Genomic DNA, 55,090 nt, shown 5'->3' with positions numbered 1-55,090 from the left:
CGTCGCGGGCGTTGATGTCGAAGTCGCCGAACAGCCGGACGACGGCGGCCTCGCGGACGATCTGGTAACTCGGCTGGGTCACGGACACCTCTGACGGTTTACGAATCCCGTGATCATAAGTCAGCTCGGAACCGGGAACTCCGCCCACACATGCTTGGTGTGATCCTCGATGTACCAGCCGAGGTCCAGGGCGAACTTCTTGGCCAGGTACAGGCCCAGCCCGCCGGCCCCGGGCGGCCGGTCGTCGGCGTACTGCGGCACCGTGTCGGGGCTGTGATCGGCGACGTCCAGCACGAAGACCTCGTCGTGCCGGCCGAGCCGCACGATGGTCGGCGGCAGACCGTGCCGCAGGGCGTTGGTGGCCAGTTCGGTGGCGACGAGCACGACCTTCTCCGGGATCTCGTCCAGCTCGGCGCCCGCGGGCAGCGGCTGGCCGGTGATCGCCTCGTGCAGGGAAGCTCGCAGGCTGCGCAGCTGCACCGGGCTGTCCAGCACCCACTTGTGCAGCTCGGTCATGGCGGGCGGCGACTGTGCGCTCAAGAAGGGCATGAGTGAATGTTTCCCAGGGTGGGCCACGATCATGTGCGTTTTCACCCCCTCAGCGGGCGGCCCCCGACAAGCGGCATCGGCCAGTTTGACCTTTCTTGCAGTCTGCGTGGGGGCCTAGCGCTGCGGGCGTGCGTTCCGTACAGCTAACCGGGAACAAAGTTCACGGGAGGAACGACGTGCCGAAGTTCAAGAGCGCGGAGGAACAGGCGGCCTGGACGATGGCGGAGGCGCTGAGCGAGAAGGGCTTCTCCTGCATGCGTCAGGCGGAGGAGGCCGCGGAGAATTTCCGCTCGGGCAAGATGCAGATGCGGCGCAACTTCAAGGCCCGCGGCCTGTCCGAGGTCGACGCCGACATCCGCTGGTCAGGCATGACTGCGGCGAAGAAGGCCCTGGGCGACAACGCCTGGTACATGTCCCAGGCCACGATGTACAACGAGGCCGCCGCCGCCCAGTACGCCAAAGCGCTCTACCTCAGGCACGACGACGGCTGAGGCGCGGCGAGCTCAGGCCGCCAGGCCGGTGCCGCCCAGGTCAGCGGTGCGGGGCGAGCAGCGGATCGTCGCTCATGCCGCCCGGTGGCGCAGGGTCGCCACGGTGGAACCGGCCAGCGCGAGCAGGCAGTCCGGGAGCTGACCGTCGGCGATGGCCGCGCCGAACAGGGCCTCGCCGGTGGAGATGTCGCCGTTCACGTACGCGCTGACGAAGCGGGCGACCCAGCGCTTGTCGTACCGCGCGTCGTCGATCCCGGGGAAGTCGAGCGTCCAGGCGCCTCTGGGCACGTTCTGTCCCACCATGGTCGCAGCGAGACACCACGCCACGTCGTACGCCCCCACGACGCCCGACCGGTCGACCACCGCGTCGAAGGTGCCCACCACAGCGTCGCTGTCGCCACTGAGCGCGCAGTGCAACACCTGCGTCGCGTCGTCCAGGGCGTGCTGTGGTATGTCCGTCACGTGGGAAAAGGTACGCGGATACGTCAAGAATTGCCGCTCAGGCAGCGATCCCGCTGGGGTTTTCCGCCCCGGGTGGGGATCAGGCGCCGCGCAGCAGGCAGGTGAGACGCGCGGTGCACACCCGGTCGCCGTCGCTGTCGGTGATGACGATCTCGTAGGTCACCGCCGTCCGGCCGCGGTGCACCGGCGTGGCCACCCCGGTGATGGTCCCGGAGCGCACACCCTTGTGGTGCGTGGCATTGATGTCGACGCCCACCGCGAAGGGCCGGTCGACCGTCGCGCCGTGCAGCACCGCCCCGACCGAGCCGAGCGTCTCCGCCAGCACGCAGGACGCCCCGCCGTGCAGCAGGCCGTACGGCTGGGTGTTGCCCTCGACCGGCATCGTGGCGATCACTCGCTCGGGGGTCGCCTCGGTGATCTGGATGCCCATGCGCTCGCCCAGGGCACCCCCGCCCCCGCTGCCGAAGAGCTGCTGCATGCCGTCCGCCGCTGTAGTCACGCCCGGCTACGTTACCGGTGAGTTCCGGCGGAGCCAGCGACATCGGTCACACCACTGGCGACGGATCCCTACCTTCGAGGTCGGTTCGGGTCGCGAGGGGGCGACCCGAGCCCTACGTTGGTCAGATCCGCTGCGACGCATCACCTGAGGAGACACCATGAGCGAGCCCAAGGAGATCGTCGAAACCCGCGGCGACGACCGCGTCGACCTGCTGGCGACGGACACGAACGGCGACGGCAAGCCGGACGTGTGGGTGGCCGACACCGACGGCGACGGCAAGGCCGACCTGTTCCAGTTCGACACCGACGGCGACGGCAAGGTCGACATCACGATGGCCGACCTCGACCAGGACGGCACCCCGGACACGATCGTCGACGGCGACGGCGGTCACCCCCCGACCGCCTGATCACACTGGCGTCCCGGGCCGTCAGCCGCCGCCGAGTGTGCTGATGGCGGCCCAGAGCACGGCGACGGCGAGGGCCGTGGTGAAGACCGCCGAGGCGGTACGCCGCCACGGCCCCTTGCCCTCGGGCGCAATCGCCTCCGGGTGCCCGAGGGCGATGAGAGTGCGGCGCTGCCGGCGCACCTCGTGCTGCCACCGGCTCAGGTCGGCGGTGCCGCGGCTCAGCTCGACGGCCAGCCGGGCCTGCGCGCGTTGCAACCGCCGTACCGCTGCCCGGGCCCGCAGGCCCGCCCGGGTCCGCGCGTGCCAGCGGGCAGTGGCCCGCCGCGAGGAGGATCTGAGGGCTTCCCGCTCCCCCGGGGTGATCAGCTCGTGGTCGTCGAGCTTGGCCAGCTGCACGGCGTAGTAGTCGGCCTCGCGGTCGTGGGCGGCCCGCACGAGCAGCAGGACCAGCAGCAACGGCGGCAGCCCCTTGCAGACCAGCACCACGAGCAGGGCCAGGGCGCCGTTGCCGAGACCGTCGCGCAGCAGCGGCGAGTTCCACAGGAAGTGCGAGGCCCACGCGCCGAGCACGGCCAGCATGGCGACGCCGATCCGGATCCGCCAGGGCCGGTCCGCGCGCACGACCAGATAGCCGATACCGGCTCCGGCCAGCGCGCCGAACAGCGTGTGACTCCACACCCCGGAGAGGAAGCCGCGCAGCAGGAACGTGGTGATCACCGGCTCGATGTGGTCCCCGCGCCCGGCCAGCGCGACGGCGCCGAGCGCGTACACGATGTCCTCGATGATCTGGAAGCCCAGCCCGACCATCGCGCCGTAGACCACGCCGTCGAGCACGCTGTTGACCTGCGCGCGGGCCACCAGCACGATTGCCACCACGCCGAGCGTCTTGGCGATCTCCTCGACCGTCGGGCCGGCCAGCGCGGCACCCCAGTCGGCGGCCAGGTGCGGCGAGCCCAGCTTGGCGATGAGGTCGTCGAGGGCCGCGCTGCCGGGGATCGACACGCTGGTGGCCACCAGGCCACCCCAGGCGAAGGCCAGGGCGAGCAGGGCGGGCGGCTCCCGCTCGAGGAAGTCCAGCTCACTGACGATGAACCAGAACGGTACGGCGAGCAGCGCGAACAACCCGATCGCGGTGAGCGTGGCCAGCGGGTACGTGCCCAGGAAGCGTCCCGCGATCAGCGTCATCCGCACGCCACCGGCCACCACCAGCGTGAGCACGATCCAGAAGGCGGGCAGCCGGATCAGCCCGGGGCCGTAGTGGGCGCCGGGCTGTACGGGTGCGGTGCGGTCGCTGCGCAAACGGGACTCCGTCGTCATCCGGTGTCCACCGGGTCGTAGCGCAACGTCCGGGTGCTGGCGTCGATCGCCGGCAGGGTGCGGCCCAGGTCCAGGTCGGCGCCGCTGACGGTGACCTCGATGGTGCGGCCGTCGGCGACGAAGACGGCGTACCGGCCGCCACGGCCCGGGGCGGTGTATCCGCCCTGCAGACCGGCCAGGCCCGAGCCGGTCGCGACGGTCAGCTCGGTGCCGGTGACCTGATAGCCCGGGGTGCCGGTGATCCGCTGGCGCAGCCCGTTGGCCGCGGTCGCCAGGTCACCCTCGAAGGGCCGGACGGTGATGAGGTAGCGCACCGGGCCGAGCCGGAACAGAGCTGTGCCGGCGTCGTCGGTGGGCCGGGTCTCGGTGACGTCGATCCGCGATCCGGGCGGCGGGACGACCGTGACACCCCCGCCGATCGCGTACGGGCGGTCGGTCGGCACCGGGCGGTCGGCGGGCAGCGCCCGGTCCAGGGCGGGCAGGCCGACGCCGAGCCCGGCGAGGGCCAGGACGAGGCTGAGCGCACCGAGGAGGTTCATCAGCTGACGCCGAGTAACCCACCCCATCTCAATACGCTAACCGGCCACCCGCACCGCCTCCCGGATGAGCGTGTTTTGTCTGTTTACTCCGAATGTTCGCGAAGGCTCCCGGCCGGCACCGCGGCGGTCAGCCACACCCCGTTCTGGCTGCGGTGGAACACGTGCCCGGCCGCGGCCATGGCCCCCGCCTCCACCGCAAGGACGACCACATCCGTGGTGCGGCGGCGACCGACCACCAGGGCGGTCGCCACGTCCGGCGACAGGTGTACGTGCTGACGGCTGCGCGGGCGCAGGCCCTCCCGCAGGATCGCGTCGAGGTTCGCCCGGGGAGTGCCGTGGAAGAGGACGGCGGGCGGCTGGGCCGGCGGCAGATCGAGATCAACCTGCACCCGCCGGGAGTGGCCCTGATTGGCCCGGATCCGCTCGACACCGTCGGCGCCCGTCTGCACCGCGAAGCGGGACTTGTCGTTGTGCTCCACCACGACGTCGAGCTCGGCCCGGGTGATCCGCAGCGCGGCGAGCAGGTCCGCGACCGGCACCCAGCCGTTCGCATCGAGGGTCAGGCCGGCCGTCTCGGGCCGGTGCCGCAGCACGAGCGACAGCCGTTTGCTGAGCCGCACCTGCTCCCTGGTCAGCACCGTGCTCACAGTCGTAGCTCCATGACCGCAAGGTAGTAAGGCCGGTCCTCCGTGTCGACGGATTTGAGCCGCCACCGGCTGCCGGCCAGCAGTCCGTCAAGCTCCTCGACCGAGCAATTGAGGTAGTCGAACCACTCCGTGGCCAGCAGGCGGTACCGCAACCGCAGGCGCAACTGACCGCCGAGCCGCCCCCGGTCCCGGTTGCGCTGGTGGTACGCGACGTGCACGGGGTCCGTGGTGCCGTACGGATCGGTGCCCTGGGCGATGATCCGGGCTCCCGGGCGGGCCAGCTCGGCCAGCGCGGCGAGGAAGTCGGGGGCCCGCTCCGGCCCCTCGATCAGGCCCAGGTTGTTGCCGAGCAGCAGGAACGTGTCGTAACGGGCCGCCGAGCGGGCGTACGCGTCGACAGTGTTGAGCACGGTGTCCCGCAGCCCCCGCTTGCGCGCCACCTCGATCGCCCCCGCGGAGGTGTCCAGCCCCGTGACCGCCATGCCGCGGTGCTGCAGCTCCAGCGCCGTACGCCCGGCCCCGACACCGATGTCCAGCACCGCGCCCCGGGCGAGCCGCAGCGCGCGGTGGTCGTGGGGTTGCCACTCGCCCGGCGCGGCCAGGTAGTGCTCAGCGGGCGCGCCGTTGATCAGCCCGTCGTCGCGTTCGATGATCTCGATGACCGGCCGCGGCACCCGGCCGCCGGCCAGCGGTCGGGGGCCGATCCCGGTGTGCACCGCGTAGGCGTCCCGGATCATCTCGCCGAACACGTCACCGATCGTAGGTTGATCCATTGCCACTACTCTTGGTCCATGGCGACGCTGGAGCAACTCGGCGCGGAGAAGTACGTCCTTCTGACGACGTTCCGCCGGGACGGCCGGGCGGTGCCGACCCCGCTGTGGGTGGTGCCCGACGGCCCCGGGCTGGCGTTCTGGACGCCGGCCGGCACCGGCAAGGTCAAGCGGATCCGCAACAGCGGCCGGGTGACCGTGGCCGCGTGCGACGTGCGCGGCAACGTGCGCGGTGCGGCGATCGAGGCCCAGGCGCGCATCGGCGACGCGGCCGACCTGCGCCGGGTCGGCGAGGGGCTCAAGCGCAAGTACGGCCTGATGGGCCGGCTCACGCTGCTGGGCAGCAAGCTGCGCCGGGGCGCGGACGGCACGCTGGCCATCCTCGTCTCCTGAGACGAAGAAGGGGCGACTGCCGGCCTGGCATTCGCCCCTTTATCGATCTCTCGGTCGACTGCGGTTTCAGTCGCCCTGACGCTGCGTGGGGATCTGCCCCTGCAGCAGGGCGCGAACCTCCGACTCACGGTAGCGACGGTGCCCGCCCAGGGTGCGAATTGCGCTGAGCTTGCCCGCCTTGGCCCACCGGGTGACGGTTTTCGGGTCGACACGGAACATCGACGCCACCTCGGCCGGCGTGAGTAGCGGCTCAGGATCATGCGTACGCGATGCCATCGGTCACTCCTCCACAGGTACCTAAAGACATCGGCCGGGGTCCCGCCGGCCGGTGCGTCTCTCATGGTCCGGCTAGTCCCCGATGTCCGACATGGGCCGAACGGCCGAACGTCCCTAGATAGACGGTTGAAGCATGCCCGATTTTTACCTGTTTTCTACGCCAGAAAGTGTCTTGTTTGGACCGAATATCACGCTTCGCGGGACGGCGATTACGAAGAGTGTTCGCCTAGAGAGCGCTTCCCAGCACGGTGTTCCGTGCCCGTTCGTCCCATATTCCCTGGTCAGACGGTCATAAACGTCGATCAGTTGCAGCGCTCGAGCAACTGCACCGCTCGCCACCGGGCCACGAGCTTCTCGTAGGCGTCCGTCGCCGCGTCCGCGTCGCCCCGGGACAGCGCCGAGATACCGGCCGCCACCAGGCCCGGGGAGTCGTCCTCGGCCAGGGCGTCCGCGCCCAGCAGACCGGTCAGGCCGCCGTAGTCCAGCTCGACGATCGAGCGGGGATGGAACTCCTCCAGCCACCGGGTGCCCTCCTCCACCGCCTCGGTGATCGGGGCATCGCCCAGCGACTTGCGCAGCACCGAGACAGCCCGGTGCGCGCGCCGGCGGGCCTTGGAGATTTCGGTGCGGTAGCGCAGCGTGCGCCGCCCGTCGGCCAGGCTGATCTCACGCTCGTCCAGGTCGACGAAGACGAACCAGCGCAGCGGTACGCCCCACGTCGCGATCTGCTCGTGCACCCGGGGCACCCCGCGCTCGAGCACCTTGGCCCCGCTGCGCCAGTCCTCCACGATCGCCTTGGCCTGCCCGGCCAGCACCGGCGGCACGAAGGCGTCGGCCAGCACGCTGGGCACACCGTCGCGCGCGTTCAATGCGGCCTCGGCGACGCGCAGGCGCAGGTTCCACGGGCAGACCAGCAGCGTCTCGCCCCACTCCAGGACGTACGCCTCGTCGGGCAGGTCGGGCAGCCGGGTCCAGCCCGCGCCCAGCGCCTCCAGCACGGCGGTGCGCTGCCGGACGGGACCCTCGACGGGGCCGAGCGCCCGGCCCTCCCGCGCATACCGGCGCCAGAAAACCTGACGGTCCCGGTCGAAGGCGGTCAGCGGTTCGTAAATCCGCAGGTACGACGCGAACAGTGACGGCACGCCGCCGATCCTTTCACGATATCGGCGGCAATCGCCTTCTCCCGCGCTACCGAACCGTCACCGCCACCGCGGACGCCGGCTCCACATTGGCGCCGGGGTGCTGGTGGCCCACCCGCGTGACGCCGGGCGAACGGCGTCCACGGGAGTGTCATCGTCCGCTCGGAAGGACGCTGCGGTCGGTCTAGGCTCGTCGTATCCGGCCCACCCCGCCGGCCCGCAGGCCTCACGAGGGCCCCGTCACAACCCAGGAGAAATCGCAGATGAGTGTGTTCGACACCGAAGGCAGCGACGCCGCCGGACACGAACAGGTCGTCTTCTGCCAGGACCGGCAGACCGGCCTCAAGGCGATCATCGGTATCTACTCGACGGCCCTCGGGCCCGCGCTCGGTGGCACCCGGTTCTACCCGTACGAGAACGAGGAAGCGGCGATCACCGACGCGCTGAACCTCTCTCGCGGGATGGCGTACAAGAACGCGCTGGCCGGGCTCGACCTCGGCGGCGGCAAGGCCGTGATCTGGGGCGATCCCAACAAGATCAAGAGCGAAGGGCTGCTCCGCGCGTACGGGCGGTTCGTCGAATCGCTGCACGGCCGCTACTACACCGCCTGCGACGTCGGCACGTACGTCCCGGACATGGACGTCATCGCCCGCGAGACGCGCTATGTGACCGGTCGCAGCGTCGAGCACGGTGGCGCCGGCGACTCCTCCATCCTGACCGCCTGGGGTGTCTTCCAGGGCATGCGGGCCGCGGCCGAGCACACCTGGGGCAGCCCCACCCTGGCCGGGCGCCGGGTGGGCATCGCCGGGCTGGGCAAGGTCGGCAAGTATCTGGCGGGTCACCTGATCGAGGACGGCGCCGCGGTCGTCGCGACGGACGTCAGCGAGGCCGCGCGGGAATGGGCCCGGACCACGTACCCGCAGATCGACCTGGTGGCCGACACGCAGGCGCTGATCACCGCCGACATCGACGTGTACGCCCCCTGCGCGCTCGGTGGCGCGCTGGACGACGACACCGTGACCGCCCTGCGGGCCAAGGTCGTCACCGGCGGCGCCAACAACCAGCTGGCGCACCCGGGCATCGAGAAGCTGCTCGAGGAACGCGGAATCCTCTATACGCCGGACTACGTGGTCAACGCCGGTGGCGTGATCCAGGTGGCCGACGAGATCGAGGGCTTCAACTTCGAGCGGGCCAAGCTGCGGGCGACCCGGATCTTCGAGACCACGGGGCAGATCCTGCGCCTGGCCGACGCCGAAGGGGTACCGCCGGCGGTCGCGGCCGACCGGCTCGCCGAGCGCCGAATGGCCGAGGTGGGCCGTTTGCGCAGTATCTACCTGAGTTGAGGGTTTTGTAGGCCATCGCGCGTCGGGTCGATGACAAGGGACGACGCGCGATGGTGGTACACGCAACCCGAGGTGCCGAAGCGGGCATCGCCCATGTACCGTAAGACCCACGAGAGATGCCTGACGTCATCGGGGCCCGCCTTCGGGCTGCCCCGAATTCTGTGCGAGGGGGTCGAGCCATGGGGCGCGGCCGTGCTAAGGCCAAGCAGACGAAGGTGGCCCGGGAGTTGAAGTACCACTCCCCGAACACCGACCTCACCGCCTTGCAGCGCGAACTGGCGGGTGCCGGTGGTAAGTCCGACCATCAGTTTGTCGACGACGACGATCAGTTCGTCGACGACGATGACGAGGACGACGCGGACGACGACCAGGATCCCTGGTCGCCGACAAGGCGCTGACCCGATCGAGGATTGCACAGAGCACGCGGCTTACCGCGTGCTTCCGTGTGTCGTGGTCGTTCCGTAGTCATTCCGACGGCAATGATGCCCACGCGGGTTGAACACCGCGTGGGCTTCAGAGCCGCCACTCAACGGGGACGGTTGTTCCAGTTGTAGAACGTCGGGATGTTCTCGAAGTGGTTCCAGGCGCACACCGCCGAGCCGTCTTTCGTCGTGCTCTCCGAGCGCCGTTCCCGGGCCTCGGCCGCCTCCTCGATGAGGGCGGCCAGCCCGGACCGGGTCTCTTGCACCCGTGCCGTCACGGGATCCGTCTCCACGCGGTCAGACAGCCGTGGGCTCGTGATCTCGGGCATGGTCCAGCACTCCCTCCAGTAGGCGAATCTTGCTGTTCCGGCAGTGCTCCGTCGCCGTGACGTCGAACCTGCCGTGCTCGAAGTAGCGGTTCGCCGCGTGCGCGGCGCCGCAGAAGCCGAAGTAGGGGCACTGGGCCCGGCAGCCCTCGACACCGTCGAGGAACTCGCGGATCCAGGGCGTCTCGGTGGCCCGTTCCAGGATCTCGGCCAGCGGGGTCGTCAGCACGTTACCGCTGGAGAAGTCGCCGTACCGGGGATCGGAGAAGCCGGCCAGCTCCGGGGAGAGCAGCACGACCGAGCCGTCCTCGGCCACCGTGGGGATCGGGTCGAGCCGGCGGGGCAGCACGGTGTCGGCGGTGCCGTCCAGGACCGCGGCCGCGTACCGCAGGGACCACTCGATCTCGCGCAGGTGGATGCGGGGGTCGCGGCGCCAGGCCCCGACCAGCTCCGCCCAGAAGGCCGTGACGTCCGCCTCGGGATGCCGGTTGTCCCGCAGGTTGACCCCCTCGAGCTCCTCGATGTTGATGCCGAGCACGTCACAGCCCAGATCGAGGAAGTATTCGTACAGCTCGGTGGCCAGGCCCGGCTCGGGACGGGCCACGACGCAGAGGGCGGAGAACGCGATACCGTGCCGGCGCAGCGCGTCGATCCCGCGCATGATCCGGTCGTAGGCGGGCTTGTCGCCCCGGGTGACCCGGTCACCGTTGCGGGCCTCGGGCCCGTCCACGCTCACGCTGACCCGGATGCCGTGCTCGACGAAGAACTCGCACCAGGCGTCGTCGATCAGCGTGGCGTTGGTCTGCACGTGGTGCTCGACGTCCGCCCCGAACGGCTCCAGCAGCGCGGCGAAGTGCTCCCGGCCGGCCGCGAGGGGCTCGCCGCCGTGCCAGACGACCGAGAACCGGCCGGTCCGCGACCAGGGATTCACCGACGCGGCGACCGCCTGCGCGACCTCGACGGGCATCTTCCGGTCGATCTTGCGGAACGGGAGGTAGCAGTAGGAACAGTCGAGGTTGCAGAGCGTGGTGGGCTGCATGACGACGTAGGTGGGAACCGTCGAGATGCCCCGCATCCCGCTCCACAGCTGTGCCACCGGCGCATCCACCCCCGTCCCTCGTCAGGCTATGCGGCGTCGTCCACCTTCCCGGCCGAAAAAAGATCCGCGGTGCCGACGTATCGACACACGCGGATCATTTCATACCAAGGGCGGGCCATACCCCACTCGCGGCAGATTGCCTCCACCGCGGCCGGGCCGGGCCCGGGCGGGCTCAGCCCCGGGTGTACTGGCCCATCATCTGCACCTGGCCGGTGCCCTCGATGATCTCGCCGACCTGCCACGCCTCGACACCGCGACCGGTCAGGTAGGCCATCGCCCGGTCGGCGTCGTCGGCCGAGACGACCGCGAACATGCCCACGCCCATGTTGAACGTGGCCTCCATCTCGACGTCCTCGATCCGGCCCTTGGCCTGGATCAGATCGAAGATCGACTGCGGGCGCCACGACGAACGGTCCACGACCGCGTCGACGTGCTCCGGCAGGACCCGGACCAGGTTGCCCGGGATGCCACCGCCGGTGACGTGCGAGAACGCGCGGACGTCGGTCTCCTCGATCAGGCCGAGGCAGTCCTTGGCGTAGATCTTGGTCGGGGTCAGCAGCTCTTCGCCGAGGGTGCGCTGCTTGCCGAAATCCTCCACCACCGTGTCCAGCCGCATCCGGCCGGCGCCCAGCAGCACGTGCCGCACCAGCGAGTAGCCGTTGGAGTGCAGGCCCGACGAGCGCATCGCGATGACCGCGTCACCGATCTCGACCCGGTGCGCGCCGAGGATCTCGCTTTCCTCGACCACGCCGACACCGGTCGCCGAGACGTCGTACTCGTCCGGGCGCAGCACACCCGGGTGCTCGGCGGTCTCGCCACCGAGCAGGGCACAACCGGCGTACCGGCAGCCGTCCGCGATGCCCGCGCCGATCTCGGCCACCTTGTCCGGCACGACCTCGCCGCAGGCGATGTAGTCGAGCAGGAACAGCGGCTCGGCGCCGCAGGCCACCAGGTCGTCGACGACCATGGCGACCAGGTCGATGCCGATCGTGTCGTGGATGTCGAGCTGCTGGGCGATGACCAGCTTGGTGCCGACGCCGTCCGTGGACGAGGCCAGGATCGGGCTCTTGTACTTCTGGGTGTTGAGCTTGAAGAGGCCCGCGAAGCCGCCCAGGTCGCCCATGACCTCGGGACGGGTGGTCTTCTTGACCTTCGACTTCAGCAGTTCCACCGCGCGCTCGCCGGCGTGGATGGAGACCCCGGCGTCCGCATACGTCACCGTGCGCTTGCGGCCGGGCCGGCCGGCACCCGCCGACCACGGCTGGTGGTCGGCGCCTTCAGCGCCGTTGGATCCGGCACTGTTGCGCTCGGACACGTGCGTCACGGTTCTCCCCTTAGTGCGCGGCTCCCCGCGCGGTTGCAGCTGACGGTGCCGCTGACTACGACTGTTGTGGTGATGCTGAGGTTCCAGCGGTCCTGCGGTTACGGGCGACGCAGGGCGTCGACGCCGCCCGGGCTCCCCACCAGGGGTTCCGCGGATTCCCGCTCACCCTCGGCGTACTGCTCGTCCTCATACTCCCGCTCCAGACCGGCCACCGCAGCATTGGTGGCCTGGACAGTGGTGACAGGCAGCGCGGCCCGCTTGCCCACACCCTCGAGCACGTGCTTGCCGATCAGATGACCGGCCGGCAGCTCGATCGGGTACTGACCATCGAAACAGGCCATGCACAGGCGTGTCTTCGGCTGCTCGGTCGCCTGCACCAGACCGTCCAGCGAAACGTAACCGAGCGAGTCGGCGCCGATCGAGCGGCGGATGCCGTCGATCTCCAGGCCGTTGGCGATCAGCTCGGCGCGGGTGGCGAAGTCGATGCCGTAGAAACACGGCCACTTCACCGGCGGCGAGGAGATGCGGACGTGCACCTCGAGGGCGCCGGCCTCGCGCAGCATCCGGATCTGGGCCCGCTGGGTGTTGCCCCGCACGATCGAGTCGTCGATCACCACGATCCGCTTGCCCCGCACGACCTCGCGCAGCGGGTTGAGCTTGAGCCGGATGCCGAGCTGGCGGATGGTCTGCGAGGGCTGGATGAAGGTGCGGCCGACGTAGGCGTTCTTCATGAAGCCGGCGCTGTACGGGATGCCGGAGGCCTCGGCGTAGCCGATCGCGGCCGGGATGCCGGACTCCGGGACGCCGATGACCAGGTCGGCCTCGACCGGATGCTCCTTGGCGAGCTTGCGGCCCACCTCGACGCGCGCCGAGTAGATGTTGCGGCCGGCGATCGTGGTGTCCGGCCGGGCAAGGTAGACGTACTCGAAGAGGCAGCCCTTCGGCTCCGGCGCGGCGAACCGGGTGGAGCGCAGGCCGTGCTCGTCGATCGCGATGATCTCGCCGGGCTCCACCTCGCGGACGAAGCTGGCCCCGACGATGTCGAGGGCGGCGGTCTCGCTGGCCACGGCCCAACCGCGCTCCATCCGGCCGAGCACCAGCGGGCGTACGCCCTGGGCGTCGCGGGCGGCGTACAGGGTGCTCTCGTCCATGAAGACGAAGCTGAACGCGCCCCGCAGCCGCGGGAGCACCTCGAGCGCCGCGGCCTCGACCGACAGGTCGGGGCGACTGGCCAGCAGGGTCGTCACCAGCGCGGTGTCGGAGGTGCCCATGTCGGCCTCGAGACCGCGCTCGGCGACCTCACGGGCGAGCTCGGAGGTGTTGACCAGGTTGCCGTTGTGGGCCAGCGCGATGGTCGTGCCCGCGGTGGTGGCCCGGATGGTCGGCTGGGCGTTCTCCCAGTTCGAGCCGCCGGTGGTCGAGTAGCGGGTGTGGCCGATGGCCAGGTGCCCGCGCAGGCTCGCCAGGGTGGGCTCGTCGAAGACCTGCGAGACCAGGCCGAGGTCCTTGTAGACCACCACGCCCGAGCCGTCACTGACGGCGATGCCCGCGGCTTCCTGCCCTCGGTGCTGCAGTGCGAAGAGCCCGAAATAGGTGAGTTTCGCGACCTCTTCCTCCGGGGCCCAGACACCGAAGACGCCGCAGGCATCCTGGGGTCCGCGGTCCTGGGGGTCGAGATCGTCGGTCAACCGGCCGTCGCCTCGGGGCACGCGCTTGCTCCCTCATGCTGATCTGCTGGACTTGCTGGTCTGTTCCGACGGCCCAGTGTACGCGAGACGGAGACCACTCAACTCGGGTGCACAGGGAGGTACGGAGTGAGATCTGTGCGTATCCCGCTGGCCCGTACCCGTCCCGAGGCCACCGCGTCGGCCCAGGTCAGCCGCCCGGTGGCGACCAGCAGCCAGGTCATCGGATCGGTCTCCACCACATTGGGCGGTGTGCCGCGGGTGTGCCGCGGCCCGGCGACACACTGAATCGCACCGAAAGGTGGAATACGGACCTCCACCGATCGGCCCGGCGCGGTCCGCGCCAGCTCGCTCAGGAGCGCGCGCACGGCGTCACGCAGCACCGCTCGCTCCGGTTCGGCGCCTCGGTCCAGCGCGTCCAGCGCGGCGCCGACGGACTCGGATTTATTGTGCGCAGGAGACACGTCGGGACAATACGACCCCGGATTAAACGAGAACCCGGCGGCCCTGGGTCGCGCAGAGGACCTACGACAGGGCATAGTGGCCGACGGTGTGTACTCGTCGCGGGATCCATAGGGCATTTCGAAGGCAGCCCGAGGCCCGTGCGACCCGGAAGGCGGTGGACGTGACAACGCACCTACGAGCCAGGGCTCTCCAGGCCGGTGCGTTCCTGGCGCTGGTCGGTGGCGTCCTCGTCGCCGCACCTTCAGCCGCCCGGGCCGACAACCCGACGGTATCCGTCGTAAGTCTGCGGCCCGCGGACATCACGTCCGGTGGCACGACCACCATCGGTTACCGGATCGAGAACAACCCCGGCGACACCAACGTCAGCGTGCAGGTCAGCGGCGACGGCTTGCGGTGCGATCCGGGCTGCACCTTCGAGGAGGAGGTGACGGTCGGCGCGCCGAGAACGTTCTCGACCAAGCTGATCGCCGGCAACGTCGCCCCGGGTGAAACCAAGAAGATCACAGTCACCGTCACGGCGACCGTCAAGGGTGTCAGCGACAGTGACAGCAGAGAGGTCACCGTGCGCGGCCCGGACAAGCCGCAGACGGTGCGTCAGGTCAGCGGCCGGGTCAAGGACCAGGACGGCAAGGCCGTCTCCGGCGCGCTGGTCGGCCTGCGCGACAGCCAGGGCCACCAGTACCAGACCAACACCAACGGTGACGGTGGCTATTCGTTCACGTCATCGGACAGCAAGCCCATCTCCGTGGGGGCCATGGCGGTCGGTGCCACCAAGGACGGCTACGAGCTCACCTCGAAGAACGCCCAGGGTGCGGCCGGCAAGTCGATCACCGTGCCGCTGACGCTCAAGTCGAAGACGGCGCCGACGCCTTCCAGCCCGTCCCCCTCGCCCAGCGTCACCACCGAACCGGCCGACGAGGCCACCGACGAGGCTTCCGAGCCGGCGACCGACGAGTCCGCGGGTGTCCTCGACGCCGCGCCCAAGTCCGGATCCGACGAGGGTTCCGGGTCGCTGCTGTTCATCATCCTCGGCGGCCTGCTGGTGGCGGCCGGTATCGGCGCGATCGTGCTGGTGCTGATGCGCCGCAAGTCCAACGAGGACCCCGACGAACTGGACGGCGCGGCAGCCGGCGGCGCGGTCCCGGCCGCGGCCGGACGGTACGGCGGCGCCGACGAGACCCGCCTCGCGGCTCCGGTGGGTGGCCGGGTCAGCGACGCCACGATGATCGCGCCCCGCTCGGGCGCACCGTCCATGGCGGACGCCCCGACGATGATCCACCAGGCAGCCCCGCCGGTCGACGAGTTCCCGGACCCCTACGGTGCGCCGATGCCCCAGGGCGGCGGATACAACGCACCCGGTGGCTGGGGCACAGCCGGTGCCGCGGGCGCGGCCGGTGCGGCCGGCGCCTACGGTGCCGCGCAGGCTGCTCCGGGGTACGGCGCCGCCAACCAGTACGGCGGCGCGCCGGCTCCGGCCCAGCAGGGTGGCTACGCCGACCAGGACGACCACGGGTACGCCGGCAACGGCTACGGCCCGGGTCAGCCCGCGGGCTACGCCGACCAGGCCGGCTACGACGAGGCCGGTTACGGCGCCCAGGGTGGTGGCTACGAGCCGCCCGCCCAGCGCTACGACGAGCCGACCGGCATGTACAGGCCCGAACCGGCAGGTGGCTACCCGGCGGAGGCCGGCTACGGCGACCAGGGCGGTTACGGCGGCGCGGAGCCGGGTTACGGCCCGAACGCGGGCTACCCGCAGGGCGCCGACGAGTACGCCGACCCGGGTCACGCGGCGCCTTACCAGGGCGGCAACGGCTACCAGGGTGGCTCCTACGGTGCCGCTGCTGAGCCCCCTGACCCGGCAGGCTACGGCGGCTGGGGTGGCGCGGCCGGCGGGATCGACAGTGGCAACGCGTACGGTCCGCCCGCTGGTGGTGGCACCTATGGTGGCGCTCAGGGCGGTGGCACGTACGGCGGTGCGGCCGGCGGCGCCTACGGAGCTCCGGCTCCGGCGGGTGGCGGCGGATACGGCGGCGACCCGGGTTACGACCCGCGGGCGACGTACGGCCGGCCGGAAGGCTACGAGCAGCCGGGCGCCGGCCGGGGCCAGCAGCCGCCGCAGGGTGGCTACGGCGACCAGGCCGGTTACGCCGGTGGCGCTGCTGCCGACCAGACCGGTTACTACGGTCCGGAGCAGGGTGGCCGGCACGGCGGGCCGCCGCGGGACGCCGGCCGTCCCGGTCAGCGCCGGCCGAACGAGTGGACCGAGGACTGACGCACCACAGCATCGCAACGAGAAGGCCGGCCCGTTCCGACGGGCCGGTCTTCTTACGTGACGGTGGCCGCGACCTCAACGGCGGCACGGACGAAAGCAGCCACGGCCGGCGAGTGCGACTCCGGTAACCACGCGACGGCCAGCGTGACCGGCAGCAGGTCGTCGACTCTGCGATAGACCAGGCCGGGTCGGGGATGGCGCCGGGCGACCGAGCGCGGCGGGAACCACACGATGCTGCCCAGCTCGACCAGGTTGAAGATCTGCGCGAGGTCCAGCCCCGCCCCGCTCACCTCGGCCGGCGGTCTCGTGAAGCCGCCACGGTCGGCCGGTGACCCGTCCGGGAGCTTCCGGCCGGCGAGGTCGGTCAGGGCCAGCGACGGCCGGGTGGCCAGCGGATCGGTGGCGGCCAGGGCGACGAGGCGCGGCTCGGTCAGCAGTGGCTCGACGTCGAGGTCCGGGTCCAGATACGGCGCGAGCAGCAGCGCTACATCGGCCCGCCCGTCGCGTACGGCTGGGGCCTGCTCCCAGGGACCGCCCAGCACCAGCTCCACCGGAAGCGCGGCCGCCTCCCGCTGATAGGCGGCCAGGATCTGCGGCAGCAGGCCGGAGTCGTAGTCGGCCTTGAACGCGAGCCGCAGCCCCGGTGTGACGCGACCGGCGTGCCGGGCTCGCCGGCCGGCGGCAGTCACCGCGTCGAGCACCGTACGGGCATCGCGAAGCAGCACCTCCCCGGCCGCAGTCAGGGCGACCTGCCGCGTCGTCCGCTCCAGCAGCCGCACGTCGAGCTGGCGTTCCAGCTCGCGGATGGCCCGGGACAGCGGCGGTTGGGCCATGCCCAGACGCTCGGCTGCCCGCCCGAAGTGCAGCTCCTCGGCCACCGCGACGAAGTACCGGAGTTGTCGCACCTCCAGCTCATTCATATCAGTAGAGTATCAATGGAGACCGGATCGGTCCTTCAGCCGCGGGGCCCAGCGGCGTTCACTGAATCTCATGATCGTTGTGACAGCACCCACGGGCCACATCGGCCACCAGGTCGTGCGGAACCTGCTCGACCGGGACGCCCCGGTCCGAGTCATCGCCCGGGACCCGTCCCGGTTACCCGCGGAGATCCGGGACCGCCTGGACGTCGTACCCGGATCGCATGCGGACGCCGACGTCGTGGCGAAGGCCTTCGCCGGCGCCGACGCGGTCTTCTGGCTGGTCCCGCCGGACCCGCGGGCCGGCAGCGTGACCGCCGCCTATGTGGACTTCACCCGGCCGGCGTGCGACGCCTTCACCAGCCAGGGGGTTGGGCGCGTGGTCGGCGTCTCCGCCCTCGGCCGCGGGACAGCGGTGGCCGGGCACGCCGGACTGGTCACCGCGTCGCTGGCGATGGACGACCTGATCGCCGGTACGGGCGTGAGCTACCGCGCGCTGACGATGCCCTCGTTCATGGACAACGTCCTGCGGCAGGTCGACGCCCTCAGGAACCGGGGCGTGTTCGTCGCACCGATCGCCGGCGACCGCAAGTTCCCCTCCTGCGCCACCCGGGACATCGCCGCGGTCGCCACCGACCTGCTGCTCGACGACTCCTGGAGCGGTCCGGGCAGCGTGCCGGTGCTCGGCCCCGAGGACCTGTCGTACGACGACATGGCCGCCATCATGTCCGAGGTCCTGGCCCGCCCGATCCGGTTCCAGCGCATCTCCGGGCAGGACCTGCGGGCCGGCCTGCTCGGGCGCGGGATGTCCGAGCCGATGGCGCAGGCCACGCTGGAGATGTGGCAGGCCAAGGACGCCGGCCTGGACAACGCCGAGCCCCGTACCCCGCAGGCCACCACGCCGACCACCTTCCGGCAGTGGTGCGAGGACGTGCTGCGGCCGGCCGTCCTGGGCTGACGCTCAGCGCTCCCAGGGCGGCGGAACCCGTACGGCGGCCATGCCCGCCGCCGTGGCCGCCTGGATGCCGAGGTCGGTGTCCTCGAAGACGAGGCAGTCGCCGGGCGGCACCCGCAGCAGCTCGGCGGCCAGCAGGAACGCCCCCGGGTCGGGCTTGGCCCGCGGGTAGTCACCGGCGCAGACCAGCACGTCGAACTTCTCCAGCAGGCCCAGCGCGCTGAGCGAGGCGGTGACGGACTCGCGGGTGCTGCCGGACACCACCGCGAACGGAATCCGCCGGTACGCCTCGTCGATGTGCTCCAGCACCCCGGGCACGGCGCTCACGGTCGGCAGCAGCTCCTGGAAGAGAACCTCCCGGCGGGCGGCAACGACTTCGACCGGCATGCTCAGGCCCTGCTGTTCGTTCAGGTCGGCGATGATCTCGGCGACGGGTCGCCCGCCCCAGGCGTAGAAGAGGTCCTCGGGCAGCACCGCGCCCCACTCCTTCAGCGCCTGTTGCCAGGCGAGGTAGTGCACAGGCATGGAGTCCGCGATGGTCCCGTCGCAGTCGAACAGGTAGGCCCGGAAGTCGCCGGCCGGCAGGGGTAGCAGCACCGCAGCAGGATATAGAGCCGGTCACGACAGCGCGCCACGTCCGGGCGGGTGCCCAGCCGTGGCGCGCTGATCGTTGCTCTGTGCGGCGGTTGCCCGCGTTGTCAGGCCTTGGACTCCGGCTCGGCGTCGATCGGACCGCCTGCCTCCGTCGCGTCCGTGTCGGAACGGCTCGGCAGGTCGGCGACCTCGTCGGCCGGACCGGATGCCGGGTGGGCGGGCTCACTGATCTCCAGCGTGACCGACGGTCCCGTGCCCCGGTCGTCCCCGGCCGCAGTGTCGTCCGCGGCCGGCTGCGCCGGCTCGGCCTGCTCTTTTGCGGAAAGCTCGGCGGCTTCCACCACGGCGGCGATCTGCCGGGTGACGCCCTCGGCCGGTCCGCCGAAGAGGTTGCGCATCGTGGCGGTGAAAGCCGCCCGCAACTCGTCGAGCCCGACGGTGAACTGGTCGTGGATGTCGAGGACCGGCTCCTCCGCGGTGACGCCGATCTGCACGCAGGAGACGTTGTGCTCCGCGGCCAGCGCCACGAAGGCCTTGTCGTGCCCGCGAGGCACCGCGACCAGCGCACGTCCGGCCGACTCGCTGAACAGCCAGACGAACGGCGTGACGGTCGTGTCGTGCTCCGGCAGCTTGATCCGCGCGCCGACGTTGCGCCGCAGGCAGGACTCGACCAGCACCTGGGCCAGACCGCCGTCGGAGAGGTCGTGCGCCGCGACGATGTGCTCGCGATCCGAGGCCTGCGCCATCAGCCGGCCCAGCGCCTGCTCGTGCGCCAGGTCCACCTTCGGCGGGCGGCCGCCCAGGTGGCCGTGGGTGACCCACGCCCACTCGGAGCCGGACAGCTCGCACTCGGTGTCGCCGAGCAGGAAGAGCAGGTCGCCGTCAGCGGTCGGCGGCGGCGGGAAGCCCATCGGGGTGCGGCGGGCGACGTCGTTGAGGATGCCGAGCACACCGACCACCGGGGTCGGGTGGATCGCGGCGGCCCCGGTCTGGTTGTAGAAGCTGACGTTGCCGCCGGTGACCGGGATGCCGAGCTGCTGGCAGCCGTCCGCCAGGCCGCGGACGGCCTCGGCGAACTGCCACATGACGGCCGGGTCTTCGGGGGAACCGAAGTTCAGGCAGTCGGTGACGGCGATCGGCTCGGCGCCGGTGACGGCGACATTGCGGTACGCCTCAGCCAGCGCGAGCCGGGCACCCTCGTACGGGTCGAGCCGCGTGTAGCGGCCGTTGCCGTCCACCGACAGCGCCACGCCGAGCCCGGTGCGCTCGTCGATGCGCAGCACGCCGGCGTCCTCGGGCTGGGCGAGCACGGTGTTGCCGAGCACGTACCGGTCGTACTGCTCGGTGACCCAGCTCTTGTCGCACAGGTTCGGCGACGCGATCATGCGCAGCAGCGTCTCGCGCAGCTCGTCCGGGGTGGACGGACGCGGCAGCGTCTCGGCCCGGTCGGCCTGCAGCAGGATCAGGTCGGCGGGCTCGCGGATCGGCCGGGCGTAGACCGGGCCGTCGTCGGCGAGCGAGCCGGGCGGCACGTCCACCACGATGTGGTCGTTCCAGCTGATCACCAGTCGGCCGGGCTGGCCGTCGGTCTGGCTGGGGGTGACCTCGCCGATGTTGGTGGCCCAGACGCCCCACTTCTCGGCGACCTTGAGCACCTCGTCGAGCTTCTCCGGCGCGACGATCAGCAGCATCCGCTCCTGCGACTCGCTGGCCAGGATCTCGGTCGGCGACATCGAGGCCTCGCGCAGCGGCACCCGCTCGAGGTAGACCCGCATGCCGGTGCCGGCCGCCGCCGCGGTCTCGGTGAGCGCGCAGGTCAGGCCCGCGCCGCCGAGGTCCTGGATGCCGACGACCAGGCCCGCGTCGTACAGCTCGAGGCAGCTCTCGATCAGCAGCTTCTCCATGAAGGGGTCGCCGACCTGCACCGACGGACGGCGCTGCTCGGCGCCCTCGTCGAAGGTCGCCGAGGCGAGCACGGAGACGCCGCCGATGCCGTCGCGCCCGGTGCGGGCGCCGAGCAGCACGACGACGTTGCCGACGCCGGCCGCTTCCTTGCGCTGCAGGCGCTCGACCGGCATGACGCCGATGCTCAGCGCGTTGATCAGCGGGTTGCCCTGGTAGCAGGGGTCGAAGACGATCTCGCCGCCGATGTTGGGCAGGCCCAGGCAGTTGCCGTAGCCGCCGATGCCGGCGACCACGCCGGGCAGCACCCGCGCGGTGTCCGGGTGGTCCGCGGCGCCGAAGCGCAGCGGGTCCATCACCGCGATCGGGCGGGCACCCATGGCGAGGATGTCGCGGACGATGCCGCCGACGCCGGTGGCCGCTCCCTGGTACGGCTCCACGAAGCTCGGGTGGTTGTGCGATTCGACCTTGAAGGTGACGGCGATCTCGTCGGAGATCTGCACGACACCCGCGTTCTCCCCGATACCCGCCAGCATCCTGGTGTTCTTCGGGGCCTTCTCGCCGAACTGGCGCAGGTGCACCTTGCTCGACTTGTAGGAGCAGTGCTCGCTCCACATGATCGAATACATCGCCAGCTCGGACGCGGTCGGACGACGGCCGAGGATCTGCCGGATCCGGTCGTACTCGTCGTCCTTGAGGCCGAGCTCGGTGTGCGGCTGGAGTTCGTCGCCGGTGTTGAGCGCCCGCTCGACGGTGTCCGGTCCCCCGTCGAACTGGTTGATCAGCACGTCGGTGGCGGCGAACCCGGTCGGCTTGGCACTGGCCGGCTGCTGCGGCACCTCCGGCGGCGCTGTCGCGCCGCTGGTCGCCGTGTCGTGCTGGGTGGTCATCGCTGGGCTCCCCCTGTGAGCTGCCCGCCCGCGGCCGACCCGGCCAGGTACCGCAGGGCAGAGGTGAAGAAGCCGAGGCCGTCGAGCGACGGACCGGTCAGCGCCTCCACCGCGTGTTCCGGGTGCGGCATGATGCCGACCACGTTGCCGGCCGCGTTGGTGATCGCGGCGATGTCGCGCTGCGAGCCGTTCGGGTTGCCGCGCGTGTAGCGGGCGACGATCCGGCCCTCGGCCTCGAGCTCGTCCAGGGTGCGCTCGTCCGCGACGAAACAGCCCTCGCCGTTCTTCACCGGGATCAGGATCTCACTGCCCTCGGTGAAGCCGTTGGTCCAGGCCGTCGACGTGCTGGTGACGCGCAGGTGCTGGTCGCGGTTGCGGAAGTGCAGGTGCTGGTTGCGGGTGAGCGCGCCGGGCAGCAGGTGGGCCTCGCAGAGGATCTGGAAGCCGTTGCAGATGCCGAGCACCGGCAGGCCGCCGCGGGCGGCGTCGGCGATGGTCTCCATGACCGGGGCGAACCGGGCGATCGCGCCGCAGCGCAGGGCGTCGCCGTAGGAGAAGCCGCCGGGCAGGACCACGGCGTCGACGCCGTGCAGGTCCGGGTCGCCGTGCCAGAGACGGACGGCCTCGGCGCCGGCGATGCGCGCGGCGCGGGCCGCGTCACCGTCGTCGAGTGAACCAGGGAAGGTGACGACTCCGATCCGCATGGTCACGCGCTCTCGAGAGCGGCGTCACCGGCAGGCTCGTCGACCCGGATCGAGAAGTCCTCGATGACCGGGTTGGCGAGCAGCTTGTCGGCGATCTCGCGGGCCGTCTCGAGGTCGGGTTCACCGTCGAACTCGATCTCGATGCGGCGCCCGATGCGTACGGAGGAGATGGAACTGACCCCGAGCCGTGGCAGCGCGTTGGCGACTGCCTGGCCCTGCGGATCGAGGATCTCCGGCTTGAGCATGACGTCGACGACGACGCGAGCCACGGGCACTCCTGACTGTGTAGGTGCGCAGTTGGGTGGCCCTCTAAGGGGCGAGCGGCCAAAGCCTACCTTGTACGACTCCCGATCGACCCATCGGCCGGTGTCGGCAGGCCGACGCGAGGGCCGCTGAGCAGCGAATCTCGACCGTGATCTCCGCCACGACAAGATCACCCAAAGGTGTCGCCGGCTCACCGTACGCGACCACCCCCATCACACGGTGATAGGTGTCAATTGGAGTCTTGTCCACCGGTGGCGCAGGTCATAGCGTTCAGTCGATCAAGTTCGATGCATCCCCCCATCGACAGACCTTCGGAAGGAGCCCGGCGTGCGCATCCGCATCGTCGTTGCCTCTCTGGCCACCGCCCTGACCGGCATCCTGGCCGCCCCCGCCGCCGCCAGTGCCGTCGAGCCCGGACCGGACCTCATCATCGGCGGCAGCACCGTCGCGTCGGCGCCCTGGGCCGCCGCGGTGCTCAGCAACGGCAGTTTCACCTGCTCCGGCACGATCATCTCGGCCAACTACGTGCTGACCGCCCGGCACTGCATCAACGGCACGATGTCGGTGCGGATCGGCAGCGTGAACCGGACCTCCGGCGGAGTCACCCGTACGGTGAGCTCCACCACCACCCGCAACGACCTGGCCCTGATGCGGCTGAGCAGCTCCGTCTCCACCACCTACATGCCGCTGTCCAGCGCGTACCCGCCGGTGGGCTCGACCAACTCGCTCTACGGCTGGGGCCAGACCTGCTACAGCGGCTGCGGCGCCTCGACGACGCTGAAGACCGCCACGGTCCGGGTCACCTCGACCAACCAGACCGACGCGTACGGCGGCCGGGCGATCGGCTCCACCGCGATCAACGGCAACGCGTGGCGCGGCGACTCCGGCGGCCCGCAGGTCTACAACGGCGCGCAGGTCGGCGTCGCCTCGACGGCGGACGGCCAGAGCCGGCAGTACTACGGCAGCGTCGCCTACAACCGGGCGTGGATCACCTCGGTCGCGGGCGTCTGAGAATTCCGTCGGGGGGCGGTGAGACCAGCTCCGCCGCCCCCTGACGGCATCACGTACCTGCTACAGAATCGCCGCCGGCGTGTACTTGGCCGCCTCCGGGTGCTGCGCCACGATCGCGGCCACCCGTTCCGCCACCGCCCGGACCTGGGCCGGAGCCGCACCCACGAAGGCCGCACGGTCCCCCACCAGGGCGTCGATCTCGGCCCGCGACAGCTGCAGGCGACCGTCAGCCACCAGCCGGTCGAAGAGGTCGTTCTCCGCGATGCCCTCCCGCATCGCCAGTGCCACCGCCACCGCGTGCTCCTTGATGACCTCGTGCGCCACCTCCCGGCCGACGCCCTTGCGCACGGCGGCGACCAGCAGCTTGGTGGTGGTGAGGAACGGCAGGAAGCGGTCCAGCTCACGGGCGATGACCGCCGGGTACGCGCCGAACTCCTCGAGCACGGTCAGGAACGTCTGGAACAGGCCGTCGGTGGCGAAGAACGCGTCCGGCAGGGCCACCCGGCGCACGACCGAGCAGGAGACGTCGCCCTCGTTCCACTGGTCGCCGGCCAGCTCCCCGACCATCGACAGGTAACCGCGGACGATCACCGCCAGGCCGTTGACCCGCTCCGACGAACGCGTGTTCATCTTGTGCGGCATCGCCGACGAGCCGACCTGGCCGGCCTTGAAACCCTCGGTGACCAGCTCCTGGCCGACCATCAGGCGGATCGTGGTGGCCAGCGACGACGGCGCCGCCACCACCTGGGCCAGCGCGGACACCACGTCGAAATCGAGCGACCGCGGGTAGACCTGGCCAACGCTGGTCAGCACCCGTTCGAAGCCGAGATGCGCGGCGACCTTGCGCTCCAGCTCGGCCAGCTTCTCCGCGTCGCCGTCGAGCAGATCGAGCTGGTCGGCGGCGGTACCGACCGGACCCTTGATGCCGCGCAGGGGATAACGGCGGAGCAGATCGTCCAGGCGCTCGTACGCGATCAGCAGCTCCTCGGCCGTACTCGCGAACCGCTTGCCCAGCGTGGTCGCCTGGGCCGCGACGTTGTGCGACCGGCCGGTGAGCACGAGGTCGCTGTGTTCCAGGGCGCGCTCGGTGAGCCGGGCCAGCGTGGTGACGATCCGGCTGCGCACCAGCTCCAGCGAGGCCCGGATCTGCAACTGCTCCACGTTCTCGGTGAGATCACGCGAGGTCATGCCCTTGTGGATGTGCTCATGCCCGGCGAGCGCGCTGAACTCCTCGATGCGGGCCTTCACGTCGTGCCGGGTGACCCGCTCCCGCGCCGCGATGCTCGCGAGATCAACATCGTCGACCACTGCCTCGTACGCCTCGACGACCCCGTCCGGAAGCGCGACGCCGAGATCGCGCTGGGCCCGCAGGACCGCGAGCCACAGCCGGCGCTCCATCCGGATCTTCTCCTCCGGCGACCAGAGGTCGACGAGGTCGGCGGACGCGTAGCGGCTGGCGAGGACGTTCGGGATGCTCACCTCGCCGATTCTTCCATGGCGGCCGCGGCGGGCTCCGGGCTCGTCGGCCGGTGGTGCCGCAGGTTACGCACGTCCCGGCTCGCCAGCATGCCGGCGACCGCGAGGCCGATCAGGGCGGCCGCGCCGACCAGCGCCGGCTCGACGCCGACGGCCCCGGCGATCGGCCCGGCCAGGACCTGACCGACGGGGATCGCGACATAGGACCCGACCATGTCGTACGAGTAGACGCGCGCGAGTTTGTCAGCGGGGGTGTGCTCCTGCATCGTCGTCTCCCACGCCACGGAGAACTGCTCGATGCCGACACCGGTGAGGAACGCCGCCGCCAGCAGCAGCCCCAGATGCGGGGCGACGCCGAGGGTGAGCATGGGCAGAACCTCGAAGACGGTGCAGACGACGCCGAACAGCAGCAGCCGGGCCACGTTGATCCGCATGGCGACGACGGCGCCGAGCACCATGCCGACGGTCTGCGCGGCCAGCACAAACCCCCAGGCGCGGCGGCCGACGGTGTCGTCGGCGACCACCGGTCCGAGGACGGACATGCCGCCGCTGAGGCAGGCGTTGATCACGCCGAAGCCGGCAACCACCACCCACAGCCAGGTCCGGCTGCGGAACTCCGTCCAGCCGTCCCGCAGATCCGCGAAGATGCTGTTCCGGGCCGGTGCGGCGGCCTCCTTCGGCGCCTGGGCCGGCTGCCGACCGGCGCCGCCCTCCGCGGGCGAGGCCTGCTCGGGCGCGGGCGCTGGGATTCGGAGCAACGCGAAGGCGATCGCCGACAGGGCGAACGCCACCGCGTCCACCGCGATCCCCCATCCCGGCCCGACGCTCGCCACGAGGATCCCGCCCAGCGGCGCGCCGGCGATGTAGGCGCCGTTGAAGAACAGCCGGTTCAGCGCGTTCGCCTGCTGGCGGATGTCCGCCGGGATGAGCTGCGGCACGATCGACGACGAGGCCGGCAGGGCCAGCGCGCTCACCATGCCGTTGGCCGCGGACAGGACGATCAGCCACAGGATCGTCGCCGCGCCGGAGAGCACCAGCGCGGCCACCGCCGCCTGAGTGACGGCTGCCGCGATGCTGGCGCCCACCATCAGGTGATGTTTCGGCATCCGGTCGGCCAGCGCCCCGCCGAACAGCACGAACAGCACGTTGACGGACACCCGCGTGCCGACGACCAGGCCCAGATCACTGGGCGAGCCGGTCAGGTCCAGCACGGCGAAGGCCAGAGCGACCGGCGCGATGGCGTTGCCGAACGAGTTGATCGTGCGGCCCGCGAGCAGGAAACGGAACGGGGCATGGCGCAGCGGCACGAGGGCGCTCACGGCTCCTCCATGCGGAACATCGCGATGGTCGTGCTGGTGCGGACGGTGCCGGGGGTGCGCGGCGCCTTGGCCGCGTCGTGCAGGTCGCGGCTGGCCCGGGCGACGCGGTCGCGGATCTCGGCGAAGACCTGCGGGTCCACCCAGAGCTCGGCATCGGTCATCGACCCGCCGACCGACCAGTCGGCCTCGGCCGTGCGGCGGACCAGCTCGTCGGCGACGGCCGCGAACAGCGCGCGCTGGGTGTCGGCGTGATGCGGGCCGACCATGGTTTCGCGCTCACGCTCGCGGTCGCGGTCGGCGTCGTACCGGTAGCGCTTGGCGACGCCGCCCCGGATGCGCTCCTCGCCGGCCTGCGCGATCAGGCCGGCATTGAGCAGATTCCGCAGGTGGTAGCTGGCGTTGGCGTGGGTGAGACCGAGCTCGCGAGCGACATCGGCGGCGGTGAGCGACGAACCGGTGAGCAGCGACAACATCCGCAGTCGGACCGGATGGGCCATGGCCCGCAGCCGGGCCTGACGACGCGCATCTCCCAAAGACATGTTGGGGAGTCTAGGAGAGACGGGGCTCACTGTCCAACAGACGTTGGGGGGTTGAGACACTGCAGGACTACGCGGTTATCGCTAGGGTTACTCGCGAGTAGGTCTGGCGCTCATCCCGAAAGGTCCACCGATGACTGAATTCAGCCCCGAGTCTCTCGCCACGATCGGCCCGAAGGAGTTCGCGCAGCTCGTCAAGTCCACCCCGGACTCGAAGATCGCCGAGGTCATGGGCTCCGAGAGCCGCACCAAGATCCTGGACGAGGTGTTCAACCGGATGCCGACGCTGTTCCGCGCGGACCGGGCCGGCGCGACCCAGGCCGTCATCCACTGGAGCATCACGGGCGGCCCCGGTGGCAGCACGGACACCTACGAGACCGTGATCGAGAACGGTGCCTGCACCGTCACCAACCAGCCGGTCCGCGAGCCCAAGCTGGCGATGACGATGGACCCGGTGACCTTCCTCAAGGTGGTCTCCGGCGACGGCAACCCGATGATGATGTTCATGACCGGCAAGATCAAGGCGAAGGGTGACCTCGGCCTGGCGGCCCAGGTCGCCAAGCTCTTCGACATCCCGAAGAACTGATCTCACCTGCTGGCCCGCCCCGCCGAGACCTGTCTCGGCGGGGCGTCCTTGCTTCACCGGTACGCGGTCACGAGCTCAAGTAGCGCAGCACCGCGAGCACACGCCGGTTGTCGGCCTCGCCGGGCGGCAGTCCCAGCTTGTCGAAGATGCCCGCGACGTGCTTCTCCACGGTCCCGCCGGTGACCACGAGCGCGTCGGCGATGCCGGCGTTCGAACGGCCCTCCGCCATCAGCGCCAGCACGTGCCGCTCCCGCGCGGTGAGCGCCGCCAGACCGTCGGCCCGGCGGCTGGCCCGCAGCAGCTGGCCGACGACCTCGGGGTCGAGCGCCGTCCCGCCCGCGGCGACACGTTCCAGCGCGTCGGCGAACTCGGCGACGTCGGCCACCCGTTCCTTCAGCAGATATCCGGCGCCCGCCGCGTTGCCTTCCAGCAGCCGGGCCGTGTACTTGGTCTCGATGTACTGCGACAGCACCAGCACCCCGGTCCGCGGGTGCCGGCGGCGGATCTCGAGCGCGGCGCGCAAACCCTCGTCGGTGTGCGTCGGCGGCATCCGGATGTCGGCCACCACGACGTCCGGCTGATGCTCGGCCACCGCGTCGAGCAGCGCCCCGCCGTCGCCCACGGCCGCGCAGACCTGATGGCCGCGGTCCTCGATCAGCCGGGCGAGCCCGGCCCGGAACAGGACCGAGTCCTCGGCGATCACGATCCGCGCCTTCATGCGTGCAACGGAAGCTCGACGGTGATCATGGTCGGGCCGCCGGGTGGGCTCACGATCGTGAGGCGGCCGTCCACCACGGCAACCCGCTGCGCCAGTCCGGCCAGGCCGCTGCCCCGGGCCGGGTCAGCGCCGCCCGTACCGTCGTCGGCGACGCTGAGCAGCAGCACGTCGTGCTGCCCGGCCGCCCGGACCGCCAGCTTGCCGGCCAAGCTGTGCTTGGCCGCATTGGCCAGCAGCTCGGCGGCGCAGAAGTACGCGATGGTCTCGATCGCGGGGGAGGGCCGGACCGGGATGCTGACCTCCAGCTCGACCGGGATCGCCCGGTCGGCGGTCAGCGAGGCGAGGGCGTCGGCCAGCCCGTTGTCGAGCACCGGCGGATGGATGCCGCGCACCAGACCGCGCAGCTCGCCGAGCGCGTCCTTGGCGCCCCGCAGCGCGGCGTCGACCAGCTCACGGGCGGCCGCGGCGTCCGGGACCGGGCCGTTGTCGCCGAGCTTCTCCCGGGCCATGCCGAGGTTCATGGCCAGCGTGGCCAGCCGGATCTGCGCGCCGTCGTGCAGATCCCGTTCGAGCCGCCGCAGCAGGGCGGCGGAGTCGTCCACGGCGAGCGCCCGGCTCAGCTCCAGGTCGTGGACCCGCTGGGCCAGCCGCCCAGGTCCGAGCAACCCTCGGATCAGCCAGGCGTCGACGGCGGTGACGGCCCGGGTGACCCACGGGGCGGCCAGCAGCATCGCCGCTCCGGCAGCGGCGGCGGCGAACGTGCCGAGGAGAGTCGTGACTTGGAACGTGCCGTCACCGAACAGACCGAACGGAGTGAGCACCGGCACCGGGCTGAGCTGGACCCCCGGTGGATGGTTGCGGAACGCCCCCCACAGCAGCGGGTAGCTCAGGTTGACCAGGCCGCCGATCCAGAAGAACACGGCGTACAGCTCGATCAGGCCGACCGGCAGCTTGGCCAGCTGGTACGCCACGACCCGCCAGCCGGCGCCGTCGCGAAGGCCCGGGCCGGGCCAGTTCCGGCCGCCGGGGCGCCGCCGCACCGGCGGCGGCGGCGCGACCTGCACCTTGAGCAGCCGGCCCGCGAGCTTGCGCTGCAACGAACCGAGCCTGCGAGCCGCTCCCGTCGACACCAGCAGTACGAGCAGCAGTCCCACGCAGAGGCCGGCGATGGCCATCTGGGCCGGGGTCGGATTGCCCCGGCCGCCGTCGGCCGCCAACCAGATCAGGTCCACGGCGAGCACGAAGAACACCAGCGGGTTGAGCGCGGCGAACGGCAACCCGGCCAGGCAGAACAACAGCTCACGACCCTGACGCCGGGTGAACGGGGCCACCACCACGGTCATGCCCATGCCGCCATCCTCCTCTCTTCCCGCCTGCGGCCTACGCGTCCCGCCGGGCCAGCAGCCAGCCGCCGATCGCCAGCGCGATCGCGGCGTACAGGGCGAGCATGCCGAGGCCGGCCCACGCGGACAGAAAGTCCGGACAGGACGCCGCGTCGGTGCCACAGGTCACCGGCTTGGTCGTGCTCAGCGAGTTGGCCAGGATCAGAATCGGCATGTACGGCGCCGCACCGTGCGCGATGAACCCGATGACCTGCACGACCACGTACACGCCGGCCACCAGGACCCCGACCGCGGCCGCACTGTGCCGGATGATCGCGCCCAGCCCCAGGCCGAGCAACCCGACCAGGCAGGACGCGGCCCCGGTGAGCACGACCGCCCGCAGCACGCCGGGATCGGCCAGCGTGGGTGCGGTGAGGCCGTGACGCAGGGTGCCGGCGGCGGCGAAGAACGCGATGAACGAAGCCAGTTCCCCGATGACCAGGGTCACGGCCCCGAACACGGCTGCCTTCGCCGCGAGGACCAGCGGACGCCGCGGAACGGCGGCCAGCGTGACCCGGATCGTCCCCGAGCTGTACTCGCCGGTCATGGTCAGTACGCCGAGCGCACCGGCCAGCAGCAGGCCGGGGACCACGCCGGCCAGCGCGTTGTTGGTCAGATCCACGGAGGCGTCCCGGCTGTTCAGACCCACAGCGACGCCGATCCCGACAGTTGCGGCAACCGTGATGGCCAGCGTCCACCACGTGGAACGCAGGCTGCGCAACTTGATCCATTCCATCCGGGCCACCTGCACCGGCCCGTAACGGCCGCTCGGCACACGGGTCATCGCGGGCGTGGTCATGCTGTCGCCTCCGTCGTCGTGATCCCCTGGTATTCGACCTCTGTGCTGGTGAGCCGGAAGAACGCGTCCTCCAGCGACGCCGAACCGGCCGACAGCTCGGCGACGGTCGTGTCCGCGAGCAGTCGCCCCCGGCCGATCACCACCAGCCGCTCGGCGGTCAACGCCATCTCGCTGATCAGGTGGCTGGAGACAAAAACGGTGCGGCCCTGCGCGGCCAGCGACTTCAGCAGGTCACGGATCCAGCGGACCCCCTCGGGATCCAGCCCGTTGACCGGCTCGTCCAGCAGCAGGACGGCCGGATCGCCCAGCAGCGCCGCGGCAACACCCAGGCGCTGCCCCATGCCGAGGGAGAACTTCCCGGCCCGCCGCCCGGCCGCGCTGCTCAGGCCGACCAGGTCGAGCACTTCGTCGACCCGGGACCGCGGGATCGCATTGCCGGCGGCCAGCGCCAGCAGGTGATTACGGGCGGTGCGGCCGGGGTGGAACGCCTTGGCTTCGAGCAGCGCGCCGACCTCGCGGAGCGGCCAGCGCAGCTCGCGGTAGCGGCGGCCACCGATCCGCGCCTGGCCGGCATCGGGCCGGTCCAGCCCGAGGATCAACCGCATGGTGGTGGACTTGCCCGACCCGTTGGGGCCGAGGAAACCGGTGACACTGCCGGGCCGCACGTCGAAGGTGAGCGCGTCGACCGCGAGCGTGCGGCCATATCGCCTGGTGAGATTCCGGGCCTCTATCATCCGAACTCCTTCCGTAGTGGGTGCCTACGGAAAGTCACGCTATGCATCCGGCCGCTCGAAAAGGACCCGGCTGACGGCCGTCTTCCGCTGGGGGATATCCCCCAGGTCGGGGCTTCGGCCCAGGTAGGCGGCCCCGGCGCCGCGGGTAGCGGCCCCGGCGCCGCGGGTAGCGGCCCCGGCGCCGCGGGTAGCGGCCCGGCGCCGCGGGTAGCGGCCCCGGCGCCGCGGGTAGCGGCCCGGCGCCGCAGGTAGCGGCCCGGCGCCGCAGGTAGCGGCCCGGCGCCGCGGGCCCAGCAGGGCGGCCCGGCGCCGCGGGCCGCAGGCGGGCGAGCCGGCACTGCGGGCCGCAGGCGGGCGAGCCGGCCGCCGCTGGGTCAGGCGGTGATGCGGCCCTCGACGGCGCCCAGGGCGATGTCCGTCCGGTGGTGCGAACCCTCCAGCGTGATGCCCTCCACCAGCGCATAAGCCGCCGCCCGGGCCGCGGCCAGATCCGCCCCGGTAGCAGTCGCGCTGAGCACCCGCCCACCGGCCGACACCAGCGCACCGTCCTCCCGGCGGGCCGTACCGGCATGGATCACACCCGGCTGCTCGCCCCCGGTGATCACGTCGCCGGTGCGGGGTGTGCCGGGATAGTTGTGGCTGGCCACGACGACCGTCACCGCCGCGCCCTCGTGCCAGCGCAGCGCCGGGAAGTCGGCCAGCGTGCCAGCGGCCGCCGCGTGCAGCAGCTCGCCCAGCGGCGTAGCCAGCAGAGCCAGCACCACCTGCGTCTCCGGGTCGCCGAAACGCGCGTTGAACTCGATGACCTTCGGGCCCTTGCCGGTCAGCGCCAGCCCTACATAGAGCAGCCCGGCGAACGGCGTGCCCCGCTCACGCATCTCGGCCAGCGTCGGCATGACGGTCTCGGCCATCACCCGCTCGACCAGGTCGTCCGGCGCCCAGGACAGCGGCGCGTACGCACCCATGCCGCCCGTGTTCGGCCCCGCGTCGCCGTCGAGGGCGCGCTTGAAGTCCTGGGCCGGCATCAGCGGCACCGCGGCTGTGCCGTCGGTCACCACGAACAGCGACACCTCGGGCCCGTCGAGGAACTCCTCGATGACCACCCGGCCGCAGTCGCGCGCGTGCTCCTCGGCGACGGTGCGGTCGTCGGTCACCACCACGCCCTTGCCCGCGGCGAGACCGTCGTTCTTCACCACGTACGGCGGGCCGAAGTCGTCGAGGGCGGCCGCCACCTCGGCGTCGGTGGTGCACTCGTAAGACCGGCCGGTGGGCACGCCGGCGGCGGCCATCACGTCCTTGGCGAACGCCTTCGAGCCCTCCAGCCGGGCCGCTGCCCCGCTCGGGCCGAAGCAGGCGATGCCCTTGGCCCGCACAGCGTCGGCCACGCCCGCCACCAGCGGCGCCTCGGGGCCGATCACCACCAGGTCGGCGGCGACCTCGACAGCGAGGGCGGCCACCGCGGCCGGGTCGGTGGCGGTGACGTCACGCAGCTCGGCGACCGCGGCGATGCCGGGGTTGCCGGGGGCAGCGATCAGTCGCTCCACCGAGGGGTCCGCGGCCAGGCCGACGGCAAGGGCGTGCTCGCGGCCGCCGGATCCGATCAGAAGTACACGCACGCCGCAGATCCTACGGGCCAGCGTTGATCTCCCGCGCGCTCGTCCACAAGTCCACAAAGCACCGATATCGTCCTGTGGACAACGCTGTGGATAACTGGCGGGCGGCGGATCGCCGCGTCGCGTAAACTTCGGCAGTACCCGGGCCTCTCCGCGTACGACGTGTGTCAACGGAAGGCGTCAGTCAAGTGCCGGTGATCGTGTTGGTCGGCGCCCAGTGGGGCGACGAGGGCAAGGGCAAGGCCACGGACCTCCTGGGCGACCGGATCGACTACGTGGTCAAGTTCAACGGCGGTAACAACGCCGGCCACACCGTCGTGATCAAGGGCGAGAAATACGCCCTGCACCTGCTGCCCAGCGGCATCCTCACCCCCGGCGTCACCCCGGTGATCGGCAACGGCGTCGTGGTCGACCTGGCGGTGCTGTTCGAGGAGATCGACGGCCTGGAGGCGCGCGGCATCGACACCTCCCGCCTGCGGATCAGCGCGAACGCCCACGTCATCGCGTCGTACAACCGGACGCTGGACAAGGTGAGCGAGCGCTATCTGGGCGCCCGGCGGATCGGCACCACCGGCCGCGGCATCGGCCCGACGTACGCGGACAAGATGAACAGGCTCGGCGTCCGCATCCAGGACCTCTTCGACGAGTCGATCCTGCGCCAGAAGGTCGAAGCCGCCCTGAGCTTCAAGAACCAGGTGCTCTCGAAGATCTACAACCGCAGCGCGATCAAGCCCGACGAGGTCATCGCCGAGCTGCTCTCCTACACCGAGCGGCTCCGCCCGATGGTCGCCGACACCGCGCTGGAGCTCTCCCAGGCGCTGGACAACGGCAAGGTCGTGCTGTGCGAGGCCGGCCAGGCCACCCTGCTGGACGTCGACCACGGCACGTACCCGTTCGTCACCAGCTCCAACGCGACCGCCGGCGGCGCCTGCACCGGCTCGGGCATCCCGCCCACCCGGGTCGACCGGGTCGTCGCGGTGCTGAAGGCGTTCACCAGCCGGGTCGGCGAGGGCCCGTTCCCCACTGAGCTGCACGACGAGGTCGGCGACTATCTGCGTGAGGTCGGTCACGAGTACGGCACCACGACCGGCCGCCCCCGCCGCATCGGCTGGCTCGACCTGGTGATGGGCCGGTACGCCCAGCGGATCAACGGCGTGACCGACTTCGCCCTGACCAAACTGGACAATTACGACGGGCTGGACGAGATTCCGGTCTGCGTGGCGTACGACGTGAACGGGGTGCGGCACGACGAAATGCCGTACAGCCAGAGCGACTTCCACCACGCCACCCCGATCTACGAGACGCTGCCCGGCTGGAAGAAGGACATCAGCGGCGCCCGCAGCTTCGCCGAGCTGCCGGACAACGCCCAGCGCTTCGTCGAGTTCGTCGAGGAACGGATCGGCGCGCGGATCTCCGTGGTCGGCGTCGGCCCGGGCCGCGAGGAAGTCATCGAGCGGCACTCGGTGCTGAGCGAGGCCTGAGCCGTGTACGACGTCATCGTGCTCAGCCTGGCCGAGGGTGGCGGCTCGGCCGCGGGTGCCTGCGGTGCGGCGTGCGGCGGCTGCGGCTCCGCTGAGCAGGAGGTTTGCGACACTCCGCGCGTACCGGTGCTGAAGTGCGCCGATGCACTCACCGCAGCCGGCGCGCGGGTCGAGACCGTCACCGCATCCTCGGATGCGGAGATCGACGCGGTGATCGCCCGCTTCGACGCGCCCGCGCGGCCGGACGGCCTCTCCTGGCCCGACCAGGAGAGCAAGCTGCGGCTGGTCGTCGCGACCGCGACGGACGGCCAGCTCAGGGCGGTGATGCGCCGGCTGGTCCGGCGGTACGCGCCCCCGCCGAGCAAACGCCCCGCCGACCTCGCCCAGAACCGCACCGTGCCCGACCTGCCGCCGGTGGCGATCCTGCCGCTCGACCCGGCCAACAGCACCGACCTGGCCGCCCAGCTCGGCCTGCCCCGCGACCCGGCCGCAGTCGCCGCCGCGGTGCTCGGTGGCACGGTCCGCCGCCTTGATCTGCTGCGCAACGACGGCGGCTCGGTGACGGTGGACGGCGCGCTGGTCGGCGGCGCCGACGACGCCGGAAAGGCGGTGCCGTGGCGCGGTCGCATCGAGGTCGATGACGCTGTGCTCTCCGACGGCACCGACCAGATCATCGCCTGCGCGATCGGCAACGCGGGCGCCTACGCCGAGTTCGACGGCCTGCCGCTGCTCGGCACGCCGGACCCGACCGACGGCCGGGTCGAGGTCGCGGTGGCGGTCCCGGTGCTGGTCAAGCAGCTGTTCAAAAAGCCGAGGGTACGGGTTGAGGTGCGCCGGGCCCGGGGCCGAGCCGTGTCGGTCCTACCCCGCGACGGCGAGCTGCAGTTCCTCGACGACGGCGTGGCCGGGACGATGAACCGCAAACGCTCGTGGTGGACCGAGCCAGGCGCCTGGGCGGTGTACGCGGGATGACCCGTTGTGCGAGTCTGAACTAGCACTCAGGTACGAATCTTTGGAAATACGGGGAGGTCGCATCCGTGGAGGACGAGAACGCCGACCGCGTCTACGTCCCGGGTACGAACGGCACGCAACCCGACCGGGACGTCGAGCCGTTCTGGCCGCCGGAGGAGCTGAACGCTCCGGTGCACGGTGGCAAGCCGGTGCCCAGGGACGCACCGCAGGCATTCCCGCTCCCGCCGGCCCCACCGGTGACCGCCCCACCGGTGACTGCCCCGCCGGTGACTGCCCCGCAGCAGGGCGACCCGAGCGTCTACCGGCCGATGGACCGCGTGGTGACGCCACCGCCCGCGCCACCGATGTACCACCAGCAGTCGCCCCAGCCGCAGATCCCGCGGCCGGCGCCCGGTCCGGATGGCGGAGGGGCACAGCCCTGGCCGAACATCCCACCCCGCACGGGATCCACGGCGGCGGGGCACTTCTCCGCTTCTGCCCATGTTTCGCCGCCGCCGGCCACTTCGGACGCTGCGCCGCACGGTACGGGCAGCGCAGCACCGGTCTCCGGACCCACGCCCAGCGCGCCGCTCAGCGACGGACCGCGCCCCGACGGACCGTCGGCCACCGCCCACGGACCGGCCCTCAGCGCGCCGGTCAGCGGAGGGCCCCGGCCCGACGGGCCGTCGACGGCTCACGGGCCTGACCTGAGCGCACCGCTCGGTGGTGGACCGCGCCCGGACGGGCCGTCGGCGGCGGATTCGCCCTGGTCACAGCCGCCGCAGCGGCCGGCCCAGACCGACGGAGCTCCGATGCCCGGCCCCCGAAGCGGGACGGACGCATCCGGGGCGGTGCAGCGGAACGGTGCAGTGTCCAGCGCCGGTCCGGCGCACATCCCGACGGTGACGCCGCGGCAGAGCCCCGAGAATGTGGACGAACAGCACGCGGGAGCGGTCTACCGGCCCGGGCCAGTCGGCCCGCAGCCGGTTTCCGGACAAACCGCCGCCGGGGTCGGACAGACCGGCGCTGGGCAGGCCGACGACGCTCGGCAGAGCGGCGCGGCGCCTGTGTCGGTGCCGCCGAATCAGACCGGGCCCCAGCAGGGTGGCCCGCCTGCACCGCATCAGCCTGGCCCCCACCAGGCAGGACCAAATCGAACAGGTGCAGCCGTGCCCGGACCGAACCCACCCGGCCCCCAGCCCGGACCGCACCTGACAGGCCCAGCCGTGCCGACCCCCAACCATCCGGCCCCCAACCAGGCCGGCCCGCACCAACCCGGGCCCAACCAGGCCGGGCCGCACCAACCCGGGCCCAACCAGGCCGGGCCGCACCAGGCGGGACCGCACCAGGCCGGGATCCACCAACCAGGACCAGTGCCACCCGGCCCGCTGCCACCCCACCCAGGCCCGACCCACCAGGTCCAACCCCACCAAGGCCAGCCGGCCCCGTGGCCGGTGGAGCAGCCCCGGACAACCAATGCCCAACCACCCCCGGTCCCCGGCCCCTTCCCGCCGACCATCGACCCCAGGGCCGCGGCACCGCACCCCCAGCTCCAGCAGCCACCACCCCACCACGGCGACCAGCCCCCCGGCCCCAACCAGCAGCCCCCACCCGTGGACCCCTACCAGCAGCTCCCCTGGGTCTCGGACGGCACGCCCACCGCGGAGGAGTTCGCCCGGCGGCGGCTGGCCAAGCCCGCCGAGCCGACCGCCACCATGGGCGCCCGGGCCATGCTGCAGAAGGGCACGATGGGCCTGGTCCGCCTCGCGCCGGGCAAGCGTGAGCAGGAGTACAAGCAGGATGTCGAGATGGTCCGGCGTAACTTCGGCGGCCTGCGGCAGGTCACCGTCGTCAACCCGAAGGGCGGTGCCGGCAAGACAGTCGCCGTCCTCCTTCTCGCGATGACGTTCGGGCAGAAGCGTGGCGGCTATGTGCTGGCCTGGGACAACAACGAGACCCAGGGCACCCTCGGCATGCGGGCGCAGCAGGACTTCCACGCTCGTACGGTCCGGGACATGATGCGGGACCTGCATCTGTTCCGTGGCTCGCACGGGCGGGTCGGTGACCTCAGCCAGTACGTGCGGGCGCAGGGTGAGGGCATGTTCGACGTGCTCGCCTCGGACGAGTCGGCGACCGCGGGCGAGATGCTCACGGCCAGCGCTTTCGCCGAGATCCGGGAGATCGTCAGCCGGTTCTACAAGCTGATCTTCGTGGACACCGGTAACAACGTCCGGGCGCAGAACTGGCAGGCGGCGATGGATGCCACCGACCAGCTCGTGATCACGATGTCGGCGCGTAACGACTCGGCCGAGACCGCGGCGCGCATGCTGGACCACCTGGAGCAGAGCGGCCGGCAGCGGCTGGTCCGGCAGGCGGTCAGCGTCGTCACCATGCCGCCGACCCGCAAGGACATCGACCTGCCGGCGATTCAGCGGCACTTCGCGGCCCGGACCCGGGCGGTGCTGCTGGCCCCGTACGAGAAGTTGATCGACTCGGGTGAGCCGCTGCGCTATGGCCACCTGTCGAACGGCACGCGCGACCACTGGCTGAAGATCGCCGCCGCGGTGGCCGAGGGTCTGTAGAGGTCGGGGCCAGGCCGGAGGTTTCCGGCCTGGCCCGGCCCGATCAGGTCAGGGCGTCGGCCGCCGCCGGGTCGCTGTCGCGCAGGAACTGGGCGCACCGGGCCGCCTCGTCCGACTCGCCGATCTGCGCCGCCGCCAGCGACAGGGCGTGCAGGCAGCGCAGGAAGCCCTGGTTGGGCGCGTGCGACCACGGCACCGGCCCGTGGCCCTTCCAGCCGTTGCGGCGCAGGGCGTCGAGCCCCCGGTGGTAGCCCGTACGGGCGTACGCGTACGCGGTGACCGGCTGCTTCTCGGCCAGGGCGCTCTCCGCCAGCACCGCCCAGCCACCGCTGTATGCCGGGAAGCGGGCCGCGACGGTCTTGTAGGCCTCGTCGGTGCCGGCCTGCTTCGCTTCGGCCAGGGCCGCGTCGGCCTCGGCGTCGGCGGGGAGACGGGTGGCCGGCGGCTCGGGAAGGAGGTTTTGCATGGGCCTATTCAACCGCGCCGGTGGCCCGTTCCCGGGGGTGGGTTGGTGAATGTCACCTTTGCTGATCCCATGCTTCGCCGAGGGCGTGCAGCCTGTCGGCGTACTCGATGCGCTCTTGCCAGGCCGGTGGCCAGGCCGCCAGGCCCAGCGCCGCGCCCGCGAAGCCGCCGGCCAGGCAGGCGATGGAGTCCGAGTCGCCGGACGAGGCCGCGCCCCGGCCCAGGACCGTGACCGGCTCGTCCGGGGTGAGCAGGTAGCAGTAGAGGGCCGTGGCCAGCGCTTCCTCGGCGATCCAGCCGGCCCCGGTGACCAGGCAGGGGTCGCCGCCGGTGTCGCCGCGGCGTAGCGCGTCCGCCACCCGGTCGAGGGCCGCGGCGTTCTCGTCCCAGCCGAGGGAGATGAAGTCCTCGGCTGATTCCACCGCCGGTCGCTGCCACAGGTCGCCGAGCCAGTCCTCGTGGTAGACCCGCCGCTGCTCGGCGCAATGCGCCCGCAGGCGCGGCAGCAGATCCTGCGGCGGCAGGCCGTCGCTCAGCCAGCGCACCGCGTACGCGGTCAGTTCGCTCGCCGCCAGGCCCGTCGCGTGGCCGTGGGTCAGTCCGGCCTGCAACTGCGCAGCTCCCGCGAGTTGCTTGGCGGTGAGCCCGGGGATCAGGCCGACCGGAGTGACGCGCATGTTGGCGCCGCAACCCTTCGAGTGAATCTGTGAGGCCCGTTGCCAGGGCCGGCCGTCGGCGAGGTCGCCGCACGCGCGCAGACAGGTCATGCCGGGGGCGCGGTTGTTGTCGGGGCTGATCGCCCAGTCGAGGAACGCCTGCCGGAGCACCGGTTCGAAGCTCGCCGGGGTCAGCGGACCGGCCGCCACCAGGGCTTCGCCGACCGCCAGCATCATCTGGGTGTCGTCGGTGACCAGCGCCGGGTCCCCGGTCAGCTCCCGCGGCCCGCCCGGTCCGTACGCCGCCACGATCGTCTCGTAGTCCTGGAACTCGGTCGGCTTGCCGAGCGAGTCCCCGTACGCCAACCCGAACAGCGATCCCGACGCCTTTTTCACGCTGGCTACCCTACGGTCATGCCCGGTGATCCATTGCAGCCCGTGTTCGGCGGCGAGACGCCGTTCGACGCCACCGCGTCCGAGATCGAGTCGCGTGCCGAACTCGACACCCACCTCGCCAAGCGGTCGCTGGCCGGGCTGATCGTGCTCGGGCTGCGGCTCGACGAGCAGTGCCCCGACTTCACCGGCGTCGACGTGAGCGGAACCCTGTTCGTCGGTTGCCGGCTGGCCGGCCCCGAGGTCGAGATGGATCTCATCTCCCGGGGCGCGCACCTGGTGCCGCCGTTCGAGGCCCGTCCCTATCCGACGCATCCGGCCCACCTGTACACGCCGGAGGAGCTGGCCCTCGGGTTCGAGCAGGACGGCTTCGCGGGCATGTACGACACCCGCGTCTACGAGCACTTCCTGGCCCACGGCGGCGCGGCGCCCGACCTGCGCGAGGCGATCGGGCAGCGGCTGCACGACGCCGGCATCGACAACGCGCTGGGCAAGGCGCTGGCCGCGTGGGTCGGCGAGCACGACGCCCGGGGTGCGGTCGGGATCATGGGCGGGCACGCCGAGCCGCGTGGGTCGGCCGCGTACCGGATGGCCGCGACCCTGGCGTGGCGGCTGGCCGAGGCGGGCCGGTTGATCGTGACCGGTGGCGGCCCCGGGGTGATGGAGGCGGCCAATCTGGGTGCCTACTTCGCCGACCGGACGGCGGACGAGCTGGCCGCGGCGATCGATCTGCTCGCGCCCGCGCCGAAGTTCATGGATCACGACCCGTACACGGCGGCGGCGCTGGCGGTGCGGGCGGCGTACCCGGCACCGGCCGCGGCGGACGTGGTCGGCCGGCTCACCCACGGCGGCCTGGCCCTGCCCACCTGGCTGTACGGCCATGAGCCGGCGAACCTGTTCGCCGGCCAGATCGGCAAGTACTTCTCCAACGCCGTCCGGGAGGACACGATCCTGCGCCTGGCCCGCGGGGGCATCGTCTTCGCTCCGGGCTGGGCCGGCACGGTCCAGGAGGTGTTCCAGGCGGCGACGAAGACCTTCTACCGCACCGACGGCCCGTCCGGCGCGTTCGTCTTCCTGGGGGTTGAGCACTGGTCGGCGTTGCCGGTCGAGGCGCTGCTCCGGCCGCTGCTGGCGCGGTCACCGCACGGCGACCAGTCGGATCTGATCGTGGTCACCGATTCCGTCGACGAGGCGATGGCGGCGCTGACGCACTGATCAGGACAGCTCCGCCTGGTAGGTCTGCCCGACCAGCTCCGCGCCGAAGCTGTGGTGGGCCTCCTCGTCGACGAGGGTGAAGCCGCGGCTGAGGTAGATCGCTCGCGCCGCGGTCAGCGGATGGTTGGTCCACAGCCGCATGGTGCGGTAGCCGGCGTCGCGGGCGAACTCCAGGCAGGTGTCCACCAGGCGGCCGCCGAGGCCGTGCCCGCGCCCGTCGGGGTGGACCAGCAGCAGCCGCAGCTGGGCCGTCGAGTCCGGGCCGGCGACGCAGAAGACGCAGCCCACGCGCCGGCCGTCGACCTCGGCGAGCCAGGCGGCCTCGCGCTCGGTGTCGTGGCCGGAGGCGAAGTCCGCGACGATCCGCGCGACCAGGGCCTCGAAGCTGCGGTCCCAGCCGAACTCGTCGGCGTACACCTCGCCGTGGGCCGCGATGACCCAGCCCAGGTCGCCGGGCTGGTCCAGGGGCCGGATCACCGCCTGCGCTGAGCTCATGGCGTCCTCCTCGCTTGACTGAAACGACTGTTTCAGTGAGGATAGCGGAGTGTCGGCCCGACGTGCTGAGCTGCTGGAACGCGCCTACGACCACGTGCTGACGCACGGCCTGGCGGACATGTCGCTGCGGCCGCTGGCCGCTGCCGTCGGGTCGAGCCCGCGGGTGTTGTTGCTGCTCTTCGGCAGCAAGGAGGGGCTGGTGCGCGCGCTGCTCGACCGGGCCCGGAGCGACGAGCTGGCGATGCTCGGGCGGCTGCCGGCCACCGGCGATCCCGTGGCGGAGATCTGGCGGTGGCTGGCCGCCCCCGAGCACCGTCCGCTGCTCGTGCTGTGGGCCGAGGCGTACGTCCGTTCGCTCGTCGACCCCACCGGACCCTGGGCCGACTTCGCCCGGGCCACCGTGCAGGACTGGCTCGCCGTGCTGACGACCGGGCGGCCCGGGACCGAGCGGGCCACCCTCACCCTCGCGGTGCTGCGCGGAGCGTTGCTGGATCTCCTCGCCACCGGCGACGTCGAGCGCACGTCGGCGGCGGTGGAGAGCTACCTCAACGGCGGCGCTTGAGGGTACGGGCGTAGTCCTGGAACCGGGCCTTGGCGATCACACTGCGATCGTTGCTGCGCAGCACGATGCCCTCGGCCCCGGAAGGTCTGTCCGCCACCGTCACGCCACGCGGCGATCCGCTCGGCCGGCCAACTGAGCTGCTCGGCGGGATCGCTCAGGACGAGCACGTCGAAGCACCGCCAGCCGTACCGGGTGGGGTCGCCGGTGTACTGCTTGGCGGCGGCGCCCACCTTGCCGCCGTAGCGTTCGTACCGTCGACCTTCTCGGTTCTGACGACCGGCCATTACGGCTCAGGTGGCAGGCGTGCCTCACACTGCGGTCATGGTGACGATCCTGTTCGTTCTGGGACTCGCGGCAGCCGTCGGCGTCGCGGTCTGGACCAGCCGTCGCACGACCGGGACACGCCCGTCCGGCAGCAACCGCTATCTCGGCGGCTCAGGCGGCTACGGCGTGCCTTACACCTACGGAGACACAGACCACCGCCATCACTCCGGGGACGGAGACGGTGGCGGTAGCAGCAGCGATGGTGGCGGCTGGTCCGGCGGAGACGGTGGTGGCTGGTCCGGCGGGGGAGGCGACGGTGGTGGCGGAGGCGGCGGAGGCGGCGGAGGCGGCGGAGGCGGGAGCTAACGCAGGCTCGCGAACCAGGTGGCCGCCGCGGCGGTGCCGCGGATGTTCGAGCCGAGGTGGATCGAGCCCTCGTACGTCAGGTCGCCCACGTCGACCACGGGCACCGTCCGGAACGACGCCGCGCAGTGCTCGGCGTTCGCGGTCGGGACCTGCTCGTCGCCGGCCGAGACGAGCAACCGCACCGGTACGCCCGGCTGCCAGCCCGAACACGTCGCGTCGTGCACCCGCAACGCCGCGGCGAACGGCCCCGACGGTTCGGTGAGCAGCTTCCACCCGTGCCGGGTATAGAGCTGGTCAAGCCGCATGGGCAGGAGCTCACCGAGGTCGTCGCCGTCGTGCACGCCGTCGTAGAGGCTCTCGACCCGGTCCGCGATCTTGTCGTTGAAGACCTCGGCCGGGTCGTCGTAGAGGTGGTGCAGGCGGTTCCACGAGACCATCAGGTACGCGGTGTAGCCCACGTTCCACGGCGGCTCGACCGTGCCGTCGAGCAGGGCGGGCAGTTCGACACCACGCAGGTCGTACGCCCCGGAGATCGGCGCCAGCGCACGCAGCCGGAACCAGTCGTCCGCGCCGCCGTGCAGGCTCTTGGCCAGCCCGGTCGCGGCCGACCCACCCTGGGAGAAGCCGGTGACCAGCACGTCCCGGCCCAGCTCGCGACCGGTACGCGGGACGAAAGCACGTGCGGCCCGGAGCAGGTCCACCCCCGCGGTGGTCTCCGAAGGCACGTCCAGGAACGGGTGCGGCCCGGGTCCCAGCCCGAGCCCGAGATAGTCCGGCGCGACGGCGGCGAAGCCGGCGGACGCGAAGGTCAGAGCCGGCGCCACACCCCAGCCGTCGGCGGTCAAGGACGGCGCGTCGAGCCGGTTGAGCTCGGTGCCGTGCGTGTAGGACACCGTGCGCAGCTGCCGGGCGCTGTTCCGGGGCAGCGCGAGCAGTCCACTGGCGACAGTGGACCGGCCCGCCGGGTCGACCGTGCGGTAGATCAGCTGGTACGTGTCGACGCCGTACCGGGCCGGCGTGGGGTCGAACTTCGCTTCGGTGAGCGCGTCGGCGACGTCCGCTCTGGTGGTCAGAGTCTGCAGCGGGGTCGCGGTGATCAGTTGGCCGCGATCGGACCGGTGGGCGGAGGCCGAAGTGGCCGGTAGGGTCGCGGCGGCCAGGCCGAGAACGGCCAGGCCCGCGAGGAGCTTCTGCATTCCTCCGACGCTAGGGACGGCCGCGGACCGGCAGAATCCTGCTGCCTGGCGTTCCGCGGGTAGGGCCAGCCCCCGGCCGGTCAGGCGACGTGCACGCGGCGCCAGCTGTGCACGGGCAGATCCATTTCCGGTACGTCGGTCAGCCCGTTCTCGTCCATCGCGTTGAATACCGCCAGTCGCGCCCCCTCGAAGAGGAACTCGACGGCGTGCAGCACCCTGGGCCGCCACTCCTTGACCGTGGTGCGCTCGATGATGTTGACCTCGCGCAGCCTCCGGCCCCGGGCGTTGCGCAGCGCCGCGTGCGGGTCGGCCCGCCAGTCCAGCTGGATGCCGGTCGCGTACCACTCGATGGGTGCACTCATGTCGACCTGGTCCCAGGTGATTGCACACTCGTCGAACTTGCGGTGAGTGATTTCCACGTTGGTGCCACCGAAGCCGAGGATCACCGGGCCGTCGGCGAACCAGCCCCGCTCGGACATGTCCCACATCAGCCAGCCGCCGACCAGCTCACGGCCGATGAGCCGGGAAAACCGTGCTCTGTGGACGGCAGCGAGGGCTTCGGCGTCGTGGTGCCACTCGGGTTCATACCCCTCGATACCGAGCATGATCACCGCCCTCTTCCGGACAAGACGACGATCGTACCCACGCCTCTGCGTAGTCCGGCAACACGAGAACGGCCGGCCCCCACGTACGGGGACCGGCCGTTCTCGACAAGATCACTTGGAGAGCGAGGTGCCCGTCGAACGCAGGTGCTCACACGCCTCGACGACGCGCTTGGCCAGACCGTCCTCGGCCAGCTTGCCCCACGCGCGGGGGTCGTACTGCTTCTTGTTGCCGACCTCGCCGTCGATCTTCAGCACGCCGTCGTAGTTGCGGAACATGTGGTCCGCGACCGGGCGGGTGAAGGCGTACTGCGTGTCGGTGTCGATGTTCATCTTGACCACGCCGTAGTCCAGAGCGCCGTGGATCTCCGACAGCAACGAGCCGGAGCCGCCGTGGAAGACCAGGTCGAACGGCTTCTCCTTGCCGTACTTGGCGCCGACCGCCTCCTGGATCTCCTTGAGGATCTCCGGGCGCAGCTTGACGTTGCCGGGCTTGTAGACGCCGTGCACGTTGCCGAAGGTCAGGGCCGTCATGTAGCGGCCCTTCTCGCCCAGGCCCAGCGCGGCGGCGGTGGCCAGGCCGTCCTCGACCGTCGAGTAGAGCTTGTCGTCGATCGCGGCGGAGACGCCGTCCTCCTCGCCACCGACCACGCCGACCTCGATCTCGAGGATGATGTGCGCGGCGGCGGCCTGGGCGAGCAGCTCCTCGGCGATCTGCAGGTTCTCGTCGACCGGTACGGCCGAGCCGTCCCACATGTGCGACTGGAACAGCGGCGCCTTGCCGTTCGCGACGCGCTCCTTGGAGAGGGCGAGCAGCGGGCGCACGTACGCGTCGAGCTTGTTCTTCGGGCAGTGGTCGGTGTGCAGCGCGATGTTGACCGGGTAGTTCTTGGCCACCTCGGTCGCGTACTCAGCCAGGGCGACCGCGCCGGTGATCATGTTCTTGACCGTGGGGCCGGAGGCGTACTCGGCGCCACCGGTGGAGATCTGGACGATGCCGTCGCTGCCGGCCTCGGCGAAGCCCTGCAGGGCGGCGTTGAGCGTCTGCGAGGACGTCACGTTGATCGCGGGGTACGCGAACGCGCCGGACTTGGCGCGGTCGAGCATCTCGGCGTAGACCTCAGGGGAAGCGATGGGCATCGGTGCGCTCCTTGATCTCAGAAATGCGAAGCAGAGGGCAGGACCGCGCTGTCCTCCAGCAGGCAGTATTCCGCAGCGGGGGACCGGCACGGAAATCGCCCCGTTACCCTCGCGCCGGTTTGCGGGCCGGACGCGGCGGGGACGGTGCAGCATGAGGGAGTGACCCGCGACGTGAAGGGAGCCGGCCATGACCTACCCGCAGGACGAGCGTGACCTGGAAGCGCCCGAGGCCGACGCGGCCGAACAGGCCGCGGTGGCCGATCCGGGTTGGGCCGACGACGCCGAGGAGCCGGCCGTGAGCCCGTCCCTGGAGGCGCCGGAATGGGACGCCCAGGAACAGGGACGCAGCGTGCCCCTGGACGACGACTACCGCTGAGCCCTATTTCACGACGTATGCCGGGTTTGCCGCTATCCATGCCGGAAGCGTGTCGTCGCGGAGCGCGGCGTACAGCGACGGACTGACCTTGGCATAGATCTGCTCCCGGCCGTTGGCCATGCCGTGGAAGGTGCGTTCGCTGATCCCGACCGGTGATCCGGGCGAGCCCAGTGAGCCGGCCGCCCGGAGCAACGCCGCCGGGTCACCGGAGATCTCCAGCCCGTCCCGGGCGGCGGTGAGGAGCGCGTGTGTGCGGGCGGGGTCGGTCACGGTCCCGTCCGCGGCCAGCTTCCCGGCCAGCGCCCGCAGGAAGAGCTGGGCGTTGCGGTCCCGGTCGTAGCTGCCGTTCCGGAGGCCGTAGCGGGCCTGCAGGACCGGTCCGACGTCGGCTGCGGTCAGCTGCTGACAGCCCTTCGGGTACGTCTTGTCGTTGTGCACCGATTTGACGGCCTGCGGCAGGCACACCCGCACGCCACCGACGGCCTCGGTGACGGCTCGCAGCGCCCGGAAGTCGACCGTCACGGTCGCGTCGAAGGTGACCCCGGTCAGCTCGGAGACGGCCTTCTCGGTGAGCTCCGGGCCACCGAGGAGAAGCGTCTCGCTCAGCTTGCCCGCCCCGTCCGGCAGCTTCACCTCGCCGTCGCGCGGCAGGCTGACCAGGTAGGCCCGGGTGCGGTCGGCCGGCACGTGGATGATCATGACCGTGTCGGCCCGCCGGTTCTTCCGGTCCTGCCAGCGGACCCTGTTGTCGCTGCCCAGCAGCAACACATCCAGCGGACCGGCCGGCGCCGGCTCGGTCGCCAGCAGATCGGCGGTGGGCACCGACGGTGCCGAGTCGCGCTGCCACCGCTCCAGCATCACCGGTACGGCGGTCCCGGCCATCAGCACGGCCACGGCCGCGGTGGTGACCCGGCGGATCATGCGGCGGCGCCGGGCGCGTACCGAAGCCACCTCGATCCCGGCCCGCACCGGGCCGACGGCCGGGGTCAGGGCCTCGTGCCGCTCGAAGGTGGCCCGCAGCTCTTCCTCGATCGGGGTCATCGGGCCTCCACGAACTCGGTACGGAGCGTGGCGAGCGCTCGCGAGATGGACGAACGAACCGTGCCGACGGCACAGCCGAGCACCTCGGCGATCTCGGCATCCGGCAGATCCTCGTAGTAGCGCAGCACCAGAGCCGCCCGCTGCTGACGCGGGAGCCGGGCCAGCATGGTCCAGACCCGGTCACGCTCGGCGCTCTCCTGGGCGTGGTCGCTGGGGGCGGCGCGGGCCGGATCGGGCTCGGGCCGCAACAGCACCCGCCGGAACCACGAGCCCCGGCGCAGGTCGACGAACTGGTTGGTGAGCATCTTGCGGACGTACCCGTCCGGGGAGTCGCTGGCGGCGACCCGCCGCCAGTTCAGCTGGACGCGGACCATCGTCTCCTGCACGAGGTCCTGCGCCGTGTGCTGGTCACCGGTGAGCATGACGGCGTACCGCAGCAGGGCGCCGAGCCGGCTGTCGGCGAACTCCTCGTAGGTCACGGGCACCTCCGCTCCTACGACGGCCACGGACCCGCGAATCATTGCGCCGTGCGTCAAATCAGTCGCTGCCGATTGCCCCGCGCTGCGATCATCAGCCGGTGCTGCTCACCGTGACGACCACTCACCGGCCGGCCACCGACCTCGGTTACCTGCTGGTCAAGCACCCCGACAAGGTGCACTCCTTCGACGTGCCCACCGGTACGGCCCACGTCCTGTTCCCGGACGCGGCCGAGGACCGGTGCACCGCCGCGCTGCTGCTCGACGTCGACCCGCAGCGCCTCGGGGCCGCGCGCGGCGGTCGCAAGCAGCAGTCGGCGCCGGAGTCGTTCGCGCTGGGCCAGTACGTCAACGACCGCCCGTACGCGGCGTCCAGCCTGCTCGCCGGCGCCCTGGCCAAGGTGTTCCGCAGCGCCCTGCGCGGTGAGTCCAAGGACCGCCCGGAGCTGGCCGGCGCGGCTCTCCCGCTGGAGATCCACGTGCCGGTGCTGCGCTGCCGGGGCAGCGCGGCCGCCCTGTTCGAGCCGCTGGGCTGGACGGTCACCGCGACGCCCATCCCGCTCGACGACGTGCCGGCGGGGCATCCGCTGGACGGCGACAGCCCGTACGTCGACCTCACCCTGACCGGCACCCTGCGGCTGGCCGACGCGCTGAACCACCTGTACGTGCTGCTGCCCGTCCTGGACGACGCCAAGCACTACTGGGTGGCGCCCGACGAGATCGACAAGCTGCTGCGCGCGGGCGAGGGCTGGCTGGCCGCCCACCCCGAGAAGGTGCTGATCACCCGGCGCTACCTGGCCCACCGGCGGTCGCTGGCCGCCAGCGCGCTGGAGCAGCTCGACCGGCTGGACCCGGACTCCGTCGACGCCCCGGCCGACACGGTGACCGACGAGGAGGCCGAGCTGCCGGTGGCCCGCAAGCAGTCGCTCGCCGAGCAGCGGCGCGACGCGGTCCTGGCCGCGCTGGCCGAGTCCGGCGCGACCCGGGTGCTCGACCTGGGCTGCGGCCAGGGCGCGCTGCTAGGCGCCCTGATCAAGGACCGTCGGTACACGCAGATCGTCGGCACGGACGTGTCGTCGCGCGCCCTCGACGTGGCCCACAAGCGCCTGCGGCTGGACCGGGTGCCCGAGCGCCAGCGGGACCGGGTGACGCTGTGGCAGTCGGCGCTGACCTACCGCGACGACCGGCTGCGCGGCTTCGACGCGGCGGTGCTGATGGAGGTCATCGAGCACGTCGACCCGCCGCGCCTGCCCGCGCTGGAGGCGTCGGTGTTCGGCCACGCGAGCCCGGCGACGGTCATCGTGACCACCCCGAACGTCGAATACAACGGCCTGTACGAGGGCCTGACCGGGATGCGGCACTCGGACCACCGCTTCGAGTGGACCCGCGCCGAGTTCCAGGAGTGGGCCGCTCGCACCGCGTCCGCGCACGGCTACCGGGTCAGCTTCCGGGGCGTGGGCGACGAGGACGAGAAGGCCGGCGCACCGACCCAGCTCGCCGTGTTCGTGAAGGAGGAGGCATGACCCAGATCGACATCCCGGAGCTCGCGCTCGTCGCGCTGGTCGGCATCTCCGGATCCGGCAAGTCGACCTTCGCCGGGCAGCATTTCCAGCCCACCCAGGTGCTGTCCTCCGACTACTTCCGCGGCCTGGTCGCGGACGACGAGAACGACCAGTCCGCGTCCGCCGACGCCTTCGACGTGCTGCACTACGTGGCCGGCAAGCGGCTGGCCGCCGGACGGCTCACCGTCGTCGACGCCACCAACCTGCAGCCGCACGCCCGGGCCGGGCTGGTCAAGGTCGCCCGCGAACACGACGTGCTGCCCGTGGCCGTGGTCCTCGACGTGCCCGAGGCGCTGGCCTGGGAGCGGACTCAGGGCCGGGCGGACCGTACCTTCGGCCGTCAGGTCCTCAACCGCATGCACCGGGACCTGCGCCGCTCGCTCGGGCAGCTGGCCCGGGAAGGCTTCCGCAAGATCCACGTGCTGCGCGGCGAGGAGGAGATCGCCGCCGCCTCGATCCGCTACGAGAAGCTGTTCAACGACAAGCGTGGGGTCACCGGCCCGTTCGACATCATCGGCGACGTGCACGGCTGCCGGGCCGAGCTGGAGACGCTGCTGGAAACCCTCGGGTACGCCCTGAGCCGCGACGACTCCGGACGCCCGGTCAATGCCGTGCACCCGCAGGGCCGTACGGCGGTCTTCGTCGGTGACCTGGTCGACCGCGGCCCGGACTCCCCCGGCGTGCTGCGCCTGGTCATGGGCATGGTCGAAGCCGGCACGGCGATCTGCGTGCCGGGCAACCACGAGCAGAAGCTGGCCCGCAAGCTCAACGGCCGCAACGTGCAGCTCACCCACGGCCTGCCGGAGACCCTGGAGCAGCTCGGCCGCGAGGACGAGGCGTTCACCGCCCGGGTCCGCACCTTCATCGACGGCCTGGTCAGCCACTACGTGCTGGACGGCGGCAAGCTGGTGGTGGCGCACGCCGGCCTGAAGGAGGCCTACCAGGGCCGCGCCTCCGGCCGGGTCCGCTCCTTCGCCCTGTACGGCGAGACGACCGGCGAGACCGACGAGTACGGCCTCCCGGTCCGCTACCCGTGGGCCCGCGACTACCGCGGCTCGGCGGCGGTCGTCTACGGCCACACGCCGACCCCGGAACCGGAGTGGATCAACAACACCATCTGCCTCGACACCGGCTGCGTCTTTGGCGGCAAGCTGACCGCCCTGCGCTGGCCGACCCGCGAGCTGGTGTCGGTCCCCGCCGCCCGCGAGTACTACGCCCCGGCCCGCCCGCTGGTTCCGGTCGACACCAGGCCCGACGAGGGTCTCGACCTGGCCGACGTCACCGGCCGCCGGCACCTCGACTACGGGTACGGCCGCACCACGGTCGCCGCGGAGAACGCCGCCGCGGCGCTCGAAGTGATGAGCCGCTTCGCGCTGGACCCGGCCACGCTGGTCTGGCTGCCGCCGACGATGGCGCCGTGCTCGACGTCGACGCACGAGGGCTACCTCGAGCACCCGGCGACGGCGTTCGCGGACCTGCGATCGGCCGGCGTCGGCACGGTTGTGTGCGAGGAGAAGCACATGGGCTCCCGGGCGGTGGTCCGTGTCTCGCGTACGGGGGCCGGGGACGCCATCTGGACCCGTACCGGGCGGCCGTTCTTCGACACCGAGCGCAACACCACACTGCTGGCCGGCGTGCGCGCGGCAGCCGAGAAGGTCTTCACCGAGCTGGACACCGAGTGGCTCCTGCTCGACACCGAACTGCTGCCCTGGTCGGCCAAGGCCGGCGGGCTGATCCGCGAGCGGTACGCGGGCGTCGGTGCCGCGGGACGGGCCGCGCTGCCGGCTGCCCTGTCGGTGCTGGAGCAGGTCGCCGGGCGTGGCCTCGACGTCTCGGAACTGCGCGCGCGGCTCGAGCTGCGGGTGACGGAGATCGAGGGCTATTCGGCGGCGTACCGGGCGTACGTGCAGCCGACCGACGGGCTGACCGGCGTGACGCTGGCGCCGTTCGCGGTGCTGGCCGGGGCAGGCGTCTCGTACCGGGACAAGGATCACGGCTGGCACCTGGACATCGCGGACAAGCTCGTCGCGGCGGACCCCGTGCTGTTCACGCCGACCCGGCGGATGGTGGTGGAGCTGGGCGATCCGGCCGCGGAACAGGCCGCGACCGACTGGTGGCTGGCGCTGACCGCGGCGGGCGGCGAGGGGATGGTGGTGAAGCCGTACGGCGGCCTGGGCGTGACCGACGCCAAGGGCCGGCTGGTGCAGCCGGGGGTGAAGTGCCGGGGCCGGGAGTACCTGCGGATCATCTACGGACCGGAGTACACCCGTCCCGAGCAGCTGGAACGGCTGCGGCAGCGGTCGCTGGGCCGTAAGCGTGGCCTCGCGCTGCGCGAGCACGGCCTCGGGCTGGCGGCGCTGGACCGGCTGGCCGAAGGCGCCGCGCTGTGGCGGATCCACGAACTCGTCTTCGCCATCCTCGCGGCGGAATCGGAGCCGGTGGATCCCCGGTTGTAATCCACAGCATTCGTACAGGTGCCGGCCTTGCGGCGGCCGGTACCCTGGCTCCTCGTGGACATCCGTGCGCTCTCCGAGCAGCTTGCCCTGAACCCGATGGACCCGAAGGATTTGCTGCAGACCTTCGGGTTGATCGGCGTCTGGGTGATCCTCTTCGCGGAGACGGGTCTGCTCGTCGGCTTCTTCTTCCCCGGCGACTCCCTGCTGTTCCTGGCGGGCGTGGCAGCCTCCCCGGTGGCCGACTCGATCTTCGGCGACGGCACCCGGATCTCGCTGGTCGGCCTGCTGATCGGCGCCCCGTTGTGCGCCATCGTGGGCGCCCAGCTGGGTCACCTGCTCGGCGCGAGGTACGGCCGCCGCATGTTCGACCGCCCGGACAGCAAGCTGTTCAAGCGCGAGTACGTGGAGAAGGCGGAGTACTACTTCGAGAAGTTCGGCCCGGCCAAGGCCGTGGTGCTGGCCCGCTTCATCCCGATCGTCCGCACGTTCCTCAACCCGGTGGCGGGCACCCTCGGCATGCCGGCCCGCCAGTTCTTCGTGTGGAACGTGGTCGGCGCGATCCTGTGGTGCGACGGCATCATTCTGATCGGCTACCTGCTGGCCCAGCAGATCTACGACGCCATCGGCGACAAGATCGACCACTACATCCTGCCGGTGGTCGCCCTGATCGTGCTGATCTCGGTGCTGCCGATCATCATCGAGATGCTCCGCGAGCGGAGGGCGAAAAAGAACGCCGCCGCGGACCCCGGCCCGGCGACGGCGATCGGCGTCGTGGCGGCGGCGACCGTGGCCGGCATGGCCGAGGCGATCGTCGACCACGACGACGACGAACACCGCGACCACCGGCCCCGGCACTCCGCCTAGACTCCGCGGCGGTGTGGGGATCGCCATAGTGAGCACCGCCACTGCCTGACATCGAGGCACGGAAAATCCCGCGGCCGGCTCGACACGAGCCGGTCGCGGGGACTTCCGGTTGTCAGACGGAGACCGCCGACGGCGGCAGCGTGGCCAGCCGGTCCAGGAACTCCTCCGGCACTTCGCGGAGGTTGTCCAGCCGGCCCAGGGTCAGCGCCCGATAGGTCAGCGCAGCGGCTTCTTCCAGGTTGCGGGCCCGTTTGTGGGCCAGCTCGACAGAGTCGGCCATGACCACAGAGCCATGCTGGCTGAGCACCAGACAGTCTGTGCCGTCGGCCGCCATCGCCGCCGTCAGCGCTGCCACCTCGGTGCTGCCCGGCAGGCGGAACGGCACAGTGGAGACACGCTTCAGGTAGAAGGCGTGGTCGGTCGTCACGATGCGGATGTGCTCACCGAGCGCATCCAGGAGCAGCGCCGTCTGCGGGTGCAGGTGGACCACCGCGTTCACGTCCGGGCGGGCGCGGTACAACGCCAGGTGGAGGGCGATTTCGCTGGTCGGAGCCAGCCGTGGTGCCGGCAGCGGGCCGACGGTCGCGGGCGCGCCGTCGGAGATGCGTACCGGTGCGAAGCTGGTCCGGCTGAGTCTGTCCAGCCAGGCACCGCTCGCGGTGACCCAGCAGGCGTCCTCGTCGGGGATCCGGGCGGACAGATTGCCGCCGGAGCCACAGACCAGTCCGGCCTGGACCACGTCATAGCCCACGTGCGCGAGCTGGTCGCGTAGATCGCCGGGCACGTAGTTCAACCCGTCAACTCCTCGGGTCCGGGGGGTGGATCCTGATGGAGGTGGCCCGCCTGGCGTCACGCCCCATGAACGGTGACGCCAGGCTTTGTCGGGTCTGCTCAGCGGGCCTTTTTGGTGGCCCGCTTGCGCGGCGGGGTCAGCAGGTCCGCGATCGTCGCGATCGCGCTGGGGACCAGCCGGTAGTACGCCCACACGCCGCGCTTCTCACGCTCGAGCAGGCCGGCCTCCGTCAGGATCCGCAGATGGTGACTCACCGTCGGCTGCGACAACCCCAGCGGGGCCGTCAGGTCGCAGACGCACGCTTCACCGTCCGTAGCGGACTGGATCAGGCTGAGCAGCCGCAACCGAGCCGGGTCGGCGAGTGCCTTGAGCACTCCCGCCAGTCGCTCGGCATCGGCACGTTCAATTGGCTCGCCGGCAAGCGGCGAGATCTGAGGCATTGTCATTTCCGCCAACGCAGTTCCCACGATCTCCATCCTTCCACCAACTGCATCGATTCTCCTGCATGTGCGCAGGAACGAACCGGCTAACTTTCAGGCCGTAAGGCCGAGATCGGTCGAACGGTAGGCCGATCGGTACGTCTGTCCGGCACCCCGCACGGGCAGCGTCCGCACTCCGATCGACCATTCCGCGACACCGACTTCGGTCTCTGCCTCCTGCAACGCCTCAGTCGCCGTCAGGTCGCTGGTCAACGTCGTCGAGCTCTCGATCCCCGCCCCCGGAGTGAGCCGCCCCACATTGTTGATTCACGATCCGTTCCGCGGCCGTCCGACGCCCGCCCGGTCGTCGGAACTGTCCTGGTACTGCACGGTCACACGGCGTGGGTCGACAACACAGTCAACTTCACGACCCGATGAAAGCACGACACAACGCTGCGCGACGGGCAATTCAGTGATGAATTTACGCAGGTCGTGATGGGCTTCCATCACATCGAGCGTACTGGCTGCCGCAAAACTGGAACGTTCTGCCCCGCCAGGGCGGAAAGGAACTATTGACCCACGGCAAAGCCCGGCCTCAACAGTAAATATTGTTAACTGAGAGACCCCGCGGACCCCGTTTCCGACAGGTATAGACGCAGCTCAAAGCACCTTTCCGCCACACCCCGCCCGGGGCGGCACCCAACGACGGTCATCGAACGAGTACGCACCGACACCGTTGTCATCGCGCCACGTCTGCCCGTCCAGCGAAAAACCCCCACCGAGCGGCAAGCCGAAAGCGTCCGGACAGCGGTGACCGGCACATCCTCGTCCCTCAACGGTACCCGTTCGGGTGACACACATCCGTCGATGCCGGTAGGCCCGTCAGCTGGACGGACGTGACCAGTACTCATCATCGGGGCCCGGCCCGGCCGGCGGCTCACCCGGCGCGGACGGCCCCGCGGGCCCCGCGGCGGGGTACGGCGAGCCGTAACCTCCCGTTGGTGGCGCCGAGTAACCACCCGTTGGTGGCGGGCCGTAACCGGCCGGCGGCGGCGGATATCCCCCGGGCGGTCCGTAGGCCGGGGCGCTGCCGGGCGGCCCATAGCCGGGGGCGCCGTAGTTGGGTGCGCCGTAGTTCGGTGCGCCCGGTTGCGGGGCGGCGAAGGGATCCGGCGGCAACGGCTTGGGCGCGCGGCCGAAGAATGTGCCCGGGCTCGCCAGCAGGAGCACCCCGACGAGGATGTAGCCGAGCATCTGCGCGATACCCAGGGCCACGTTCAAGGGGATCCACGACCCCGGATACGCGTCGGAGAGCGCGGCGGACAGCGAACCCTGCACCGGGTCGCCGGCGCGCTCCACGGCCACTGTGGCGGTCGAGGCGCAGCCGGCCAGCAGACCCAGCCCGGCGACGACCCAGGTGGCGATCCGGGCGGCATTGCTGCCCCGGCGCAGACCCAGGGCCAGGACGACGTAGAGCGCGAAGAGGATCACGGCGAGCACGGCACTGAGCGCGGCACCGATCCAGACCACCGTGACGAAGCCGTCGACGTCCACGCTGTTCGCTCCGCCGGCCGCGGCGCGGAACCGGTCGACCGTGCCGGGGGCGACGGCCAGCGTGGCGATCGCGTACGCCAGGCCGGCCACCGCCATGACGATCAGCAGGACCGATGCCGACGCCACCGATGCCGGCCGGCGGGGCGCGGTGGTGGGGGCCGGTGCGGCTGCGGGCGGCTGAGTTGCGTACGACATGGACGTCTCCCGGGTGATCCGTTGCGGACGAACCTACCTGGACGCGCGACGCGGGGGGGGGGGGGGGGGGGGGGGGGGGGGGGGGGGGGGGGGGGGGGGGGGGGGGGGGGTGGGGGCGGGGGGGGGGTGGGGGGGGGGGGGGGGACGGGGAGGGGTGAAGAC

Annotated in this window: 57 protein-coding genes (1 of these 57 cut by a window edge); 18 read left to right on the top strand and 39 right to left on the bottom strand. The window is 71.4% G+C overall.

Annotated elements, in window-relative coordinates; genetic code table 11:
- Together ACZ6S4_RS42210 and ACZ6S4_RS42205 are read right to left on the bottom strand one after the other, a co-directional pair.
- On the bottom strand, nt 1-82 hold the 5' end (the start) of the coding sequence (locus tag ACZ6S4_RS42210) for an STAS domain-containing protein (protein ID WP_465480263.1). 221 nt of this gene lie to the left of the window's left edge; the window shows 82 of its 303 coding nt (coding positions 1-82); its start codon is at nt 80-82; its stop codon lies off the left edge, out of view.
- 38 nt (nt 83-120) lie between these two features.
- Nucleotides 121-549 (bottom strand): ATP-binding protein, encoded by a 429-nt coding sequence (locus ACZ6S4_RS42205; protein WP_465480262.1) that lies wholly within the window; start codon nt 547-549, stop codon nt 121-123.
- Between the two features lie 176 nt (nt 550-725).
- Between ACZ6S4_RS42205 and ACZ6S4_RS42200 the strand changes: the two genes are divergently transcribed.
- Nucleotides 726-1,040: a hypothetical protein gene (locus ACZ6S4_RS42200; protein WP_465480261.1), complete on the top strand. Its 315-nt coding sequence runs from the start codon at nt 726-728 to the stop codon at nt 1,038-1,040.
- A gap of 72 nt (nt 1,041-1,112) precedes the next feature.
- On the opposite strand, the gene ACZ6S4_RS42195 is transcribed toward ACZ6S4_RS42200, so the two are convergent.
- Nucleotides 1,113-1,502 (bottom strand): hypothetical protein, encoded by a 390-nt coding sequence (locus tag ACZ6S4_RS42195; protein ID WP_360546980.1) that lies wholly within the window; start codon nt 1,500-1,502, stop codon nt 1,113-1,115.
- Nucleotides 1,503-1,581: 79 nt separating this feature from the next.
- Nucleotides 1,582-2,001 (bottom strand): hotdog fold thioesterase, encoded by a 420-nt coding sequence (locus ACZ6S4_RS42190; protein WP_465480260.1) that lies wholly within the window; start codon nt 1,999-2,001, stop codon nt 1,582-1,584.
- 157 nt (nt 2,002-2,158) lie between these two features.
- Between ACZ6S4_RS42190 and ACZ6S4_RS42185 the strand changes: the two genes are divergently transcribed.
- The gene (locus ACZ6S4_RS42185; RefSeq protein WP_360546977.1) at nt 2,159-2,407 is read left to right on the top strand and encodes a hypothetical protein; all 249 of its coding nucleotides are present in this window, start codon (nt 2,159-2,161) and stop codon (nt 2,405-2,407) included.
- Between the two features lie 21 nt (nt 2,408-2,428).
- Here the strand turns inward: ACZ6S4_RS42185 and ACZ6S4_RS42180 are convergent, their stop codons facing one another.
- The 4 genes from ACZ6S4_RS42180 to ACZ6S4_RS42165 are packed head-to-tail and all read right to left on the bottom strand — an operon-like array spanning nt 2,429 to nt 5,683.
- Nucleotides 2,429-3,724, bottom strand: coding sequence for a PrsW family intramembrane metalloprotease (locus ACZ6S4_RS42180; protein ID WP_465480259.1), 1,296 nt, complete (start codon nt 3,722-3,724; stop codon nt 2,429-2,431).
- Nucleotides 3,721-4,290, bottom strand: coding sequence for a hypothetical protein (locus tag ACZ6S4_RS42175; RefSeq protein WP_465480258.1), 570 nt, complete (start codon nt 4,288-4,290; stop codon nt 3,721-3,723). Before ACZ6S4_RS42175 ends, ACZ6S4_RS42180 begins: the two co-directional genes overlap by 4 nt.
- A 56-nt stretch (nt 4,291-4,346) precedes the next feature.
- On the bottom strand, nt 4,347-4,910 hold the full coding sequence (locus tag ACZ6S4_RS42170; protein ID WP_465480257.1) for an RNA 2'-phosphotransferase: 564 nt from the start codon (nt 4,908-4,910) through the stop codon (nt 4,347-4,349).
- A complete protein-coding gene (locus ACZ6S4_RS42165) occupies nt 4,907-5,683 on the bottom strand; it encodes a class I SAM-dependent methyltransferase (protein ID WP_465480256.1) in 777 nt (258 codons plus the stop codon). Before ACZ6S4_RS42165 ends, ACZ6S4_RS42170 begins: the two co-directional genes overlap by 4 nt.
- Nucleotides 5,684-5,701: 18 nt before the next feature.
- Here ACZ6S4_RS42165 and ACZ6S4_RS42160 point away from each other — a divergent pair, with 18 nt between their 5' ends.
- Entirely contained in the window at nt 5,702-6,073 is a 372-nt protein-coding gene (locus ACZ6S4_RS42160) for a PPOX class F420-dependent oxidoreductase (protein ID WP_465480255.1), read from the top strand.
- 66 nt (nt 6,074-6,139) lie between these two features.
- Here ACZ6S4_RS42160 and ACZ6S4_RS42155 read toward each other — a convergent pair whose 3' ends face one another.
- A complete protein-coding gene (locus ACZ6S4_RS42155) occupies nt 6,140-6,349 on the bottom strand; it encodes a BldC family transcriptional regulator (RefSeq protein WP_014687221.1) in 210 nt (69 codons plus the stop codon).
- 302 nt (nt 6,350-6,651) lie between these two features.
- A complete protein-coding gene (locus ACZ6S4_RS42150; protein ID WP_465480254.1) occupies nt 6,652-7,491 on the bottom strand; it encodes a DUF8083 family protein in 840 nt (279 codons plus the stop codon).
- 260 nt (nt 7,492-7,751) lie between these two features.
- Here ACZ6S4_RS42150 and ACZ6S4_RS42145 point away from each other — a divergent pair, with 260 nt between their 5' ends.
- Together ACZ6S4_RS42145 and ACZ6S4_RS42140 are read left to right on the top strand one after the other, a co-directional pair.
- Nucleotides 7,752-8,831 carry a Glu/Leu/Phe/Val family dehydrogenase gene (locus ACZ6S4_RS42145; protein WP_360546963.1) on the top strand — a complete coding sequence of 360 codons (1,080 nt, stop codon included), beginning with the start codon at nt 7,752-7,754 and terminating at the stop codon, nt 8,829-8,831.
- A gap of 179 nt (nt 8,832-9,010) precedes the next feature.
- A complete protein-coding gene (locus ACZ6S4_RS42140) occupies nt 9,011-9,229 on the top strand; it encodes a DUF3073 domain-containing protein (protein WP_203775615.1) in 219 nt (72 codons plus the stop codon).
- A 128-nt stretch (nt 9,230-9,357) separates the two neighbouring features.
- Here ACZ6S4_RS42140 and amcA read toward each other — a convergent pair whose 3' ends face one another.
- From amcA to ACZ6S4_RS42115, 5 genes are all read right to left on the bottom strand, one after another.
- Nucleotides 9,358-9,582, bottom strand: coding sequence for a multiple cyclophane-containing RiPP AmcA (amcA, locus tag ACZ6S4_RS42135; RefSeq protein ID WP_212992876.1), 225 nt, complete (start codon nt 9,580-9,582; stop codon nt 9,358-9,360).
- On the bottom strand, nt 9,551-10,654 hold the full coding sequence (gene amcB, locus ACZ6S4_RS42130; protein WP_465480284.1) for a cyclophane-forming radical SAM peptide maturase AmcB: 1,104 nt from the start codon (nt 10,652-10,654) through the stop codon (nt 9,551-9,553). Before amcB ends, amcA begins: the two co-directional genes overlap by 32 nt.
- Before the next feature lie 196 nt (nt 10,655-10,850).
- A complete protein-coding gene (purM, locus tag ACZ6S4_RS42125; protein ID WP_360546958.1) occupies nt 10,851-12,002 on the bottom strand; it encodes a phosphoribosylformylglycinamidine cyclo-ligase in 1,152 nt (383 codons plus the stop codon).
- A 98-nt stretch (nt 12,003-12,100) separates the two neighbouring features.
- Nucleotides 12,101-13,711, bottom strand: a complete 1,611-nt coding sequence (purF, locus tag ACZ6S4_RS42120) for an amidophosphoribosyltransferase (RefSeq protein ID WP_433723614.1) — start codon at nt 13,709-13,711, stop codon at nt 12,101-12,103.
- A gap of 77 nt (nt 13,712-13,788) precedes the next feature.
- On the bottom strand, nt 13,789-14,151 hold the full coding sequence (locus ACZ6S4_RS42115) for a sterol carrier family protein (protein WP_360819974.1): 363 nt from the start codon (nt 14,149-14,151) through the stop codon (nt 13,789-13,791).
- A 161-nt stretch (nt 14,152-14,312) separates the two neighbouring features.
- Here ACZ6S4_RS42115 and ACZ6S4_RS42110 point away from each other — a divergent pair, with 161 nt between their 5' ends.
- Nucleotides 14,313-16,424: a carboxypeptidase-like regulatory domain-containing protein gene (locus ACZ6S4_RS42110; RefSeq protein ID WP_465480253.1), complete on the top strand. Its 2,112-nt coding sequence runs from the start codon at nt 14,313-14,315 to the stop codon at nt 16,422-16,424.
- 53 nt (nt 16,425-16,477) lie between these two features.
- On the opposite strand, the gene ACZ6S4_RS42105 is transcribed toward ACZ6S4_RS42110, so the two are convergent.
- Nucleotides 16,478-17,344, bottom strand: a complete 867-nt coding sequence (locus tag ACZ6S4_RS42105; RefSeq protein WP_465480252.1) for a LysR family transcriptional regulator — start codon at nt 17,342-17,344, stop codon at nt 16,478-16,480.
- Nucleotides 17,345-17,414: 70 nt separating this feature from the next.
- Here ACZ6S4_RS42105 and ACZ6S4_RS42100 point away from each other — a divergent pair, with 70 nt between their 5' ends.
- Complete coding sequence (locus tag ACZ6S4_RS42100; RefSeq protein ID WP_465480251.1) at nt 17,415-18,299, top strand: NAD(P)H-binding protein; 885 nt, start codon at nt 17,415-17,417, stop codon at nt 18,297-18,299.
- 3 nt (nt 18,300-18,302) lie between these two features.
- Here ACZ6S4_RS42100 and ACZ6S4_RS42095 read toward each other — a convergent pair whose 3' ends face one another.
- From ACZ6S4_RS42095 to purS, 4 genes are all read right to left on the bottom strand, one after another.
- Nucleotides 18,303-18,893 carry an HAD family hydrolase gene (locus tag ACZ6S4_RS42095; protein WP_465480250.1) on the bottom strand — a complete coding sequence of 197 codons (591 nt, stop codon included), beginning with the start codon at nt 18,891-18,893 and terminating at the stop codon, nt 18,303-18,305.
- 101 nt (nt 18,894-18,994) lie between these two features.
- Nucleotides 18,995-21,682, bottom strand: coding sequence for a phosphoribosylformylglycinamidine synthase subunit PurL (gene purL / locus ACZ6S4_RS42090; RefSeq protein WP_465480249.1), 2,688 nt, complete (start codon nt 21,680-21,682; stop codon nt 18,995-18,997).
- Nucleotides 21,679-22,392 carry a phosphoribosylformylglycinamidine synthase subunit PurQ gene (purQ, locus tag ACZ6S4_RS42085; RefSeq protein WP_465480248.1) on the bottom strand — a complete coding sequence of 238 codons (714 nt, stop codon included), beginning with the start codon at nt 22,390-22,392 and terminating at the stop codon, nt 21,679-21,681. The genes purL and purQ overlap by 4 nt, the downstream gene beginning before the upstream one ends.
- Nucleotides 22,389-22,655, bottom strand: coding sequence for a phosphoribosylformylglycinamidine synthase subunit PurS (gene purS, locus ACZ6S4_RS42080; protein ID WP_360546940.1), 267 nt, complete (start codon nt 22,653-22,655; stop codon nt 22,389-22,391). Before purS ends, purQ begins: the two co-directional genes overlap by 4 nt.
- Nucleotides 22,656-22,977: 322 nt before the next feature.
- Here purS and ACZ6S4_RS42075 point away from each other — a divergent pair, with 322 nt between their 5' ends.
- Complete coding sequence (locus ACZ6S4_RS42075) at nt 22,978-23,661, top strand: S1 family peptidase (protein WP_465480247.1); 684 nt, start codon at nt 22,978-22,980, stop codon at nt 23,659-23,661.
- Between the two features lie 60 nt (nt 23,662-23,721).
- Here ACZ6S4_RS42075 and purB read toward each other — a convergent pair whose 3' ends face one another.
- Genes purB through ACZ6S4_RS42060 form a run of 3 tightly spaced genes read right to left on the bottom strand, consistent with a single transcriptional unit; the run spans nt 23,722 to nt 26,995 of the window.
- A complete protein-coding gene (purB, locus tag ACZ6S4_RS42070; protein WP_465480246.1) occupies nt 23,722-25,140 on the bottom strand; it encodes an adenylosuccinate lyase in 1,419 nt (472 codons plus the stop codon).
- Entirely contained in the window at nt 25,137-26,456 is a 1,320-nt protein-coding gene (locus ACZ6S4_RS42065) for an MFS transporter (protein WP_465480245.1), read from the bottom strand. The genes purB and ACZ6S4_RS42065 overlap by 4 nt, the downstream gene beginning before the upstream one ends.
- The gene (locus ACZ6S4_RS42060; protein WP_465480244.1) at nt 26,453-26,995 is read right to left on the bottom strand and encodes an ArsR/SmtB family transcription factor; all 543 of its coding nucleotides are present in this window, start codon (nt 26,993-26,995) and stop codon (nt 26,453-26,455) included. The genes ACZ6S4_RS42065 and ACZ6S4_RS42060 overlap by 4 nt, the downstream gene beginning before the upstream one ends.
- 130 nt (nt 26,996-27,125) lie before the next feature.
- Between ACZ6S4_RS42060 and ACZ6S4_RS42055 the strand changes: the two genes are divergently transcribed.
- Nucleotides 27,126-27,578, top strand: coding sequence for an SCP2 sterol-binding domain-containing protein (locus ACZ6S4_RS42055; RefSeq protein WP_360831425.1), 453 nt, complete (start codon nt 27,126-27,128; stop codon nt 27,576-27,578).
- A 67-nt stretch (nt 27,579-27,645) separates the two neighbouring features.
- Here ACZ6S4_RS42055 and ACZ6S4_RS42050 read toward each other — a convergent pair whose 3' ends face one another.
- The 5 genes from ACZ6S4_RS42050 to purD form a co-directional block, all read right to left on the bottom strand.
- Entirely contained in the window at nt 27,646-28,296 is a 651-nt protein-coding gene (locus tag ACZ6S4_RS42050; protein ID WP_465480243.1) for a response regulator transcription factor, read from the bottom strand.
- Nucleotides 28,293-29,645 carry a sensor histidine kinase gene (locus ACZ6S4_RS42045; protein ID WP_465480242.1) on the bottom strand — a complete coding sequence of 451 codons (1,353 nt, stop codon included), beginning with the start codon at nt 29,643-29,645 and terminating at the stop codon, nt 28,293-28,295. Before ACZ6S4_RS42045 ends, ACZ6S4_RS42050 begins: the two co-directional genes overlap by 4 nt.
- A gap of 31 nt (nt 29,646-29,676) precedes the next feature.
- The gene (locus tag ACZ6S4_RS42040) at nt 29,677-30,477 is read right to left on the bottom strand and encodes an ABC transporter permease subunit (protein ID WP_465480241.1); all 801 of its coding nucleotides are present in this window, start codon (nt 30,475-30,477) and stop codon (nt 29,677-29,679) included.
- Nucleotides 30,474-31,211: an ABC transporter ATP-binding protein gene (locus ACZ6S4_RS42035; protein WP_465480240.1), complete on the bottom strand. Its 738-nt coding sequence runs from the start codon at nt 31,209-31,211 to the stop codon at nt 30,474-30,476. The genes ACZ6S4_RS42040 and ACZ6S4_RS42035 overlap by 4 nt, the downstream gene beginning before the upstream one ends.
- 374 nt (nt 31,212-31,585) lie before the next feature.
- Nucleotides 31,586-32,827, bottom strand: a complete 1,242-nt coding sequence (gene purD / locus ACZ6S4_RS42030; protein ID WP_465480239.1) for a phosphoribosylamine--glycine ligase — start codon at nt 32,825-32,827, stop codon at nt 31,586-31,588.
- Nucleotides 32,828-33,012: 185 nt separating this feature from the next.
- Between purD and ACZ6S4_RS42025 the strand changes: the two genes are divergently transcribed.
- The 3 genes from ACZ6S4_RS42025 (at nt 33,013) to ACZ6S4_RS42015 (ending at nt 37,838) form a co-directional block, all read left to right on the top strand.
- Entirely contained in the window at nt 33,013-34,305 is a 1,293-nt protein-coding gene (locus ACZ6S4_RS42025; protein ID WP_433723578.1) for an adenylosuccinate synthase, read from the top strand.
- A 3-nt stretch (nt 34,306-34,308) separates the two neighbouring features.
- Nucleotides 34,309-35,277: a diacylglycerol kinase family protein gene (locus tag ACZ6S4_RS42020; protein WP_465480238.1), complete on the top strand. Its 969-nt coding sequence runs from the start codon at nt 34,309-34,311 to the stop codon at nt 35,275-35,277.
- Nucleotides 35,278-36,869: 1,592 nt separating this feature from the next.
- Nucleotides 36,870-37,838: a MinD/ParA family ATP-binding protein gene (locus ACZ6S4_RS42015; protein WP_465480237.1), complete on the top strand. Its 969-nt coding sequence runs from the start codon at nt 36,870-36,872 to the stop codon at nt 37,836-37,838.
- Nucleotides 37,839-37,881: 43 nt separating this feature from the next.
- Here ACZ6S4_RS42015 and ACZ6S4_RS42010 read toward each other — a convergent pair whose 3' ends face one another.
- A complete protein-coding gene (locus ACZ6S4_RS42010; RefSeq protein WP_465480236.1) occupies nt 37,882-38,304 on the bottom strand; it encodes a DUF3151 domain-containing protein in 423 nt (140 codons plus the stop codon).
- Nucleotides 38,305-38,356: 52 nt separating this feature from the next.
- A complete protein-coding gene (locus ACZ6S4_RS42005) occupies nt 38,357-39,355 on the bottom strand; it encodes an ADP-ribosylglycohydrolase family protein (RefSeq protein WP_465480235.1) in 999 nt (332 codons plus the stop codon).
- A gap of 18 nt (nt 39,356-39,373) precedes the next feature.
- Between ACZ6S4_RS42005 and ACZ6S4_RS42000 the strand changes: the two genes are divergently transcribed.
- Complete coding sequence (locus ACZ6S4_RS42000) at nt 39,374-40,567, top strand: LOG family protein (protein WP_465480234.1); 1,194 nt, start codon at nt 39,374-39,376, stop codon at nt 40,565-40,567.
- Here ACZ6S4_RS42000 and ACZ6S4_RS41995 read toward each other — a convergent pair whose 3' ends face one another.
- Nucleotides 40,568-41,062 carry a GNAT family N-acetyltransferase gene (locus tag ACZ6S4_RS41995; RefSeq protein ID WP_465480233.1) on the bottom strand — a complete coding sequence of 165 codons (495 nt, stop codon included), beginning with the start codon at nt 41,060-41,062 and terminating at the stop codon, nt 40,568-40,570.
- Between the two features lie 49 nt (nt 41,063-41,111).
- Here ACZ6S4_RS41995 and ACZ6S4_RS41990 point away from each other — a divergent pair, with 49 nt between their 5' ends.
- Nucleotides 41,112-41,624: a TetR/AcrR family transcriptional regulator gene (locus ACZ6S4_RS41990; RefSeq protein WP_465480232.1), complete on the top strand. Its 513-nt coding sequence runs from the start codon at nt 41,112-41,114 to the stop codon at nt 41,622-41,624.
- A 626-nt stretch (nt 41,625-42,250) separates the two neighbouring features.
- On the opposite strand, the gene ACZ6S4_RS41985 is transcribed toward ACZ6S4_RS41990, so the two are convergent.
- The 3 genes from ACZ6S4_RS41985 to fbaA all read right to left on the bottom strand — a co-directional run bounded on the left by ACZ6S4_RS41985 (nt 42,251) and on the right by fbaA (nt 45,192).
- The gene (locus ACZ6S4_RS41985; RefSeq protein WP_465480231.1) at nt 42,251-43,450 is read right to left on the bottom strand and encodes an alpha/beta hydrolase family protein; all 1,200 of its coding nucleotides are present in this window, start codon (nt 43,448-43,450) and stop codon (nt 42,251-42,253) included.
- 80 nt (nt 43,451-43,530) lie between these two features.
- The gene (locus ACZ6S4_RS41980; protein ID WP_465480230.1) at nt 43,531-44,055 is read right to left on the bottom strand and encodes a hypothetical protein; all 525 of its coding nucleotides are present in this window, start codon (nt 44,053-44,055) and stop codon (nt 43,531-43,533) included.
- Nucleotides 44,056-44,166: 111 nt separating this feature from the next.
- Nucleotides 44,167-45,192, bottom strand: coding sequence for a class II fructose-bisphosphate aldolase (gene fbaA, locus ACZ6S4_RS41975; protein ID WP_465480229.1), 1,026 nt, complete (start codon nt 45,190-45,192; stop codon nt 44,167-44,169).
- Between the two features lie 187 nt (nt 45,193-45,379).
- Between fbaA and ACZ6S4_RS41970 the strand changes: the two genes are divergently transcribed.
- On the top strand, nt 45,380-45,568 hold the full coding sequence (locus ACZ6S4_RS41970) for a hypothetical protein (RefSeq protein WP_465480228.1): 189 nt from the start codon (nt 45,380-45,382) through the stop codon (nt 45,566-45,568).
- Between the two features lie 3 nt (nt 45,569-45,571).
- Here the strand turns inward: ACZ6S4_RS41970 and ACZ6S4_RS41965 are convergent, their stop codons facing one another.
- Together ACZ6S4_RS41965 and ACZ6S4_RS41960 are read right to left on the bottom strand one after the other, a co-directional pair.
- Nucleotides 45,572-46,609 carry an LCP family protein gene (locus tag ACZ6S4_RS41965; RefSeq protein ID WP_465480227.1) on the bottom strand — a complete coding sequence of 346 codons (1,038 nt, stop codon included), beginning with the start codon at nt 46,607-46,609 and terminating at the stop codon, nt 45,572-45,574.
- Nucleotides 46,606-47,088, bottom strand: coding sequence for a SigE family RNA polymerase sigma factor (locus ACZ6S4_RS41960; RefSeq protein WP_465480283.1), 483 nt, complete (start codon nt 47,086-47,088; stop codon nt 46,606-46,608). The genes ACZ6S4_RS41965 and ACZ6S4_RS41960 overlap by 4 nt, the downstream gene beginning before the upstream one ends.
- 98 nt (nt 47,089-47,186) lie before the next feature.
- Between ACZ6S4_RS41960 and ACZ6S4_RS41955 the strand changes: the two genes are divergently transcribed.
- The 3 genes from ACZ6S4_RS41955 to ACZ6S4_RS41945 all read left to right on the top strand — a co-directional run bounded on the left by ACZ6S4_RS41955 (nt 47,187) and on the right by ACZ6S4_RS41945 (nt 51,967).
- Nucleotides 47,187-48,608: a 3' terminal RNA ribose 2'-O-methyltransferase Hen1 gene (locus ACZ6S4_RS41955; RefSeq protein WP_465480226.1), complete on the top strand. Its 1,422-nt coding sequence runs from the start codon at nt 47,187-47,189 to the stop codon at nt 48,606-48,608.
- On the top strand, nt 48,605-51,103 hold the full coding sequence (locus tag ACZ6S4_RS41950) for a polynucleotide kinase-phosphatase (protein WP_465480225.1): 2,499 nt from the start codon (nt 48,605-48,607) through the stop codon (nt 51,101-51,103). Before ACZ6S4_RS41955 ends, ACZ6S4_RS41950 begins: the two co-directional genes overlap by 4 nt.
- Before the next feature lie 96 nt (nt 51,104-51,199).
- Nucleotides 51,200-51,967 carry a DedA family protein gene (locus ACZ6S4_RS41945; protein ID WP_465480282.1) on the top strand — a complete coding sequence of 256 codons (768 nt, stop codon included), beginning with the start codon at nt 51,200-51,202 and terminating at the stop codon, nt 51,965-51,967.
- A 112-nt stretch (nt 51,968-52,079) separates the two neighbouring features.
- Here ACZ6S4_RS41945 and ACZ6S4_RS41940 read toward each other — a convergent pair whose 3' ends face one another.
- The 3 genes from ACZ6S4_RS41940 to ACZ6S4_RS41930 form a co-directional block, all read right to left on the bottom strand.
- Nucleotides 52,080-52,751 (bottom strand): class II aldolase/adducin family protein, encoded by a 672-nt coding sequence (locus tag ACZ6S4_RS41940; protein ID WP_465480281.1) that lies wholly within the window; start codon nt 52,749-52,751, stop codon nt 52,080-52,082.
- A gap of 107 nt (nt 52,752-52,858) precedes the next feature.
- Nucleotides 52,859-53,236, bottom strand: coding sequence for an ArsR/SmtB family transcription factor (locus ACZ6S4_RS41935; RefSeq protein ID WP_092549981.1), 378 nt, complete (start codon nt 53,234-53,236; stop codon nt 52,859-52,861).
- A gap of 825 nt (nt 53,237-54,061) precedes the next feature.
- A complete protein-coding gene (locus ACZ6S4_RS41930) occupies nt 54,062-54,928 on the bottom strand; it encodes a hypothetical protein (RefSeq protein ID WP_465480224.1) in 867 nt (288 codons plus the stop codon).
- Between the last annotated feature and the right edge of the window lie 162 nt (nt 54,929-55,090).

Source organism: Actinoplanes sp. NPDC051405 (genome assembly GCF_055586185.1).
This window is presented reverse-complemented; position numbering and strand designations above follow the sequence as displayed.

Excerpts from the sequence above, each read along its gene's own strand:
- ACZ6S4_RS42205 (WP_465480262.1), bottom strand. The coding sequence starts at position 549 with ATGCCCTTCTTGAGCGCACAGTCGCCGCCCGCCATGACCGAGCTGCAC.
- ACZ6S4_RS42185 (WP_360546977.1), top strand. The coding sequence starts at position 2,159 with ATGAGCGAGCCCAAGGAGATCGTCGAAACCCGCGGCGACGACCGCGTC.
- ACZ6S4_RS42180 (WP_465480259.1), bottom strand. The coding sequence starts at position 3,724 with ATGACGACGGAGTCCCGTTTGCGCAGCGACCGCACCGCACCCGTACAG.
- ACZ6S4_RS42175 (WP_465480258.1), bottom strand. The coding sequence starts at position 4,290 with ATGGGGTGGGTTACTCGGCGTCAGCTGATGAACCTCCTCGGTGCGCTC.
- ACZ6S4_RS42165 (WP_465480256.1), bottom strand. The coding sequence starts at position 5,683 with ATGGATCAACCTACGATCGGTGACGTGTTCGGCGAGATGATCCGGGAC.
- ACZ6S4_RS42160 (WP_465480255.1), top strand. The coding sequence starts at position 5,702 with ATGGCGACGCTGGAGCAACTCGGCGCGGAGAAGTACGTCCTTCTGACG.
- ACZ6S4_RS42155 (WP_014687221.1), bottom strand. The coding sequence starts at position 6,349 with ATGGCATCGCGTACGCATGATCCTGAGCCGCTACTCACGCCGGCCGAG.
- ACZ6S4_RS42145 (WP_360546963.1), top strand. The coding sequence starts at position 7,752 with ATGAGTGTGTTCGACACCGAAGGCAGCGACGCCGCCGGACACGAACAG.
- ACZ6S4_RS42140 (WP_203775615.1), top strand. The coding sequence starts at position 9,011 with ATGGGGCGCGGCCGTGCTAAGGCCAAGCAGACGAAGGTGGCCCGGGAG.
- amcA (WP_212992876.1), bottom strand. The coding sequence starts at position 9,582 with ATGCCCGAGATCACGAGCCCACGGCTGTCTGACCGCGTGGAGACGGAT.
- amcB (WP_465480284.1), bottom strand. The coding sequence starts at position 10,654 with ATGCGGGGCATCTCGACGGTTCCCACCTACGTCGTCATGCAGCCCACC.
- ACZ6S4_RS42105 (WP_465480252.1), bottom strand. The coding sequence starts at position 17,344 with ATGAATGAGCTGGAGGTGCGACAACTCCGGTACTTCGTCGCGGTGGCC.
- ACZ6S4_RS42100 (WP_465480251.1), top strand. The coding sequence starts at position 17,415 with ATGATCGTTGTGACAGCACCCACGGGCCACATCGGCCACCAGGTCGTG.
- purL (WP_465480249.1), bottom strand. The coding sequence starts at position 21,682 with ATGACCACCCAGCACGACACGGCGACCAGCGGCGCGACAGCGCCGCCG.
- ACZ6S4_RS42060 (WP_465480244.1), bottom strand. The coding sequence starts at position 26,995 with ATGTCTTTGGGAGATGCGCGTCGTCAGGCCCGGCTGCGGGCCATGGCC.
- ACZ6S4_RS42055 (WP_360831425.1), top strand. The coding sequence starts at position 27,126 with ATGACTGAATTCAGCCCCGAGTCTCTCGCCACGATCGGCCCGAAGGAG.
- ACZ6S4_RS42050 (WP_465480243.1), bottom strand. The coding sequence starts at position 28,296 with ATGAAGGCGCGGATCGTGATCGCCGAGGACTCGGTCCTGTTCCGGGCC.
- ACZ6S4_RS42045 (WP_465480242.1), bottom strand. The coding sequence starts at position 29,645 with ATGGGCATGACCGTGGTGGTGGCCCCGTTCACCCGGCGTCAGGGTCGT.
- ACZ6S4_RS42040 (WP_465480241.1), bottom strand. The coding sequence starts at position 30,477 with ATGACCACGCCCGCGATGACCCGTGTGCCGAGCGGCCGTTACGGGCCG.
- ACZ6S4_RS42035 (WP_465480240.1), bottom strand. The coding sequence starts at position 31,211 with ATGATAGAGGCCCGGAATCTCACCAGGCGATATGGCCGCACGCTCGCG.
- ACZ6S4_RS42010 (WP_465480236.1), bottom strand. The coding sequence starts at position 38,304 with ATGCAAAACCTCCTTCCCGAGCCGCCGGCCACCCGTCTCCCCGCCGAC.
- ACZ6S4_RS42000 (WP_465480234.1), top strand. The coding sequence starts at position 39,374 with ATGCCCGGTGATCCATTGCAGCCCGTGTTCGGCGGCGAGACGCCGTTC.
- ACZ6S4_RS41995 (WP_465480233.1), bottom strand. The coding sequence starts at position 41,062 with ATGAGCTCAGCGCAGGCGGTGATCCGGCCCCTGGACCAGCCCGGCGAC.
- ACZ6S4_RS41985 (WP_465480231.1), bottom strand. The coding sequence starts at position 43,450 with ATGCAGAAGCTCCTCGCGGGCCTGGCCGTTCTCGGCCTGGCCGCCGCG.
- ACZ6S4_RS41980 (WP_465480230.1), bottom strand. The coding sequence starts at position 44,055 with ATGCTCGGTATCGAGGGGTATGAACCCGAGTGGCACCACGACGCCGAA.
- fbaA (WP_465480229.1), bottom strand. The coding sequence starts at position 45,192 with ATGCCCATCGCTTCCCCTGAGGTCTACGCCGAGATGCTCGACCGCGCC.
- ACZ6S4_RS41970 (WP_465480228.1), top strand. The coding sequence starts at position 45,380 with ATGACCTACCCGCAGGACGAGCGTGACCTGGAAGCGCCCGAGGCCGAC.
- ACZ6S4_RS41965 (WP_465480227.1), bottom strand. The coding sequence starts at position 46,609 with ATGACCCCGATCGAGGAAGAGCTGCGGGCCACCTTCGAGCGGCACGAG.
- ACZ6S4_RS41950 (WP_465480225.1), top strand. The coding sequence starts at position 48,605 with ATGACCCAGATCGACATCCCGGAGCTCGCGCTCGTCGCGCTGGTCGGC.
- ACZ6S4_RS41945 (WP_465480282.1), top strand. The coding sequence starts at position 51,200 with ATGGACCCGAAGGATTTGCTGCAGACCTTCGGGTTGATCGGCGTCTGG.
- ACZ6S4_RS41935 (WP_092549981.1), bottom strand. The coding sequence starts at position 53,236 with ATGGAGATCGTGGGAACTGCGTTGGCGGAAATGACAATGCCTCAGATC.
- ACZ6S4_RS41930 (WP_465480224.1), bottom strand. The coding sequence starts at position 54,928 with ATGTCGTACGCAACTCAGCCGCCCGCAGCCGCACCGGCCCCCACCACC.